Origin of the sequence: Burkholderia sp. AU33423 (assembly GCF_002223135.1) — a bacterium.
In the GTDB taxonomy this organism is placed as follows: Bacteria; Pseudomonadota; Gammaproteobacteria; order Burkholderiales; family Burkholderiaceae; genus Burkholderia; species Burkholderia lata_D.
Window position 1 is genome coordinate 281,665 of sequence record NZ_NKFH01000008.1, and the last position, 56,513, is coordinate 338,177.

Annotated in this window: 54 protein-coding genes and 3 pseudogenes (2 of these 57 only partly in view); 24 read left to right on the top strand and 33 right to left on the bottom strand. The window is 64.6% G+C overall.

The window, feature by feature from the left end; all coding sequences use genetic code 11:
• Both hpnA and CFB50_RS32625 read left to right on the top strand, forming a co-directional pair.
• Window positions 1–451 carry the 3' end of a hopanoid-associated sugar epimerase gene (gene hpnA, locus CFB50_RS32620; RefSeq protein ID WP_011353724.1) on the top strand. Its footprint begins 557 nt before the window's first position, so 451 of the gene's 1,008 nt are visible here — the last part of the coding sequence; its start codon lies off the left edge, out of view; the stop codon is at window positions 449–451.
• Between the two features lie 108 nt (window positions 452–559).
• Window positions 560–2,014, top strand: coding sequence for a phage tail protein (locus CFB50_RS32625; protein WP_089448640.1), 1,455 nt, complete (start codon window positions 560–562; stop codon window positions 2,012–2,014).
• Between the two features lie 117 nt (window positions 2,015–2,131).
• Here the strand turns inward: CFB50_RS32625 and CFB50_RS32630 are convergent, their stop codons facing one another.
• Window positions 2,132–3,319, bottom strand: a complete 1,188-nt coding sequence (locus CFB50_RS32630; protein ID WP_011353722.1) for a glycosyltransferase — start codon at window positions 3,317–3,319, stop codon at window positions 2,132–2,134.
• 403 nt (window positions 3,320–3,722) lie between these two features.
• On the opposite strand from CFB50_RS32630, the gene ispH reads away from it, so the two are divergent.
• Window positions 3,723–4,664 carry a 4-hydroxy-3-methylbut-2-enyl diphosphate reductase gene (ispH, locus tag CFB50_RS32640; protein ID WP_069252728.1) on the top strand — a complete coding sequence of 314 codons (942 nt, stop codon included), beginning with the start codon at window positions 3,723–3,725 and terminating at the stop codon, window positions 4,662–4,664.
• 12 nt (window positions 4,665–4,676) lie between these two features.
• Entirely contained in the window at window positions 4,677–5,837 is a 1,161-nt protein-coding gene (gene hpnH, locus CFB50_RS32645; RefSeq protein ID WP_039349540.1) for an adenosyl-hopene transferase HpnH, read from the top strand.
• A gap of 155 nt (window positions 5,838–5,992) precedes the next feature.
• On the opposite strand, the gene CFB50_RS32650 is transcribed toward hpnH, so the two are convergent.
• From CFB50_RS32650 to CFB50_RS32665, 4 genes are all read right to left on the bottom strand, one after another.
• Entirely contained in the window at window positions 5,993–6,253 is a 261-nt protein-coding gene (locus CFB50_RS32650; RefSeq protein WP_089448641.1) for a hypothetical protein, read from the bottom strand.
• Window positions 6,254–6,434: 181 nt separating this feature from the next.
• Complete coding sequence (locus tag CFB50_RS32655) at window positions 6,435–6,914, bottom strand: hypothetical protein (protein WP_069252730.1); 480 nt, start codon at window positions 6,912–6,914, stop codon at window positions 6,435–6,437.
• Window positions 6,911–7,123, bottom strand: coding sequence for a hypothetical protein (locus CFB50_RS32660; RefSeq protein ID WP_089448642.1), 213 nt, complete (start codon window positions 7,121–7,123; stop codon window positions 6,911–6,913). The genes CFB50_RS32655 and CFB50_RS32660 overlap by 4 nt, the downstream gene beginning before the upstream one ends.
• A 14-nt stretch (window positions 7,124–7,137) precedes the next feature.
• Window positions 7,138–7,515, bottom strand: coding sequence for a hypothetical protein (locus CFB50_RS32665; protein WP_089448643.1), 378 nt, complete (start codon window positions 7,513–7,515; stop codon window positions 7,138–7,140).
• Between the two features lie 492 nt (window positions 7,516–8,007).
• On the opposite strand from CFB50_RS32665, the gene CFB50_RS32670 reads away from it, so the two are divergent.
• From CFB50_RS32670 to CFB50_RS32680, 3 genes are all read left to right on the top strand, one after another.
• The gene (locus CFB50_RS32670) at window positions 8,008–8,361 is read left to right on the top strand and encodes a DOPA 4,5-dioxygenase family protein (protein ID WP_089448644.1); all 354 of its coding nucleotides are present in this window, start codon (window positions 8,008–8,010) and stop codon (window positions 8,359–8,361) included.
• A 117-nt stretch (window positions 8,362–8,478) separates the two neighbouring features.
• Complete coding sequence (locus CFB50_RS32675) at window positions 8,479–8,910, top strand: nuclear transport factor 2 family protein (protein ID WP_089448645.1); 432 nt, start codon at window positions 8,479–8,481, stop codon at window positions 8,908–8,910.
• Window positions 8,907–10,316, top strand: a complete 1,410-nt coding sequence (locus CFB50_RS32680) for an MFS transporter (RefSeq protein ID WP_089448646.1) — start codon at window positions 8,907–8,909, stop codon at window positions 10,314–10,316. The genes CFB50_RS32675 and CFB50_RS32680 overlap by 4 nt, the downstream gene beginning before the upstream one ends.
• 64 nt (window positions 10,317–10,380) lie before the next feature.
• On the opposite strand, the gene trhA is transcribed toward CFB50_RS32680, so the two are convergent.
• The 9 genes and pseudogenes from trhA to CFB50_RS39720 all read right to left on the bottom strand — a co-directional run bounded on the left by trhA (window position 10,381) and on the right by CFB50_RS39720 (window position 20,213).
• Window positions 10,381–11,001 carry a PAQR family membrane homeostasis protein TrhA gene (gene trhA / locus CFB50_RS32685; RefSeq protein ID WP_039349524.1) on the bottom strand — a complete coding sequence of 207 codons (621 nt, stop codon included), beginning with the start codon at window positions 10,999–11,001 and terminating at the stop codon, window positions 10,381–10,383.
• A 180-nt stretch (window positions 11,002–11,181) separates the two neighbouring features.
• On the bottom strand, window positions 11,182–11,388 hold the full coding sequence (locus tag CFB50_RS32690) for a YbdD/YjiX family protein (protein ID WP_011353713.1): 207 nt from the start codon (window positions 11,386–11,388) through the stop codon (window positions 11,182–11,184).
• Window positions 11,389–11,400: 12 nt separating this feature from the next.
• Window positions 11,401–13,479: a carbon starvation CstA family protein gene (locus CFB50_RS32695; protein WP_039349522.1), complete on the bottom strand. Its 2,079-nt coding sequence runs from the start codon at window positions 13,477–13,479 to the stop codon at window positions 11,401–11,403.
• A 411-nt stretch (window positions 13,480–13,890) separates the two neighbouring features.
• Entirely contained in the window at window positions 13,891–14,688 is a 798-nt protein-coding gene (gene istB, locus CFB50_RS32700) for an IS21-like element helper ATPase IstB (protein WP_060091270.1), read from the bottom strand.
• Complete coding sequence (gene istA / locus CFB50_RS32705; protein ID WP_373452940.1) at window positions 14,681–16,159, bottom strand: IS21 family transposase; 1,479 nt, start codon at window positions 16,157–16,159, stop codon at window positions 14,681–14,683. Before istA ends, istB begins: the two co-directional genes overlap by 8 nt.
• A gap of 141 nt (window positions 16,160–16,300) precedes the next feature.
• A pseudogene (locus tag CFB50_RS32710) lies at window positions 16,301–16,513 on the bottom strand (DUF4158 domain-containing protein); the annotation flags it as partial.
• Between the two features lie 316 nt (window positions 16,514–16,829).
• Entirely contained in the window at window positions 16,830–18,320 is a 1,491-nt protein-coding gene (locus CFB50_RS32715) for an ISNCY family transposase (RefSeq protein ID WP_089448647.1), read from the bottom strand.
• A 269-nt stretch (window positions 18,321–18,589) separates the two neighbouring features.
• Window positions 18,590–19,455: pseudogene (locus CFB50_RS32720) on the bottom strand (cell division protein FtsH); the annotation flags it as partial.
• A 419-nt stretch (window positions 19,456–19,874) separates the two neighbouring features.
• Entirely contained in the window at window positions 19,875–20,213 is a 339-nt protein-coding gene (locus CFB50_RS39720) for a hypothetical protein (protein WP_012328512.1), read from the bottom strand.
• Window positions 20,214–20,729: 516 nt separating this feature from the next.
• Here CFB50_RS39720 and CFB50_RS32730 point away from each other — a divergent pair.
• Both CFB50_RS32730 and CFB50_RS32735 read left to right on the top strand, forming a co-directional pair.
• Window positions 20,730–21,416, top strand: a complete 687-nt coding sequence (locus tag CFB50_RS32730) for a Crp/Fnr family transcriptional regulator (protein ID WP_041492076.1) — start codon at window positions 20,730–20,732, stop codon at window positions 21,414–21,416.
• A gap of 97 nt (window positions 21,417–21,513) precedes the next feature.
• Window positions 21,514–21,816, top strand: a complete 303-nt coding sequence (locus CFB50_RS32735; protein ID WP_144020730.1) for a hypothetical protein — start codon at window positions 21,514–21,516, stop codon at window positions 21,814–21,816.
• Between the two features lie 248 nt (window positions 21,817–22,064).
• Here the strand turns inward: CFB50_RS32735 and CFB50_RS32740 are convergent, their stop codons facing one another.
• On the bottom strand, window positions 22,065–22,283 hold the full coding sequence (locus tag CFB50_RS32740) for a hypothetical protein (RefSeq protein ID WP_012328514.1): 219 nt from the start codon (window positions 22,281–22,283) through the stop codon (window positions 22,065–22,067).
• A gap of 516 nt (window positions 22,284–22,799) precedes the next feature.
• Here CFB50_RS32740 and CFB50_RS32745 point away from each other — a divergent pair.
• From CFB50_RS32745 to CFB50_RS32755, 3 genes are all read left to right on the top strand, one after another.
• A complete protein-coding gene (locus CFB50_RS32745) occupies window positions 22,800–23,231 on the top strand; it encodes a carboxypeptidase regulatory-like domain-containing protein (RefSeq protein WP_041491976.1) in 432 nt (143 codons plus the stop codon).
• A 492-nt stretch (window positions 23,232–23,723) separates the two neighbouring features.
• Window positions 23,724–24,542: a PRC-barrel domain-containing protein gene (locus tag CFB50_RS32750; protein WP_012328516.1), complete on the top strand. Its 819-nt coding sequence runs from the start codon at window positions 23,724–23,726 to the stop codon at window positions 24,540–24,542.
• Window positions 24,543–24,988: 446 nt separating this feature from the next.
• Entirely contained in the window at window positions 24,989–25,708 is a 720-nt protein-coding gene (locus tag CFB50_RS32755) for a Crp/Fnr family transcriptional regulator (protein ID WP_012328517.1), read from the top strand.
• Window positions 25,709–26,167: 459 nt separating this feature from the next.
• Here the strand turns inward: CFB50_RS32755 and CFB50_RS32765 are convergent, their stop codons facing one another.
• The 7 genes from CFB50_RS32765 to CFB50_RS32790 form a co-directional block, all read right to left on the bottom strand.
• Complete coding sequence (locus tag CFB50_RS32765) at window positions 26,168–26,494, bottom strand: type II toxin-antitoxin system HicB family antitoxin (protein ID WP_012328518.1); 327 nt, start codon at window positions 26,492–26,494, stop codon at window positions 26,168–26,170.
• Between the two features lie 317 nt (window positions 26,495–26,811).
• Window positions 26,812–27,984 carry an AI-2E family transporter YdiK gene (gene ydiK / locus CFB50_RS32770; protein WP_012328519.1) on the bottom strand — a complete coding sequence of 391 codons (1,173 nt, stop codon included), beginning with the start codon at window positions 27,982–27,984 and terminating at the stop codon, window positions 26,812–26,814.
• A gap of 203 nt (window positions 27,985–28,187) precedes the next feature.
• Window positions 28,188–28,424 carry a hypothetical protein gene (locus CFB50_RS32775; protein WP_041491977.1) on the bottom strand — a complete coding sequence of 79 codons (237 nt, stop codon included), beginning with the start codon at window positions 28,422–28,424 and terminating at the stop codon, window positions 28,188–28,190.
• A gap of 427 nt (window positions 28,425–28,851) precedes the next feature.
• Window positions 28,852–29,022 carry a hypothetical protein gene (locus CFB50_RS39725; RefSeq protein ID WP_179254260.1) on the bottom strand — a complete coding sequence of 57 codons (171 nt, stop codon included), beginning with the start codon at window positions 29,020–29,022 and terminating at the stop codon, window positions 28,852–28,854.
• A gap of 481 nt (window positions 29,023–29,503) precedes the next feature.
• Complete coding sequence (locus CFB50_RS32780; protein WP_012328521.1) at window positions 29,504–29,677, bottom strand: CsbD family protein; 174 nt, start codon at window positions 29,675–29,677, stop codon at window positions 29,504–29,506.
• A gap of 139 nt (window positions 29,678–29,816) precedes the next feature.
• A complete protein-coding gene (locus tag CFB50_RS32785) occupies window positions 29,817–30,287 on the bottom strand; it encodes a PRC-barrel domain-containing protein (RefSeq protein ID WP_089448649.1) in 471 nt (156 codons plus the stop codon).
• A 266-nt stretch (window positions 30,288–30,553) separates the two neighbouring features.
• Complete coding sequence (locus CFB50_RS32790; protein WP_012328523.1) at window positions 30,554–31,840, bottom strand: NRAMP family divalent metal transporter; 1,287 nt, start codon at window positions 31,838–31,840, stop codon at window positions 30,554–30,556.
• A gap of 978 nt (window positions 31,841–32,818) precedes the next feature.
• Here CFB50_RS32790 and CFB50_RS32795 point away from each other — a divergent pair.
• The gene (locus CFB50_RS32795) at window positions 32,819–33,406 is read left to right on the top strand and encodes a BPSL1445 family SYLF domain-containing lipoprotein (protein ID WP_012328524.1); all 588 of its coding nucleotides are present in this window, start codon (window positions 32,819–32,821) and stop codon (window positions 33,404–33,406) included.
• Window positions 33,407–33,873: 467 nt separating this feature from the next.
• Window positions 33,874–34,593, top strand: a complete 720-nt coding sequence (locus CFB50_RS32800) for a Crp/Fnr family transcriptional regulator (RefSeq protein WP_089448650.1) — start codon at window positions 33,874–33,876, stop codon at window positions 34,591–34,593.
• A 243-nt stretch (window positions 34,594–34,836) separates the two neighbouring features.
• On the opposite strand, the gene CFB50_RS40570 is transcribed toward CFB50_RS32800, so the two are convergent.
• Complete coding sequence (locus tag CFB50_RS40570) at window positions 34,837–35,019, bottom strand: hypothetical protein (RefSeq protein ID WP_012328525.1); 183 nt, start codon at window positions 35,017–35,019, stop codon at window positions 34,837–34,839.
• A 316-nt stretch (window positions 35,020–35,335) separates the two neighbouring features.
• On the opposite strand from CFB50_RS40570, the gene CFB50_RS32810 reads away from it, so the two are divergent.
• The 4 genes from CFB50_RS32810 (at window position 35,336) to tkt (ending at window position 39,514) form a co-directional block, all read left to right on the top strand.
• Window positions 35,336–35,824 (top strand): Spy/CpxP family protein refolding chaperone, encoded by a 489-nt coding sequence (locus CFB50_RS32810; protein WP_012328526.1) that lies wholly within the window; start codon window positions 35,336–35,338, stop codon window positions 35,822–35,824.
• A 133-nt stretch (window positions 35,825–35,957) separates the two neighbouring features.
• On the top strand, window positions 35,958–36,221 hold the full coding sequence (locus CFB50_RS32815; RefSeq protein WP_226248740.1) for a hypothetical protein: 264 nt from the start codon (window positions 35,958–35,960) through the stop codon (window positions 36,219–36,221).
• A 350-nt stretch (window positions 36,222–36,571) separates the two neighbouring features.
• A complete protein-coding gene (locus CFB50_RS32820) occupies window positions 36,572–37,357 on the top strand; it encodes a PRC-barrel domain-containing protein (RefSeq protein ID WP_012328528.1) in 786 nt (261 codons plus the stop codon).
• 81 nt (window positions 37,358–37,438) lie between these two features.
• Window positions 37,439–39,514, top strand: coding sequence for a transketolase (gene tkt / locus CFB50_RS32825; protein WP_012328529.1), 2,076 nt, complete (start codon window positions 37,439–37,441; stop codon window positions 39,512–39,514).
• Between the two features lie 23 nt (window positions 39,515–39,537).
• On the opposite strand, the pseudogene pgm reads toward tkt, so the two are convergent.
• Both pgm and CFB50_RS32835 read right to left on the bottom strand, forming a co-directional pair.
• Window positions 39,538–41,214 (bottom strand): annotated as a pseudogene (pgm, locus tag CFB50_RS32830) (phosphoglucomutase (alpha-D-glucose-1,6-bisphosphate-dependent)).
• Between the two features lie 166 nt (window positions 41,215–41,380).
• Window positions 41,381–41,599, bottom strand: a complete 219-nt coding sequence (locus CFB50_RS32835) for a hypothetical protein (protein ID WP_089448720.1) — start codon at window positions 41,597–41,599, stop codon at window positions 41,381–41,383.
• Window positions 41,600–41,982: 383 nt separating this feature from the next.
• Here CFB50_RS32835 and CFB50_RS32840 point away from each other — a divergent pair, with 383 nt between their 5' ends.
• A complete protein-coding gene (locus tag CFB50_RS32840) occupies window positions 41,983–43,272 on the top strand; it encodes a cation:proton antiporter (protein ID WP_089448651.1) in 1,290 nt (429 codons plus the stop codon).
• A 127-nt stretch (window positions 43,273–43,399) separates the two neighbouring features.
• On the opposite strand, the gene CFB50_RS32845 is transcribed toward CFB50_RS32840, so the two are convergent.
• Window positions 43,400–43,558, bottom strand: a complete 159-nt coding sequence (locus CFB50_RS32845; RefSeq protein ID WP_089448652.1) for a DUF3309 family protein — start codon at window positions 43,556–43,558, stop codon at window positions 43,400–43,402.
• 271 nt (window positions 43,559–43,829) lie between these two features.
• Window positions 43,830–44,129, bottom strand: a complete 300-nt coding sequence (locus tag CFB50_RS39200; protein WP_144020731.1) for a hypothetical protein — start codon at window positions 44,127–44,129, stop codon at window positions 43,830–43,832.
• Between CFB50_RS39200 and CFB50_RS32850 the strand changes: the two genes are divergently transcribed.
• Entirely contained in the window at window positions 44,128–44,334 is a 207-nt protein-coding gene (locus CFB50_RS32850; RefSeq protein ID WP_089448653.1) for a hypothetical protein, read from the top strand. The two genes, CFB50_RS39200 and CFB50_RS32850, sit on opposite strands and share 2 nt — an antisense overlap.
• A 43-nt stretch (window positions 44,335–44,377) precedes the next feature.
• Window positions 44,378–44,719, top strand: a complete 342-nt coding sequence (locus CFB50_RS32855) for a DUF2252 family protein (protein ID WP_089448654.1) — start codon at window positions 44,378–44,380, stop codon at window positions 44,717–44,719.
• On the opposite strand, the gene CFB50_RS32860 is transcribed toward CFB50_RS32855, so the two are convergent.
• Together CFB50_RS32860 and CFB50_RS32865 are read right to left on the bottom strand one after the other, a co-directional pair.
• Window positions 44,679–44,825, bottom strand: a complete 147-nt coding sequence (locus tag CFB50_RS32860) for a DUF3096 domain-containing protein (RefSeq protein ID WP_006413561.1) — start codon at window positions 44,823–44,825, stop codon at window positions 44,679–44,681. The genes CFB50_RS32855 and CFB50_RS32860 overlap by 41 nt on opposite strands.
• Window positions 44,826–44,886: 61 nt before the next feature.
• Window positions 44,887–45,474 (bottom strand): BPSL1445 family SYLF domain-containing lipoprotein, encoded by a 588-nt coding sequence (locus tag CFB50_RS32865; RefSeq protein ID WP_089448655.1) that lies wholly within the window; start codon window positions 45,472–45,474, stop codon window positions 44,887–44,889.
• Between the two features lie 320 nt (window positions 45,475–45,794).
• On the opposite strand from CFB50_RS32865, the gene CFB50_RS32870 reads away from it, so the two are divergent.
• A complete protein-coding gene (locus tag CFB50_RS32870) occupies window positions 45,795–45,971 on the top strand; it encodes a CsbD family protein (RefSeq protein WP_012328536.1) in 177 nt (58 codons plus the stop codon).
• Window positions 45,972–46,087: 116 nt separating this feature from the next.
• On the opposite strand, the gene CFB50_RS32875 is transcribed toward CFB50_RS32870, so the two are convergent.
• Window positions 46,088–46,423 carry a hypothetical protein gene (locus CFB50_RS32875; protein WP_012328537.1) on the bottom strand — a complete coding sequence of 112 codons (336 nt, stop codon included), beginning with the start codon at window positions 46,421–46,423 and terminating at the stop codon, window positions 46,088–46,090.
• Between the two features lie 527 nt (window positions 46,424–46,950).
• Between CFB50_RS32875 and CFB50_RS32885 the strand changes: the two genes are divergently transcribed.
• Both CFB50_RS32885 and CFB50_RS32890 read left to right on the top strand, forming a co-directional pair.
• Window positions 46,951–47,223, top strand: coding sequence for a hypothetical protein (locus CFB50_RS32885; RefSeq protein ID WP_089448656.1), 273 nt, complete (start codon window positions 46,951–46,953; stop codon window positions 47,221–47,223).
• A gap of 52 nt (window positions 47,224–47,275) precedes the next feature.
• Complete coding sequence (locus tag CFB50_RS32890; protein WP_080001072.1) at window positions 47,276–47,455, top strand: hypothetical protein; 180 nt, start codon at window positions 47,276–47,278, stop codon at window positions 47,453–47,455.
• A gap of 64 nt (window positions 47,456–47,519) precedes the next feature.
• On the opposite strand, the gene CFB50_RS32895 is transcribed toward CFB50_RS32890, so the two are convergent.
• The 3 genes from CFB50_RS32895 to CFB50_RS32905 form a co-directional block, all read right to left on the bottom strand.
• Window positions 47,520–48,701 (bottom strand): DesA family fatty acid desaturase, encoded by a 1,182-nt coding sequence (locus tag CFB50_RS32895; protein ID WP_089448657.1) that lies wholly within the window; start codon window positions 48,699–48,701, stop codon window positions 47,520–47,522.
• Window positions 48,702–48,789: 88 nt separating this feature from the next.
• On the bottom strand, window positions 48,790–48,990 hold the full coding sequence (locus CFB50_RS32900) for a glycine zipper 2TM domain-containing protein (RefSeq protein WP_226248737.1): 201 nt from the start codon (window positions 48,988–48,990) through the stop codon (window positions 48,790–48,792).
• Window positions 48,991–49,169: 179 nt separating this feature from the next.
• Window positions 49,170–56,513, bottom strand: the 3' portion of a protein-coding gene (locus tag CFB50_RS32905; protein ID WP_089448658.1) for a GH36-type glycosyl hydrolase domain-containing protein. The gene runs 1,281 nt beyond the window's last position; the window shows 7,344 of its 8,625 coding nt (coding positions 1,282–8,625); its start codon lies off the right edge, out of view; the stop codon is at window positions 49,170–49,172.

Sequence of the window (56,513 nt, forward strand, 5' to 3'; positions counted from 1 at the left end):
GCCGACCGGCCGCATCATCGTCGAAGCCGCGCTCGGCAAGATTCCCGCGTTCGTCGACACGGGGCTGAACCTCGTGCATGTGGACGACGTCGCGCACGGCCACTTCCTCGCGCTCGAGCGCGGCCGGATCGGCGAGCGCTACATCCTCGGCGGCGAGAACCTGCCGTTGCAGCAGATGCTGGCCGACATCGCGCAGATGACGGGCCGCAAGGCACCGACGATCGCGCTGCCGCGCTGGCCGCTCTACCCGCTCGCGGTCGGTGCGGAAGCGGTCGCGAAGTTCACGAAGAAGGAGCCGTTCGTCACCGTGGACGGGCTGCGGATGTCGAAGAACAAGATGTATTTCACGTCCGCGAAGGCCGAGCGCGAACTCGGCTACCGGGCGCGCCCGTACCGCGAAGGGCTGCGCGATGCGCTCGACTGGTTCGGCTCCGCAGGCTACCTGAAGTAACACAAAGCGGCGTGCTTCACGCCGCTTTGCGCACTTTGTTACACGTCCCACGCGGCCCGGTACCGGCGCAGCGGTTAAAATCGCGGGTCTTACGCAGAGAAGACACGCATGAACCTGAACGATCAGATCGCTTCGCTCACCATGGGCGTCGATCAGCTCCTCCACGATCACCACGCCGCGCAGCAGGCGGCCCGCAGCGCGGAAGCCTTCGCGCGCGCCGCGGCAGCGGAAGCCCGGGCCGCGGCCGAGCGTCACGCCGCCGCGGAAGCCGAAGCGCAGGCCGCCGCACAACGCCACACGGCAGCAGCAGCCGATGCCGAGGCTGCGCAGCAGCGCCACGCCAGCGCGGCCGCCGCGGCCGAAGCCGCCGCCCAGCGTCATACCGATGCCACCGCGCAAGCCGAAGCCGCGTCGCAGCGCCATACGGAAGCCACCGCGCTGACCGAAGCGCTCGCGCAGCGTCACGCGGATGCCGAAGCCGCGTCGCAGCGCCACGCGGCAGCGATCGCCGAAGCCGAGGCCGCCGCCCAGCGCCATCACGCGGCAGCCACCGAAGCCGAGGCGGCCGCGCAGCGTCACGCAGCCGCGACCGTCGAAGCCGAGGCCGCCGCGAAGCGGCACGCGGAAGCGACCGCCGAAGCCGAAGCGGCCACGCAGCGTCTCGCGGCTGCGATCGCCGAAGCGGAAGCCGCCGCGCAGCGCCATACGGCTGCGATCGCGGAAGCCGAAGCGCTCGCGCAGCAGCACACGCAGGCGATCGCGGAAACGCAGGCCGCCGCGCAGCGTCATGCCGAGGCGACTGCCGAGGCCGAAGCCGTCACGCAACGCCATACCGAAGCGATCGCGCAGGCCGAGGCGGCCGCACAGCGCCACGCCGATGCCACCGCGCAGGCGGAGGCCGTCACGCAGCGTCATGCCGAAGCGATCGCACAAGCCGAAGCGGCTGCGCAGCACCACGCGAAGGCCATCGCCGACGCCGAGGCGCTGGTCGAGGCCGTCGTCAAGGAAGCCGCGACGAGCGCAGTCGCCGCCACGGCAGTTGCAGCCGAAGTCGTCGAACCCGCACCGGCCGGTACGCCGGCGGCGGAACCGGCCGTAATCGCGCCCGCGCCGTCTGCGGCCGAAACGGTGGATGCAACGGCCGATGCCGAAACGGCCATCGTCGCGACGGCGCAAGCCGAAACGCCGGTTGAAGTCGAAGCCGAAGCCGATGGCGCCACCACCCCGGCCCCGTCCGACAAATCGACGCTGCACGTGTCGCGCCCGACGCAGAACGAACTCACGCTGACCATCAACGGCGAATCGATCACGCTGCATCCGGAGCAACTCGGCCAGCTGATCGAGGAACTCGCGCATGCGCGCGCGTCGATGCAGCCGGAGCCGCCGCCCGGCATCCCGGCCGGCTGGCGCTTCGTGACGACGAAGAACCCGATGATGGCCGTGCAGAAACAGTCGAATGGCGACCGCCTGCTGGTGGCCCGCCACACGGGCTACGGCTGGGTGCCGTTCACGTTCTCGCCGGACGTCGTGGTCCAGATGTACATGATGCTGACGCAGCGCTGAGCGCCGGCAGGCCGCACCGCCGAAAAGGCACCGCCTGAAGCAAAACAGCCCGACCGGTTTCCACTGGTCGGGCTGTTTGTTTTCCGGCTGCCGGGAGGCACGCCTCCCTGGCAATACTCAGCGATCCACCGGCGCCTGCACGCGCGCCTTCCACTGGCCGCCCTTGCCGCGCCAGTAACGCCACGCGGACGCGAACGTCGCACCGACGTAGAACAGCGCGACCAGCGGCAGCGCCGGCGCCCACAGCGGCGAGCGCCGGTAGTAGCGCAGCATCGGCGCATACGCGGCGCACATCGACGCCCACGCGAGCCATGCCGGCCATGCGCGCGCGCCGTACGCGAGCGCCGCGGCGGGCGGCACGAGATAGATGATCGTCATCCCGAGCAGCGTGCCGGCCAGCAGCAGCGGCGAATAGTGCAGCTGCGTGAACGCGGTGCGCGCGATCATGTTCCAGATGTCGCGCCAGCTGTCGTACGGGCGCAGCGACACGCTGCGGTCGGCCAGGTCGAGCCGGATCGGATGGCGGCCTTCGCCGCGATGCTTGATCTGCGCGGCGAGGCTGCAGTCGTCGATCAGCGCGCCGCGGATCGACTCGATGCCGCCCGCTTCCTCGAGCGCCGTGCGCTTGACGAGCATGCAGCCGCCCGCCGCGCCGGCCGTCCGGTTGCGCGGGTTGTTGATCCACGAGAACGGGTAGAGCTTCGCGAAGAAGAACACGAACGCCGGGATCAGCGCCTTTTCCCAGAACGAATCGCAGCGCAGCCGCACCATCAGCGACACGAGATCGCGGTTCTCGGCCTGCGCGCGCGTGACGAGCTGCGCGACGGCGTCGGGCGGATGGCCGATGTCGGCATCCGTCAGCAGCAGGTAGTCGGCCGGCAGGCCGAGCGTCTGCACCGCGGCGATCCCCTGCGACTGCGCCCACACCTTGCCCGACCAGCCGGCCGGCAGCGGCTTCGCGGCCAGCACCGTCAGCCGGTCGGCGCGGTTGATCGCGAGCGCGGCCGCGCGGGCCGCGTCGGCGGTGCCGTCGTCGCTGTGGTCATCGACAATGATCAGATGAAAGTCGCCCGGGTAATCCTGCTCGAGCAGCGAAGTCGCCGCCCGGGCGATCACGTCGGCCTCGTTGCGCGCCGGCACGACCGCGACGACGGCCGGCCAGCCGGCCTCGGCCGCGGCGCCGCGCGCCTCGGGCGGCAGCGGCCGCGCGGGCACCGCACGCCAGAAGCCGCCGCGCGCGACGAGCAGCACGATCCAGATCATCAGCGACAGGCCGGACACCAGAAATGCAAGAACCAGCATCATCGGCGCGCCTCCTGTCGGGCGCCGGCATCGGCAAAACTAATAGGGGTCAGGAACACAACGCCCGAAACCGCGCGGGCGGCCGGGCAATACGCGTAAGAATCGACGGTCATCGAATGGCCTTGAAATGAGCGCGACGCCGGGCAGCCGGAGCGGCTGCCCGCGAAACCGCGTAGTTTACTGGGTTCCGCGCGCGCCAGCGCCGACGCGGTTCTCCCGCAAATGCAACACGCCAGGCACAGCACCAGAGCAAGGACTTCCCGATAGAGTTAAAATGCGCGATTAATTCGGGGTTCCGGGGCCTGGCCGGCCGGTTCGTTCCTGCCTTCATAACATCAAGCCGGGGCGAGCAAGCGCGTGCCAAGCGCCTCGAACCCCGGCGTCTGTCGTCGGAGTTCGCTCACTTATGCGAGTCATCCTTGCCCAGCCCCGCGGCTTTTGTGCGGGGGTTGTCCGTGCGATCGAGATCGTCGATCGCGCGCTGCAACAGCACGGTGCGCCGGTCTATGTGCGTCATGAGATCGTGCATAACCGGCATGTCGTCGAAAATCTGCGTAATAAAGGGGCCCGATTCGTTGAGGAACTCGACGAGGTGCCCCACGGCGCTGTCGCGATCTTCAGCGCGCACGGTGTCGCCCAGACGGTCGAGCGCGACGCGGAAACGCGCGGGCTCGACGTGCTCGACGCCACCTGCCCGCTCGTCACGAAAGTGCACGTGCAAGGCCGCCAGTATGTCGCGGCGGGCCGCCGGCTGATCCTGATCGGCCATGCGGGCCACCCGGAAGTCGAGGGTACGATCGGCCAGATTCCGGCCGAGGTGATCCTCGTGCAGAGCGAAGCCGAAGTCGATACGCTGACGCTGCCCGTCGACACGCCGGTCGCGTACATTACGCAGACCACGCTGTCGGTCGACGATACGCGCGGCATCATCGAAGCGCTGCAGCGCCGGTTCACCGACCTCGTCGGCCCGGACACGCGCGACATCTGCTACGCGACGCAAAATCGCCAGGCCGCCGTGCGCGAGCTGAGCGAACAGGTTGACGTGCTGCTGGTCGTCGGTGCGACGAACAGCTCGAACTCGAACCGCCTGCGCGAGATCGGCACCGAAAGCGGTGTGCCGAGCTACCTCGTCGCCGACGGTTCGGAAGTAAAGGCCGAATGGTTCGCGAATGCGCAGACCGTGGGCCTGACCGCCGGGGCGTCCGCGCCCGAGGAGATGGTCGAAGATGTCATCGGCGCGTTGCGCGCGCTGGGTCCCGTCGACGTCACGACGATGGCGGGCCGTGAGGAAAAAGTCGAATTCAAGCTGCCGGCGAAGCTCACGCAAGCTGTCGCCCGCGAAGTTTAAGGAGGACATCTCTTGTCTATTCCGCTGCTCCAGCAAGTCCGCGTCGGCGCGTACATCACGCGCCAACACCTGTCCGGCAACAAACGCTATCCGCTCGCGCTGATGCTCGAGCCGCTGTTCCGCTGCAACCTCGCGTGCAACGGCTGCGGCAAGATCGATTACCCGGACCCCATCCTGAACCAGCGCCTGTCCGTCCAGGAATGCCTGGAAGCGGTCGACGAATGCGGCGCACCGATCGTGTCGATCGCGGGCGGCGAGCCGCTGCTGCACAAGGAAATGCCGGAAATCGTCCGCGGCATCATGAAGCGCAAGAAGTTCGTCTACCTCTGCACGAACGCGCTGCTGATGGAAAAGAAGATGGACGACTACCAGCCGAGCCCGTACTTCGTCTGGTCGGTCCACCTCGACGGTGACGCGCAGATGCACGACCACTCGGTGTCGCAGGAAGGCGTGTACGACAAGGCAGTCGCGGCCATCAAGGAAGCGAAGCGCCGCGGCTTCCGCGTGAACATCAACTGCACGCTGTTCAACGATGCGATCCCCGAGCGCGTCGCGAAGTTCTTCGATACGCTGAAGCCGATCGGCGTCGACGGCATCACCGTGTCGCCGGGCTACGCGTACGAGCGCGCGCCGGATCAGCAGCACTTCCTGAACCGCGACAAGACGAAGAACCTGTTCCGCGAAATCCTGAAGCGCGGCGAAGGCGGCAAGCGCTGGTCGTTCAGCCAGTCGTCGCTGTTCCTCGACTTCCTGGCCGGCAACCAGACGTACAAGTGCACGCCGTGGGGCAACCCGGCGCGTACGGTGTTCGGCTGGCAGAAGCCGTGCTACCTGGTCGGCGAAGGTTACGTGAAGACCTTCAAGGAACTGATGGAAGACACGAACTGGGACAACTACGGCGTCGGCAACTACGAGAAGTGCGCGGACTGCATGGTCCACTGCGGCTTCGAAGCGACCGCCGTGATGGACACGATGGCCCATCCGCTGAAGGCGTTCGCCGTGAGCCGCAAGGGCATCAAGACCGACGGCCCGTTCGCGCCGGACATTCCGATCGACAAGCAGCGCCCGGCCGAGTACGTGTTCTCGCGTCACGTCGAGATCAAGCTCGAGGAAATCCAGCGCGCCGGCAAGGGCAAGCTGCAAAAGGCGGCGAAGCCGGCAGCGGCAGCTTAAGCGGGTTTCGCTACGCGGGGGCTGGCGCCTCCGCGCAGGCAGTCAGAAGGCGCCACGGAGTTCATTCGCTCCGTGGCGCTTTTGTTTTGCCGGACGTCGCCGTGGGCCAGGACGAATCGGCACACGCAGGCATATCTTGTGCGTGTACCGCTCGCCTAGTGTCTGGATTCCGCCGCCGCGATCAACTGCCATGCGGTCGGGCCGGGATCGAGCAGCGGGTCGGACGGCGGATCGAGATCGTGCCGATGTGTGTCCTCGGACGGCAGCGTCTGCCCCTTCGCAATGCCTATCTCGTCGCCGCACACGGTGCATCGATAGATGCCCGCGATCGTCACTTCGCTGCCCGGCGGCAGGTTCTCGCTGAATGCGCGGCCGCTTCCGCACGTGAAGTAGCCGCCTGCCCTGTATAGCGCCATCGCTCCTCCTGACCGAAACGAATGCGTTCGCGCCGACATGCACGATCGTCGCAAACGCGAGGATGGATCGTCATCGACCGAACCCGTTCGGCTTCCGTGATGACATTAGACGGCGAGCGTCAGCGCCTGTGAATGGGACGAGTATGAAACACCGGCCGGGCATCGGTCGGGATGCCGCCGCTCAATGCAGAGCGGCCGGCTCCCGCATCTTCGCCGCTGCCTGCGCGACGAGCCCCGGCTGCTCCGCGGAGGCGAACGAGCACACATGGCGCCACAGCTCGGCGAGCCGGTGCCGCGTGAGCGTCGCGACGCACGCATCGTTCGCGGCAAGCACGCGCTCGAGCACCGCGCATTCGTCGTCGTACAGCGTCCATGCGCCGCTTTGCTCGGCACGCGCCACGCTCGCATCGAGCACGCGCTCCGCGTCGACGCACAGGTCGATGCTCGCATCTGGGGCGGCCGCGTCGTCGAGCGCGAGGAACACCAGGTAGACGCTCGTACGCAGCCGCATCAGCAACGCTTCGTTGCCGTGCTCGCCGCGCAGCGCGACGAGCGCCATGTGGCATTTCAGCGAGATGTCGCGCACATGTGCGGGCGGCAGGGGTAGCAACCACTCGCGGGTCAGCGGCACGTGGCGACGGCCTTTCCGGACGGCCTTCATGATCCGCCCTCGCTTGCCGCAGCGTCTTCCGTGTCGAACGCCGGGCACGCGGTGCGGCACGCGACGGCGCCACGGCCTGCATCGCGATGGCCGTTCGCGCGGCGCCGCACGCCGGACACGTCGTCGCGCCGACGCGTCGCGCCCCCGTCCGGCAGCCGGCGGATCATCGACGCGCGCAACGCGTCGGGGAATCGGTTAGCGCATGCCATGCTCGTCTCCTGCTTCAGAACGTGTTCTCGCCCTTCAGGTAGTACGCGGTCTTCACGAAGAACGCCTTGACCGGATGACCGCCCTGCACGTCGCGCGCGGCGCGTGCTTCCATCGCAGCCCGCTCTTCGCGCGACCGGTCCGGCACCGGATGGTGGACACGTTCGAGCGCGCGCTGCATCGCGAGCGGATAGTTCTGGTTGCCGGCCGACGTCGCGCGATAGCCGGCGCGCGTCATTTGCATCAGTTGTGCGTCGGTCTCGGCACGCGCCGCCGACCAGCTCGACAGTGCGGCAGTCGGTGCGCCGTCGGGAACGACCGATTGCGCAAAGCTGACGGCGGGCAGCGCAGCGAGTGCGCACGAAAGTACCGCAACGGGAACGAAGGATCGCATAGTGGCCTCCAGGTGGTTGTCCCCGCATCGATCAGGTTCGACGATGCGTTGAAACCATCGTATGTCGCGCGGCATTCCGCTTGAATAGCCGATTCTGCAATTGATATTTTCGGCTTCGGAATCGGGTGCGCAAACCGCGTCATGCGTGAATCCCGCCAAATCGGAATTTCTTTAATTCATTCAACGCCCTGATTGCAATTGTTCAGACGATCCGGCGCGGCGCACACGGCGCTTTTTCAATTTCCGAAATGACGTGTTGCCGGTGCGATCACGACCGGCGCACCTGCCGACAAGGCTTCCGGCGTGATATCGCGCGTGCGGACACCTCAATCACCGGACTGATCGGATCGAACGTCTCTCGTGATTCAGGACAAGGCATCGCGTCCGGATTGCCGGATCGCGACACGACGCGCACGGCAAGGACGCGCGATAATCAAGCATCGGCCGTTTCGCACGGCACTTCATGCATTCCCATTTCTATCGAGTCCTTTCATGGTTGCCCTCGACACCACCGCCATCCACAGTTGGCACGCGCACGTCTATTTCGATGCAGCCAGCCGCGACGCGGCCTGGGCTTTTCGCCAGGTCGTCGACGAACGGTTCGGCGCGGTCATCGAACTCGGCCGCTTTCACGAACGCCTCGTCGGCCCGCATCCGGCCTGGTCGTACCAGATCGCGTTCGACGCCGCGCGCTTCGACGAGATCGTGCCGTGGCTCGTGCTGAACCACGGCACGCTCGATATCTTCCTGCATCCGAATACGAACGACGAACTGCGCGACCATCGCGATTGCGCGGTGTGGATCGGGAAGTCGTACGGGCTGAATCTCGACGCGCTGGCCGGATAACGGCCGGCACGCGGCCGCCCGCGCCGCGGCGACATCCACGTTTCGGGTCGACGTGAAACGTCCCGCGGCGGCGCGCCCATACAGTGGGTTCCGTTATCGATGCTTCCGGAACCCGCCATGTCACACGCCCACGCCGATGTCCGGCACATTTATGACGGCTGGCACGCGGCCGTCGTCGCGCGCGACGTCGATGCGCTGATGGCGCTGTATGCCGACGACGCGGTGCTCGAAACGCCGCTCGTTGTCGCCACGCTGCCCGAACACGGCTCGGGCGTGCTGCACGGCAAGGCCGCGATCGGCGCGTTCTTCGCGGCGGCCCTGCGCAATCCGGGCAACACGCTCGGGCGCTGGTACCGCAGCGGTCTGTTCTTCTCGAACGGCCGCCAGCTCGTCTGGGAATACCCGCGCGCCACGCCGGACGGCGATCAGGTCGATCTCGTCGAGGTGATGGACCTGCATGACGGGCTGATCGCGCATCATCGCGTGTACTGGGGATGGGTCGGGTTCAATGCGCTGCGGGCCGCCACACCGTCGCCCGAACGCGCATGACGGCCGCCGCACCGGACCGGGCCGCCGCGCATCGTGTGCTCGCCGCGACCTGCGTAAGCTACACGCTCGTGTTGCTCGATGCGTCGATCGTCAACGTCGCGCTCACCGACATCGCGCACACGTTCGGCAGCCGCGTGGCCGGCCTGCAGTGGATCGTGAACGCGTACACGCTCGCGTTCGCGAGCCTGCTGATGACGGGCGGCACGCTCGGCGACCGGCTCGGCGATCGCGACGTCTATATCGCCGGGCTCGCGGTATTCGTCGCCGCGTCGGCGCTGTGCGGCGTCGCGCCGACCCTCCCGGCGCTCGCGATCGCCCGCGCGTTGCAAGGCGTCGGCAGCGCGATGCTGGTGCCCTGCTCGCTCGCGCTGCTCAATCGCGCCTTCCCCGAACCGGCCGCGCGCGCGTCGGCGATCAGCCTGTGGATGGGCTGCGGCGGCATCGCAATGGCGTCGGACCCGTTGATCGGCGGCCTGCTGATCCATCTGTTCGGGTGGCGCAGCCTCTTCTTCGTGAACCTGCCGCTCGGGCTGGCCGGCATCTGGCTCGGCCGCTCGGTCGTGCGCGCCGCCGTCGTCGACGCATCGCGGCATTTCGACTGGGGCGGCCAGGCCGCGGCCATCGTCGCGATCGCGGCACTGATCGGCACGCTGATCGAAGGCCCGACGCTCGGCTGGCGCTCGGCGCCGATCATCGGCGGCGCGGTGACGAGCGTCGTCGCGTGGAGCGCGTTCATCGCGATCGAAGCGCGGCGCCGCGAACCGATGCTGCCGCTCGCGTTCTTCCGCAACCGGCTGTTCGCCGGATCGACGGTCGTGTCGATGGCGTCGGCGTTCGTGTTCTACGGCTTGCTGTTCGTGCTCAGCCTGTTCTATCGGCAAGTCCGGGGCGCCAGCCCGCTCGACACGGGGCTCGCGTTCTTGCCGATGACCGCGATGGTCGCACTCGGCGGGCTGTGTTCAGGCAGGCTGGTTGCGCGCTTCGGCGCGCGCGGCTCGATGTGTGCGGCGTTCGCGCTCTATGCGGCCGGTGCGCTCGGCATGACGGGCATCGGTGCGGCTACGCCTGCGTGGCTCGCCGTCGCGCCGATGCTCGCGATCGGTTTCGCATCGGGATTCATCTCGCCCGCCGCGACGTCGCCGGCGCTCGGGACGGTCGACCGGCGCCGCGCCGGCGTGGCGGCGGCCGCGCTGAACGCGGCGCGGCAGAGCGGATCGGCGCTTGGGGTGGCGATTTTCGGTGCATGCATCGCGACGCTGCAGCCGTTTCCAGCGGCGATGCGGGTGGCGCTGGTCATGGCGATCGCGCTGTCAGCGCTCGCCGCGGTAACGTGGTGGATCACGACGCGATCGACACCGGCACCCGAAGAACCGGCTGCGCAACTGCGGACCGCCACGCGCCGGTAACCCATGGGGCGGCAGGCATGCTCGCGGCACAGCCCATCGTCATCGCCTCAACGCCGCCCTTCGCTCACGCGACATACATCGCGACACTGACGAACTGGCACAGGCTCCCGGCCAGCACGAACAGATGCCAGATGCCGTGCCCGTGGCGAATGCGTTCGTCGTTGATGAAGAAGTAGATCCCCGCGCTGTAGATCAGGCCGCCGGCCACCAGCCACGCGGTACCGACCGGCGGCAGCGCATGGATCAGCGGACGCACCGCGACGAGCGCGAGCCAGCCCATCGCCACGTACAGGATCATCGACAGCAGGCGCGTGCGCCGCCCGAGCGTCAGCTCCTGCACGATGCCGAACACGGCCAGCCCCCAGCTCACGCCGAACAGCGACCAGCCCCACGGGCCGCGCAACGTGACCAGCGTGAACGGCGTGTAGCTGCCGGCAATCAGCAGGTAGATTGCCGAGTGATCGCACTTCTGCAGGATCGCTTTCAGGCGCGGATTGCGCACGCTGTGGTACAGCGTCGAAATCGCATAGAGCAGGATCAGCATCGCGCCATACACGCTGAAGCTCACCACTTTGTAGGGGTCGCCTTCGAGCGCGCCCATCGTCACGAGCGCCACGAGACCCACCACCGACAGCACCGCGCCGACGAGATGGGAAATGCTGTTGAAACGCTCACCGACATGCACGACGTGTTCTCCTGCGGGTTCATCGGGAAAAGAGGGAACCCTATGATACCGGCCGGCGGATTTGCCGTGCTGCGCTCAGGCAAACGGCGAGGCGCGCCGCCGGCCCGCCAAAGAAAAAAGCGCCGCGACATGCATCGCGGCGCTTCCCTTTCGATGACCGAACTGCCTGGACAGCCCGGTTCAACAGCATTTCCCCGCACCCGACCCGTACCGCGCATTCTGACGCTCGCGGAAGAATTCCTCATACGTCATCGGCTCGCGGTCCGGATGGGTCGCGCGCATGTGCGCGACGTAGGTGTCGTAGTCGGGCAGGCCGACCATCAGCCGCAACGCCTGCCCGAGGTAACGCCCCGCGCTGCGCAGGTCGCTGCCAAGATCGCTGAACATCGCGGCCTCCCCTTAACGTCCGCTGCCGAGCGCCTGCGCGGCCGGCATCGCTTCGTACGGCGTCTCGCGCACCGTCGGCTTCGACTCGCGGCGCGCGCGCAGCACGGCGATCACGCCGTACACCGCGATCGCCACGACGACGAAGATGAACAGCCCGGCCAGCGCCGCATCGATGTAGTCGTTGAAGATGATCCGCTTCATCTGCGCGATCGACTTCGCCGGCGCGAGCACCTTGCCTTCGTCCACCGCAGCCTGCAGCTTCGCGGCGTGCGCGAGGAAGCTGACCTTCGGGTTCGCGTCGAAGATCTTCTGCCAGCCGGCGGTCAGCGTGCAGATCAGCAGCCACGCGGTCGGCACGATCGTCACCCATGCATAGCGCTCGCGCTTCATCTTGAACAGCACGACGGTGCCGAGCACCAGCGCGATCGCGGCGAGCATCTGGTTCGAGATGCCGAACAGCGGCCACAGCGTGTTGATGCCGCCGAGCGGATCGACCACGCCCTGGTACAGGAAGTAGCCCCACGCGGCCACGCACAGCGCGGTGGCGACCAGGTTCGCGGGCAGCGACTCGGTGCGCTTGAGCGCCGGGTGGAACGTGCCGAGCAGGTCCTGCAGCATGAAGCGGCCCGCGCGCGTGCCGGCGTCGACCGCCGTCAGGATGAACAGCGCCTCGAACAGGATCGCGAAGTGATACCAGAACGCCATCATCGCTTCGCCGCCGATCACCTGGTGCAGGATGTGCGCCATGCCGACGGCCAGCGTCGGCGCGCCGCCCGCGCGCGCGATGATCGTCGTTTCGCCGACGGCCTTCGCGGTTTGCGTCAGCATGTCGGGCGTCAGCACGAAGCCCCATTGCGTGACCGTGTTGGCCACTGCTTCCGGCGTCGAGCCGAGCACGGCGGCCGGTGCGTTCATCGCGAAGTAGATACCCGGTTCGATCACGCACGCGGCGACCAGCGCCATGATCGCCACGAACGATTCCATCAGCATCGCGCCGTAACCGATGAAGCGCGCGTTGGTTTCGTTGTCGATCAGCTTCGGCGTCGTGCCCGACGAGATCAGCGCGTGGAAGCCCGACACGGCACCGCACGCGATCGTGATGAACAGGAACGGGAACAGGTTGCCCGACCACACCGGGCCCGTGCCGTCGACGAACTTCGTCAGCGCGGGCATCTTCAGTTCCGGTGCGACGACCAGGATGCCGATCGCGAGGCCGAGGATCGTGCCGATCTTCAGGAACGTCGACAGGTAGTCGCGCGGCGCGAGCAGCAGCCACACCGGCAGCACCGATGCGACGAAGCCGTAGCCGATCAGGATCCACGTGAGCTGCGTGCCCGTGAACGTGAACCATGCGGCGAGCGTCGGCGAATCGTGCACGTGCTGGCCGAACGCGATCGATGCCATCAGCAGCACGAAGCCGATGATCGACACTTCGCCGATGCGGCCCGGACGGATGTAGCGTGTATAGACGCCCATGAACAGCGCGATCGGGATCGTCGCGGCGACGGTGAACGTGCCCCACGGCGAATTGGTCAGCGCCTTCACGACGATCAGCGCGAGCACCGCGAGGATGATCACCATGATCAGGAACGCGCCGAACAGCGCGATCACGCCGGGCACCGTGCCGAGCTCCATCTTGACGAGATCGCCGAGCGAGCGGCCGTCGCGGCGCGTCGAGATGAACAGCACGATGAAGTCCTGCACCGCGCCGGCGAACACGACGCCGGCCAGGATCCACAGCATGCCGGGCGTGTAGCCCATCTGCGCGGCGAGCACGGGCCCGACGAGCGGCCCGGCGCCGGCGATCGCGGCGAAGTGATGGCCGAACAGCACGTACTTGTTGGTCGGCACGTAGTCGAGGCCGTCGTTGTACTTGACGGCCGGCGTCATCCGCAGCCCGTCGAGCTGCATGACCTTGCTGGCGATGAAACGGCTGTAGAAGCGATACGCGATCAGATACACGCAGACTGCGGCGATCACGATCCAGAGGGCACTGACGCGCTCGCCGTGTGCGAGTGCGATCGTGCCGAACGCGAACGCGCCGAGCAGCGCGACCGCGATCCAGAGCAGGGTACTGGAAGCCCGATTCATGGCGTCTCCTGGTCTCCAATGTGGTTTTAGATGGCATGCGGCGAGGGGGCCGCACACACGTGACGTCGATGCGTCGTGCCGCGGTCTCGCGGAGACCGGGGCGATGGGCCGTAGTATTCCGCGCGACCGGGGCGGCTTACAAGCGGATAACTACGTATGCGAAGCTACGTAGAATTACGTAGATGCACGGTGCGGGCACGACATCGTGCGTCGGTTTGCATAAATTTGTTCCCAAATTTTGCATAAATTTGTACCTAGCCCTCACCCCGCTTTTTAACCCGCCAGACTCGCAACCATTACCAGTAGGCACCGGATTGGGCGCTCGCGAGCATTCTGGAGTGTTGATTTCCACCGAGTTTTAACCCACCGATTTCATCTAAATCTGACCCACCCCGAGACAGCGTAGTACATCTATTCCGGTGTGGATAACTCTTCGTTACCCGCTGGTTTTGCTGCTCTCTTTCTTGTCGTCTTCGCCTTGGCAGAACTGGTCCTGAAGCGCCACGATTCATTGCCCGTTTCAACGATGTGGCAGTGATGGGTGACGCGGTCCAGCAGCGCTGTCGTCATCTTTGCATCCCCGAACACGCTCGCCCACTCGCCGAAGCTGAGATTGGTCGTGATCGCGACGCTCGTGTGCTCGTAAAGCTTTGAGAGCAGATGGAACAGCAATGCACCACCGGTCTGGCTGAACGGCAGATAGCCCAGCTCATCGAGAATCACCAGATCGACGTACATCAGCTTGTGGGCGATCTGGCCTTGTTTGCCGATGGACTTCTCCTGCTCCAGGGCGTTGGTCAGCTCGACGGTCGAGAAGTAGCGCACACGCTTGCCGTGGCGCTGTACGGCTTCGATTCCGATCGCTGAGGCGAGGTGCGTCTTGCCAGTGCCCGGACCACCGATGAACACGACGTTGTGCGCGCTTTCGAGGAACGACAGCTCGCTCAGTTCGCGCACCAGCGCTTCGTCGACGTGTGCCTGCGCGAAGTCGAAGCCCTTCAGGTCGCGGTGGGCCGGGAAGCGCGCAGCGGTCATTTGATAGGCGATCGAGCGCACCTGCCGTTCGGCGGTTTCAGCCATCAACAGCTGCTTCATGAAGCGCTCCGGCTCGAAGTCCGTGTGGCGCGACTGCGCGAGCAGCTCCGGCCACGTGCTCGCCATGCCGTGCAGTTTAAGACCCTTGAGCTGGGCCGCGATATCGTTAGACATGACGATCCTCCGGTGGGTTGGCGCGCAGCGTCTCGTAACGGCTCACGTCGGCCGCGGGCTCTTCCTTGAGCTGGAGTTTCGTCGTGGCGAGGCTGCCATTCGTGACGGGCGCCTTCAGCCGGCTCAGCACGTTCAGGACGTGCTCTGCGCTGGGGCGTCCTGAATCCAGCGCAGCCTGTACGGCGAGCAGCACCGCATCGAGCCCGTGTTCGCGCACCGCAGCGAGCACCTGCGTCATGACGCGATCGCCGCCCGGGTGTTTCAGCAGATGCCGCTGCAGCAGTTGCAGCGGCTGCGGCATCGTGATGAACGGCGCGCCGTTGCGCAGTGCGCCGGGTTTGCGCTCGACCAACGTGACGTAGTGGCGCCAATCGTAGAAGGTCATGTGCCGCTCGAAGCTGCGTTCGTGGCGTGCGATCTCCTGGGCGTTGGCGACGACGCTGAGATATGCCGGATAGCAGCGCACGCTCACCAGCTGGTTCGTGTACTCGGTGGGCACGCTGTAGCGGTTGCGCTGGAAGTGAATCAGGCTGGTCGACGAGACTCGCAGGGTCTGCTCGATGTAGCCGTCAAACGGCCGTGGATTGGGCATCAGCCGGGTACGCTCGTCCTGCAGCACATCCTCGACCGTCAGCTCAGGCCACTGCGGGTGCCGCATGTGCCACGCCTCACGACACTGACCAGCGACCCATTCGTTCAGGACCTCCAGCGTTTCCCAGCGCCGTAGCGCTGCTTCGTGCCAGATCTGACGTCGCCGGTCCTGAACGTTCTTCTCGACGATGCCTTTCTCCCAGCCTGCAGCCCGGTTGCAGAACTCCGGCTCGAACAGGTAGTGACTGCACATCGCTTCGAAGCGCGCGTTGACCGCACGCTCCTTGCCGCGGCCAACCTTGTCCACGGCGGTCTTCATGTTGTCGTAGATGCCGCGCCGCGGCACGCCGCCGAACGCGGCGAACGCGCGGGCGTGCGCATCGAACAGCATCTCGTGACTCTGTGTGGGATAGGCGACGAGCCAGAACGCGCGGCTGGAGTTAAGTTTGACGTGGGCGACCTCCAGGCGTCGCCGCAGCCCGCCAATAAAAGCGTATTCGCAGCTCCAGTCAAACTGGAAGGCTTCGCCGGGTTCGAAGGCGAGCGGCACGAAGGCCTGCCTGCGAGGCGCCTCAGCCTGCTCCTCGTGCCAACGCCTCACGAACGCGCTCACCCGGCCGTAGCTGCCGGCGTAACCCTCGGCGCGGATCGCCTCGAACATGAACCGGGCGGTGCGCCGGTCACGCTTCGGGCGATGACTGTCGGCACGCAGCCAACCTGTCAGCTGTGCGGCCCAGTCGTCGATGACGCTCGGGCTGACGCGCTTCGGATACTTCGGCTCGACGGCATCAGTCTGCCGCAGCCAGCGGCGCACCGTGTTTCGGGACAGGCCCGTATGCCGCGCAATCTCGCGCAACGGGACCTTCTCGCGGAAATACATCCGCCTGATCTTGGCCAATATACCCACCGTGATCACCTTTGTATCCCCTGCTCAAAGATTGAGCAGGGCATTCAATCACGTGGGTCAAAATTCGATGAAAATTTCCAGCTCTAGTGGGTCAGTTCTGCGCGGACATCAACACGTGGGAATCTGCTTGTACGAGCCGAGCGGCCGACCGGTCATGCGAAGAAAACCGATGTGCAACGCGACTGCGAGCCTAAAGAGATCGGTGCGTCGTGAATCAATGGCAACACGCTCGCGCTTGGAGAACGTGAAGAATGTGGCGAGCTCGAACTCGCTCAGCTCGCGCGGCACCTGCCGGATCCCGAGATAAGCCAATCGCCAGTGGTCCATCAGCCACTCCGCATCGATGACGAGAGCGGCCCAGCGTAGCGAGGTAAAAAATGAGGTGCTACGGGGAAAGTCGGGATGGCGGCTGCAGGTGTCGATCGCCTAAGAATGGTGTCGGAACGAAAACGAGCCGATGCGCTCACGCTGCGCGAGCTGTCGTCTTTGAGACTAGGTGGCGTACATAAGCAAGGAGCTTGCTCGGCCTAGAATTATCTTGCGACCCCAATGTCGTAGCCATTTCAAGATGTCGGGGCGCCAGCCAGATAGAAATGTCCGGTTTTAAGGTTGGTTTTGCTGCGTTTTTTCCTCGTTTTGAGCGTTACGCAGTGTCGAAGGTCGGCGCCTGAACGGGCAGGGCGCTCACGTTTGTTTCACTAGCCTTTGCAGACCGACGGCCAGGTTTGGTTGGCGGCTTGGCGGGTTGCCGACGTTGCGCCAGCTCCACGATCACATGCTCGACGTCGGCCTGCGTGATCTCGCGTTGCTTCTTCTTGCCCGGTTCAGCCTCGTTTCGATTGGTCCGCGTCGCGTCGCCGCGATGTGTTCGTGACGGAGCTTTACCGATTCGACTGTTATCGCGTTGCGCCTGAAGGGCTTGCGCGACCTGCAGCACATGACTCAAGCGCTTGTGCTCGACGACGGCACCTTGATCGATTTCGGCCAGGCGATCGTATTGCCTGCAGCGCAACACACGATCGTCAGCCCGGATTTCGATCCGTCCATCCGGGTACTCCCAGACCTCGATCTGGCGGTCGATCAGCTTCCGGTTGGCCGGCGTGTCCTCCAGCAAGTACATCACCCGGTCGTACTGAACCGTGAGCGACTTCGTTACCTTCCGTGGCTCGCGCCACGTCAGCACCAAGTCCAGACTCTCGTCGGCCCGTAGCGGCCGGTGTGCATTGAAGTCGCTCTTCGGCGGCTTCGCGAAGCGTGTGTTGTAGGCGGCCATGAAGGAGGGCGCGTAAGCGTTGGCGGCGGCCACCGTGTTGATCCCGCGCAATCGCATCTCCTTGACCAATCGATCCTGCAACGTCAGGTGCGCTCGCTCCACACGCCCCTTGGCCGAGCTGCTGTTCGCGCAGAACGTGTCGATGTTCAGCTCGTACATCGCCCGGCCAAACGGCGTCACGCGATTGCCAGTCTTGCCCGGCTTCACGTTGCGAAACACGCTGGCTTTGTCGCTGTAAAACGCCCCTGGCTTGCCATGGCGCTCGATGTACGCCCGTGTCGCTTCGAAGTAGCTGAACGTCGATTCGGTCTGCGTGAAGTGCAGCATCATCAATCGGCTCGTCGCATCGTCGACATACACCAGCAGCGTGCAGGCCGGCGCCCGTTCCTCGAACCACCGATGATCGCTGCCGTCGATCTGGATCAGTTCACCGAGGCAAGAGCGCCGCGCTCGCGGCTGGTAGACCTTCGGCGGACGCTGTCGGCGCGGAATCCACAAGCCAGCGTCCGTCATCAGCTTCCTGACCGTTTCCTTGGCTAGCCGAATGCCGTGACACTCCCAGAGCTTCTCGCAGGCCAGCGTCGGCCCGAAATCGGCGTAGCGATCGCGGATGATCGACAGAGCCCGGTCGGCGGCCCCTGGGTCCAGGCGACGGTTGCCGGGACCGCCACGCTTACGCGAAGCTAGTCCAGCTGCGCCGGATTCCCGATAGCGAATCACCAGACGTTCGATCTGCCGCACTGTCAGCCCCAGCCGTTCGGCTGCACGGCCGGGCTTCAAGCCCATATCCACCACAGCCTGGATCACCTTCAGACGGTCGAGTTCTCGCATGTTCAATGTCACCAGGGCTGTTCGGTGCATCGCCGACTCCATGATCTGACCGGGAGCCGGCAAGCTTACCGAGGTCCAAACACGACATTTCTAAATGGCTAGAACACGACATTTCTAAAAAGCTACTACACCCAAAAAATCGCTAGATTCACCTTATGTCAAATATCAAGATACAATTAGCAGCGCGGTAGATTCGGGTGGCCATTGTGACACCCCTCTGCCAATTAACAGAGTCTGCGTCGTCTCTCGTTAATTTGGCGTCTTGAGTCAATCGCGGTGTTCGACGAATCAGTGGATCATCACCTGCGCTCACCGAGCCGTGCGCGTCGCCCGTAGAACGACACGATGCGCTGTACCGGAACACGCGCCGTCGCCTCCGCCCGCGTCGCCAGATCGGCATCGGCATCGGCCGACGGCGCAATCTGGGCCGCCAGCGTGTCGTGATCGATCGACTCTCCTGTTCCAGCAAGCATCGGGCAATCTGCTCGAGCGAGTCATGCTGCTTGCCGAGCGTTGACGCGACACGCGTATGCGCATCGGCGAGCAGCGCGCGCACCTCGTCGTTGATCATCCGCCGTATGTTCGCTGCAACGCCCGTTACCCAGCATCCACAAGTCCGGCGGGCCGGCCTGTGGCGCGTCATCGTCGAACGTCGATAGGCCGATCTGCGCAGCACGTAGCGGTCCTCGGTCGGGACCTGCTGCGTATAGCCGAGCGTCGCGACGCCGCGCGGAATGATGGATACCTCCTTCACGGGATCGCAGTGTGCGCGGCTTTGTGCCACGAGCGCATGCCCGGATTCGTGATGCGCGATGATACGCTTCTCCTGCTCGTTCATCACGCGGCTCCTGTGCTCGATGCCCGTCATCGCGCGGTCGATCACCCCGGCGAAATCGGCCATGCCTATTGCAGGCTTGCCGAGTTCGGCCGCGTGCAGCGTGGCATCGTTGACCACGTTTGCGAGATCCGCACCGACGAAACAGGGCTTGCGCGACGCCAGTTCGGCAAGATCGACCTCCTGCGCAAGCTCCACACGTTTCGTATGCACGGCGAGGATCTGTTTTCGTCCGGTCAGGTCCGGCCGGTCGATCGCGATGTGACGGTCAAAGCGGCCCGGCCGCAGCAGCGCCAGGTCGAGGATCTCGGGCCGGTTGGCCGCGGCAACAGTCCGGGAATCGGTACGCTGGCATACCCATCAGGGAGCAGCCGTGATGCGTTCACATCGCGGGATGCGGCCGCCAATCGCCTTTTGCGGCGTTGTCGTGGTCTCAAGCGTCGATTGAAAATAGCATGCAGATCTTCGCCCCCAACACGGGCGTCGGCAATGGTGCATGCCCCTCCTCCCTCCGCATCCCCCGTCGCTGGGCCAAACGGGCAGCCGGTGCTTCGGTATTCATGTCGACGCGCTCCCATGCAATCTCTCATGCCAACCTTCGAGGCCGGACCTAGTCGTCGATCGGCATGCCAATCGATCCGTCTGAGTGCATACGAAGTCTAGTGTCGTGTGAACGATCCTTCTGTCCGCTACCGCGCCAAGCGTACGACCTTGTTCGCGGCACACGGCAGCGGGGCCGGGCCGGCCATCTAGAATGCGGGCGGTATGCTCGGTTCCGGCGAAATGCCGTCGGGCCCCGTGACGAGCATGCGGAGAATTTGCTGCAGTTGCAGCGCGCATCGACGTGCGTCCTCGGGCGCATTCGCATCAATCGCCTCGAAAAGGCTCACGAATGCAATGAGGAAGGAGTCGGAGACGGGCGTTTCGCGTTCACGCTCGCGCAGATAGGCGCTGTAGCTGAAGACGCACTTGATGAACTCGACCTGATGAGCAGCAAATTCGTCATCGTCCAACGAGGGCGGCACAACGACGAGAGCACTGTCGGACAACGAGAGGGGGAGACGGATGTAGGACGGGTGATCACTCATGCAGGGTCTCGTGAAATGCACGAGCGCGGCGTGAATGCCCGGAGCACGGACGCTATTTCACGACGGAAGGCGCCTATGCTATAAGTGTCATTTGGATTTGACATGCCAACTCTCACCGTATTCTTTCATTGGTCCGGTTTGTTGTCAAATCCATTTGACAACAAACCTGGCTATCAAACCATGCGATTTGATTGGAGTGAGCTGTTCGATGAACTGAAGCGTGAAGGGCAGTTCGGCAGCGACGCGCAACTGGCCGACAGCCTGGGGCTTACGCGCGCGCAAATCTCGGCATGGCGCAACGGCAAGAGTGATCTCGGCATTCTGACCAAGATCAAGATCCTGGATGCATTGGGCCACGACACGCTGCGCACGTCGCTGTCGAGCTTGCTCCCCGAGAAAAACCGGGAGGCCCAGGCGGCGCAGCATGCAAGGCTCCTCGCGCGCATCGACAGAGTCAGATCGGGTGCGGCCGTCGCATCAGTGGAGCCCGAGGACTCGACCCATTCTGCCGCGGCCATGAACGATCTGCTTACCGAACTACCGCGGGACGAGCTCAAGCGCATCGAGCCGCATTTGTCGTGGGTTACGCTACCGCTCGGGCATGTCGTGTACGAATCAGGCGATCACCTGAGCCATGTCTATCTGCCCACGACCGCGATCATTTCGATGCTGTATGTCATGGAAAACGGCTCTTCCGCGGAGATTGCCGTAGTCGGGCGCGACGGATTGCTGGGCGTCGCGTTGTTCATGGGCGGCGAAACAATGCCGAACCGGGCCATCGTCCAGAGCGCGGGCGAAGCCTTTCGCCTCAGCGGAAAGGTCGTCAAGGAAGAATTCGCGCGCGGTGGCGCGTTGCAGCGCCTCTTCCTACGCTACACGCAGGCGCTTATCACCCAGATGGCACAGACGGCCGTCTGCAACCGTCACCACTCCATCGCGCAACAATTCTGCCGGTGGCTGCTGCTGAGTCTCGACCGCCTGGATTCGCATAACGTAAGGATGACGCAGGAACTGATTGCCGACATGCTCGGCGTGCGCAGGGCCAGCGTAACTGAAACCGCGAAGCGGTTGCAGGAAGAGGGCATTATCCGGTATTCGCGCGGGCTGATCGAAGTCGTCGACCGCAATGCCCTCGAGCGGCGCGTGTGCGAATGCTACATGGTGGTCAAGAAGGAAAGCGACAGGCTGTTGTTGGCCAAGTAGACAGGCTCGAGCCCGAATCGCCCTGCCATTGACATTGCATGGGCTCCACACGATTGGCCGGCAAGGTCCGCTCGTCGCTCTTCATGAGTCAATTTGCTTGCCCGCCTCCCTCCGCCCTCTCCCAATCGTCCGCGTGGACAGCGTGCCAGCAACGGCCTGCTGCGTTGCCGTGAGCCGGCCGAAGATCGCATCGCGCATCCGCCTTACGTCTGCATCGGTACAACGTCAATCGACGCCGCGCGAATCGTGGTTGCGCACGCTCGCGTGCCGCGGCCTGTCGCCGCTGCTCGATTGCAGGTCCGGGACGATCCTCGAGAAGAACTCCGTGCGCGCCGTCGGCAATCTCGGCTTTTTCGAATTCTCGTCGGGTTGTGGCGCCATCGATTCGCGGCGCACCTGAAACGCCGTGGCATATGCGAGGCTGACTCGATGCGCGGCACCAGTTCGAGCACTGCGTCGGCCTGATCGCGCCAGCGGGTGGCGCGTCGATCTTGGCATCGGTTACCCATGCCAGGCGGCGGGACTGCCGGGCCCTGCATATCGGCGCAGCACGCGAATTGCCGACACCAATGCCCTGCGCAACCATACCAACCCGCTACGCAGCGAAGCGGCTTGTCACACCAGCATCAGCCGGCCCGCCAGAGGCGCTCAATGTGCGGTGGCCTTGCTCGCTCGACGCTCCAGCATGAGAAGGACCGCGATGAGGCTGACGAGATGCGCGCGCTCCTCCGGAACCAAGCCGTCGCGCTCCAGGATCGATTCCAGCCGCGCTTTCCAGGTGGCCAATGGAGCCGGCTCGCCGAGCGTGACGCGCGCGATGAGCCGCTCAAGAGAACACAGGTCTCTCTCGATTTCCGTGTTGCCCATGGAAACACTCCGTTCGTCACCTGGATCGAAGAACAGCTTATGGCACCGGATCGCGTCGCTCTACCCTCTACCGTACATTGGGCACGCATTTCTCCATACGCTTCAGATGCGCGCGGGTGGCTGGATGCAACAGTCGAATGCGGTGCCATGCCAGCCCCCGAACGGAGAGGACTCGCAGCAAAACGGTTCGACCGCCATGTCGCCGTCCATGCACGCCTGCCGTCGATGCGGCCATGGCTTATCTTGGGAGCGGCTTTCAATCGATTGTCGGTCGGAGCCGAAACACATGGTGTAACGGCAACCCTCTTCGCGCGACGGTACCCGAAGCGAACCCTCCGCAGAGCAGGCGAACGAGTCCTTCTACAACAGGCGGCGCGCAATCGGATGAAAAGCAAGCGTTCGGCACCGAACAGACATGCGGCACGAATAACCGCATTGGTGAGAGGCGGGCCGGCTCTGTCAGCCAGACCGTCCGCCACACCTAGACTCCCTGCCGAATCCTCCAGGAGATCCCTGATGAAAACACCTGCACCCTTATTAATGCTCGCGCTCATTCTCGGCCCCACATTAGCCGGAATCGCCCCAGCAGCGGCCGACGGCGACCTCCCCCCGATGCAGCATGCCGATCAGGTTACCTATTTGTCAGGCGGCATTGGACTTGATCAATCGATCGCCATCAAGGGCGTCATGCGCGACTATGCGCTCGTGCTCACCTTCGTGCGCCGCACCCGAGGCGCGAACGAATATTTGTCCGACGTCCGGGTGACCATCACGGATATGAAAGGAAATACGGTTCTGGAGACGCCGTCCGATGGCCCGTTCATGCTGGCCAATCTGAAAAACGGACGTTATGTAATCAACGCCAGCTACAACGGCCGATCCGAACGATACATCGTGGACATTTCGGCATCCCATCATGCGCGTCATACATTCATCTGGTTCACGTAGGCATCGGAACCCGCTCGTCTTCACACAGGCGGCTGTCGGTAAAACGGCATCTTGAGCCGGTACGGCCACATTTATCCGCCCGGCACGGCGCCCCGTTGTAATCGCCGATGAAGCGGCAATCCGCACTGCGAGTGCGCCACGGCAAACAATCCGCATCGTCGAATGCCTGCATCGTCGGCTTCACATCGCGTCCGCGTCACGCGCCCGCGCTTGAAACGCTTCGACCTTTCCATTCGAGTCGGTTCGACACCCAGACCTGAATTGATTGGCGCGCACTCCGTACGCTTACGTACCGCGTCGATCGTTCATTGCCGGTACCGTGTAAAGCATGCCGGATATTCGTCACGACGCCGCGCCAGACTGCGAACCGCATGAATGAGCGGGATCGGCACGAATCGCCCTTCGTCCACGGGCGAGTGACTGGACGCCACCGCACGGCACGCGATTCCGCCGGATCATCGGCATGCCGCGCATCGATCTGAAGAGAACATCATGTTACGAAGCACCAAGGCATTGCACGGAAGTGCGGTCCGCGCAAAGGACGGCGACATCGGACACGTCAACCAAGCCTACTTTGACAACGACTGGTGCATCCGTTACCTCGTCGTCAAGACGGAGGACTGGCTGCACGAGAGGCAGGTGCTCATCTCGCCCTACTGCATCAAGCATACCGACTCCCGGTCCAGCACGCTGCATGTCGACCTCACGCGCCAGCAAGTGGGAGACAGCCCGGATCTGGACACACACAACCCGGTATCCCGCCAACACGAGATCGAATACCTGAGCTACTACCATTATCCGCGCTACTGGGATGGCCCGAACCGGTGGGGCATGGATGCATGCCCTACGTCCCGTTCTGGCACCCTGTCGCGAGAACTCGAGGCCGGTAATCCGCTCCCTCCCCTCACAATGCCCGCCGATGTGCCGGCCGATGCGCCGACGGATACGCATCTGCACGGCACCAGCAGCGTCAGGGGCTATCGGCTCGAAGCCACGGCCGGACGCATCGGCCGCGTGTCTGACTTCGTCTACGACGATGAAGCCTGGGTGATCCGCTACCTCGCAATCAGTACGCGGAACTGGTGGTTGACCAACAAGGAATTCCTGATCGCGACGCACTGGCTCGACCGGGTGAACTGGGCCACGGAAACGGTATCCACTGCACTTAACCGCGACTCGATTCGCCGGAGTCCCGAATACGACGATTCGCAGCCCGTCTACCGAAGCGACGAGATTGCGCTGCATCTGTTTTACGGCAAGCATGGCTACTGGCTGAATGCCGAATCGTCCACTGCCCACGAGACGCTTTGATGCCGCCAGCATGATCCCCTGCGGCACTCGGGCTCGTCCATGCCGAACGCTTTATCGGTTCGTATCGGAAAAGTTACGTGTCCGCGTTCATGCCCGTCATCTCGGCCGCGCAATTCATCGAACGGGTCAATCCGCGCCTGCCGTTGCATCACGCGTTTAAGGCCGGGAATTTTCCGTCAACCGCGCAGTGAAATATCGGTTCCATATCGAGCGCGCGTGATTGCGCGCACCTTGATGAGACATGTGCCGACACTATAATTTTTGAAGGCAGATCCGTATTCGAACGGTCATTCCGAACTCATCGAAAAAAGGACGCATTGGCGCCGCCATCCCGTCCGGTCGTGGGATCGGTAAAGTATGATGGTTGTCTCGTCCCGCTGATTCCCGCTGCGCCCATATCGGCCGGATTCTCCATCATCTGCCGGGCGCGAGCGCAGGAGCCACGCATGCTGGACAACCCGCCCATTACCGAAAATCACCTGCTTGCCGCGCTGCCGGAAAACGAACGCGCGCACCTCGCCCCTCACCTGACCCTTGTCGACATGCCGTTGGGAAACGTGCTGTACGAGTCGGGCGGCCAGATGCATCACGTCTATTTTCCGACCACGTCGATCGTGTCGCTGCTGTATGTGATGGAGGATGGCTCGTCCGCTGAAATCGCGATCGTCGGCCATGAGGGCATGATCGGCGTGTCGCTGTTCATGGGCGGCGAAACGACGCCGAGCCGCGCCGTCGTGCAAAGCGCGGGGCAGGCCTACCGGCTCGACGCGCGTATCCTGAAAGAAGAATTCCGGCGCGGCAATGCGATGCAGCGCCTGTTGTTGCGCTATACCCAGGCGCTCATCACGCAGATGGCCCAGACCGCGGTGTGCAACCGGCATCACTCGATCGACCAGCAACTTTGCCGCTGGCTGCTGCTCAGCCTCGACCGCCTGCCTTCGAACCAGCTGCGCATGACGCAGGAACTGATCGCCAACATGCTGGGCGTGCGCAGGTCGGGCGTGACGGAAGCGGCCCTGAAGCTGCAGGACGCGGGCCTCATCCGCTACAACTACGGCCATATCGAGGTGCTGGATCGCCCTGGGCTCGAAAAGCGCGTGTGCGAATGCTACAGCGTGGTCAAACGCGAATTCGATCGCCTGCTTCCCGATCTGAAGCGACTCTAGCCGCTACTGCGCCGCATCGTTGCGCGAACGACTCGAATACTCTGTTCCGCGACAATTCGATTGTCAGCGCAACGGAACGTCTGCGTGACATCGTCTGATCCGGCTACCCAGTAACGCGTTCGGTTGTAGTATTGGTGAAGCGACAATCCCCGCTGTGATTGCGCCGTCACCGGCCAGTACTCGTCCTCGAAGCCCGGCGTGTCTTTGACAGGCTGCACGAGTCTCTCCTCGCCGACGATCGCCTCACGAATCGGCCGGCCATTGCTCGATCGCGACGTTCCGGGTGTCGTGAAACACGAGCGATGTGAATCTTCAAGACACCTTCCTCCAAATATCCACACCATCCGCCCAGGCTTCATGCTCTCGACACGCGGGCGTCATCAGGTGTGCTGAATCCGGCGTCATCCAGATCCGGGAGTCCCGAATCACGGCTAACCTCCGTCCACCGTGCTCGAGCCGTCAAACCACCTCCGACAGCGATTTCGCGACGGGTCGGCCACGCACGTCGCCGTGCTGCGCGGATTGGTTGATGGCGTGCTCGCACACCATCGACACGAACGCATCGCGAGTCGTATGCAGCGCGCTGGTCGTCCGATCGATGTCGTGCACGACGCGCTTCGGCAGGCACATCTCGATCCGCACGGAACTCGACGTCATACGGGGGTCATGATCGACGTCGACGAACCGCCAGATCCCGTCGCCGGTATCGACATCCGACGCTTGAAATACCGTCGTGTCCGTGGGCGGCGGCGTAATGAGACGCACGGACCGGTCATAGCGGGTCATGACCCGTTGGCCAGCTATCTTAGCGGCATGATTTCTAGAGCAGATCAACACCTAGTCCGGCGTGCCAGCCCCGCAATGCGGCGAGTTCAGCTTCATCCGGGAAGTTGGACCGGTGTCGCCGATGGAATGCTCTCGCGAGTTTTCACGACTGCCAGTTTCGATGAAAAATGAATAGGGACCGGCAAGATGGTTATCCCGCTGGCGCGTTCATCCCGGCGATAGGATCTGCGTGCGACAGCGAATGGCGGTTCTACGGCAGCGCGAACGACTCTGAACGACTGAACCCGACTGGCTGCCATCAGGAACAGAGGCGGGCGTCACTCATGGGGCGCAGGTTCGTTTGCAGCGATAGGCGGGGCGGAGGTGGCCCGCGTATCGGCTGCGCCACGCGCGGCCTCCTGAGTGTCGAGCCAGGCCTCCATAAGGGCGTAGGTGACGGCGAGCATCACTGGCCCGATAAACAGCCCGATCATGCCGAACGCAATCAGGCCACCCAGCACGCCGGCAAGTATGAGGACCATCGGCAACGCAATGGAGCGGCGGATCAGAATCGGACGCAAGCTGTTGTCCAGTGCCGTCACACCGAGGGACCAGCCGAATAGCAGGATCGCCGCAAGCTTTGCATCGTGCACGAACAGCCACGTGACACAAGCCAATAGCGGTAACAGCGGGCCCAGTTGAGCAAGACAGAAGATGAACAAGATCGCTGTCAGGACGCCGGCATACGGGACGCTCGCGCCCCACAGGCCGAGGCCGCCCAACGCGGATTGGGCTAGCGCCGTGACCATGACGCCCAGTGCGACCGCGCGAATCGCGTGTTCGACGAGCCGCACCATGGCCGCACCGTTCGCAGGTGCCACGCACTGTGCAACGCGGGTCACAGTGAGCCCGACCGCTTCCCCCTTCGCGAAAAGAATGCCGCATATGATGACTGTGAGCAGCAGATGAAGCACGAGCACACCAATCGCGCTAGCGCGTACGAGAAGCCAACTGGCAAGGCGGCTCGCATACGGCTGCAGCGTCGCCAGGACGCCACCCGGCCCTGCGTCAGACAGCGTTTGCCATTCGCGCGTGGCATGCGTGCCGGCGAGCGGCAGCTTGGCAAGCCATCCCGGCGGCGGCGGAAGCGTGTAGTTCGGCAAGCCTTTCAGGAGTGTCATGATCTCTTCTGCATGGGCTGCCAGCGTCGATACCGCGCCATAGATGGGAAGCACGATCACGACCATCAATGCCAGCAACATCACGATCACTGCCGGCCCGCGGCGACATCGCAGACGGCGCTGCACCTCGTGCAGGAGTGGCCAAGTCGCGACGACAATCGTGGCGGCCCAGACGAGCGCGAGCAGAAACGGGCGCAGGATATACAGGCTGCCGCAAATCAGTAGCGACAGCGTCACAATGCCCAGTATGACGCGAACGAGATCGACGGTCGGACGTACGTGCACGATCTGCCGGGCTCTCACAACTGTTCCATGAGGTTGGCGGTTCAATTCTCGGCCTCCAAACACTACCCCGGCTTGTCCCGGCTGACCTTGAGCACCCTGCAAATTTCGGCACGAATGATCGTCTGCTTCGGCTTTGCCCGATCACTCCCCGGTGCCACCGATGTAAATCAACAATCGGGGAAAGTAACGGCCCGTTTGGAAGACGGCCGTCGTGCAAAATTTGCTATTCCGCCAGCCATGATCACCGATTAGCGCTTTTCAAAGCGATCACGGAGTCCGAAATGAGTGATCCTCGCTTCCAGGATACGCACGCAGCCCGCAAACGCCGCACTCACGTGTTGATTGTGGGCGGCCGCAGCCGCAGCGGATTGACGCAAATCAAAGTTGCCAACGTCCAGATCAGCGGGCACGTTGACATCGATCGTGCGCAGGAACCGCAGGAATTCACTACTGCGATGGCGACGATGCAATTCATCGACGATCACGACGCTAGCAAGCGATCATCCGAACACGGCGATCGATACATGTCGCGGAGAATACGCCCCTTGCGGCGGCACGGACTGGAATGGACAGCAGCAATTTGCGGTTTACGAGACCACGGTGCGCGCGGGGCGCGTGGAAGTCGGTACGGTGACGTACCGGTGTACCAATCAACTCAACCTACCCTACGCACGAGCGGCCCGGGAGTCGGTAGGCTGCCGTACCCATGCGGGAACGGCAGTGATGCGGTCGCATCGTTGGATCGGTCACAGATCGCTTGTTGCGACGCTGTCTTGGGCTCAAGCGTCGATTGAAAATGGCATGCAGATTGTCGATCCATGCGGACATCGACAACGGCGTATGCGCCGCCCCCCTCCGCATGCCGGGGGTCACTCAAAAAAAGTCGGGAACGGTCAGCCGGTGGCGGGTTACTTAAACGAAGTGATTCGGCGATTCGGGGGTGGAAAGCGGGTTGCCGGTCAGTCCCGGTCGCTGCGCATCGTGAGAAATCATGCCGTCCTCCAGGATCGCGCACATTGCGACGAGCAGAATGATCGCGACGGCCACGAGTCCCGCATAGCCGATGATCTGGAGCGTTTTCATTTTGCTTCCTGCGATAAACGATGGCTGTCGCGACCTAGATCGTTTTGATCGCGATCGTTGACCAGCCATCGCGCGACGAGCACGTGAACAGGATGCCCTATCTCAATCCCAAATAGCCGAGGACGAACAGAACGATGACCACGGCTCCAACGAGCCAGACAATGTTGTTCATGGCAACTCCCCTCAAGTTGGACGCCAACCTGATCTGCTGCGCGGCTTGTGGGCCACGGAGCCACGCTGGCGAAGCTTCCGGCGATACCCGACATTTGCCGCAGCAAGGACTTGCGCGATTGAGCCGGTTATCGGTTCGAAGACGCGCCTCGCGACGGGGGCCGGGAACCCGATGCGCGAAGGACGAAACTTGACGTTCTCGCATCCGACAGCGCATGTCTGTACGGTAGTAGCCGCAGTGAGGTTGGCACGATGCGTGAAGCACCGTCCGAGAGGGGAATAGCCCCCCTCATGAAGCCTCCGTGTCCAATCAGGCTTTTTTGACAGCTTCCTTGGCGTCGCCAAGATTCTTGCGCGCCTGGCCGGCTGCTTGCTGGAGATCGCCTTTGACTTCCTGTTTCGTGTTGTGCGTGGCACGGCCAATGACCTCATTCACCTTGCCTTTGACCTTCTCCGCAGTTCCCTTGACTTGATCCTTGTTCATGGTAGAACTCCAATACGTAACTGATCTGTGGATGCTGCTGCTATCTGTTGCCGTCAGGTGATGACACCGTTCGACCGGTGAATCGGTATTCGATAAAAATCATCAGATATCCATATTTTTACCGGCTGGCAAGGGCGTTTCAATGTGCGGGCGGACGATTCATGGCGACATCTCGGGTCGCTGCCCAGTACGGCTGCCGATTGTAGAACTGGTGAAGCGACGAGCCCCACTGCTCGTCCGCCATCGATGGCCAATGGTCCTTGTCGAACGCGGGGGCATTTTTCACGTGGTCTGCGGTAACGTCGAGCCGGAAGCATTTTTCGTCCGTATCCAGGGTCAGCGCACTCCACGGAATGGCGTAAAGTTTTCCGCCGATACCGAGAAAGCCCCCGCTTGACAGCACGGCATAGGCAACCCGGCCGCTGCGTACGTCCAGCATGATGTCTGAAATCTTCCCGATCTCCAGCCGGTCGGACGTGAAGAGCTTGTTTCCCTTGAGCGTATCGGCTTCCATCACGTTGGGGCCGGGTCCGTCGCCGGCCCCACTGCCGACAATCGCCGCACCTGTATCGCTGGTCGATGGCCGATGGGTCGGGTCTAGTATCGTCATGATTCCCTCCTGGGTTCATTTCGCAGGACGCCGGCGCGGATCGCCGGCTCGCCGCGATGGACAGCACGCACCGGTCACGCGATATGAACGTTTACGTGCCCGACAGGTGTCGACTCTGGCCGCCCTACCCGCTGCGCACCTGCCGCTCACGCTGAGCGCCCGGTGCATTGAAAAGGGAGAGCGAGTCGCAACGATGCGCGCAGCCGTGAGACGAAGTCGGTACGGCGCCGTACCGGGCCGAGAAAAGCAACGATCGGAACCGATGCTCAGATGAAAACGAACATCGCGATCACGGCGGCGCCCATCACACCGGTTGAAAGCCACCCCACCCACCGCAGCAGCACGGGCGTGACGAAGGTGCCCATGACCTTTGGGTTCGACGCCATCAGCATCATCAGTACCATGATCGGTACCGACGTGACGCCGTTGATGACCGCGCTCCAGAACAGCGCCTTGATCGGGTCGATCGACGTGAAATCGAGCGCGAGACCCACGACCGTCGCGAGCACGATGATCGCGTAGAATCGTTTCGCCAGTTGCGGCTCGAGCGCGAGGCTGTTTTTCCACTTGAACGTGCCGGCCATCGCGTAGGCCGCCGAGCCGGCCAGTACCGGCAGCGCGAGCAGCCCCGTGCCGATGATGCCCAGACTGAAGAGCAGGAACGCAAACTGGCCGGCGATCGGTTTCAATGCGGAGGCGGCCTGCGCCGACGTCTGGATGTCGGTGACATGGTGCGCATGCAGCGTGACCGCAGTCGTGAGAATGATAAAAAACGCAACGAGATTGGAAAATGCCATTCCGATCGACGTATCAAGGCGGATGCGGCTCAGGTTTGCCGGCCCTTGCGACGGCATTTTCGTCAGCGCCTGCTGCCCCTTCTTCGCCTGCAGTTCCTCGACCTCCTGTGACGCCTGCCAGAAGAACAGGTACGGGCTGATGGTCGTGCCGAACACCGCGACTACCGTCGTGACGTAGCCGGTGCTCCACGAGCCGTGCGGAAGTACCGTGCGCAGCGCCACGGTCGCCCATGGGATCTGGACCGCAAAGATCACGCCGACGTAGGCGAACAGCGCCAGGGTGAGCCACTTGAGGATGCGGACATACCTGCGGTACGGCACGAACATCTGCAACACAAGCGAGAACACGCCTAATCCGACCGTGTAAGCCCGCGTGGGGCCGCCGACCAGTAGATTGACGGCTGCGCCCATGGCCGTCAGGTCGGCCGCGATATTGATCGTGTTCGCCACCAGCAGGAGGATGACGGTGCCATACAGCAGCCACCGCGGGTAATGACGTCGCAGATTCGTCGCGAGACCATGGCCGCTCACCCGGCCGATCCTCGCGCTCACGACCTGAATGGCGACCATCAGCGGATAGGTCAACAGGACGGTCCACAGCATGTCGAAGCCGAATTGCGCACCCGCCTGCGAATAGGTGGCAATGCCGCTCGGATCGTCGTCCGCCGCACCGGTGATCAGTCCAGGTCCGAGCTTCGTCAGCCACGAGTCGGCCTGGCTATCGACATCGCTGTTGAGTTTTTCAGACGGAACCATGTCTTAATCCATAAACGCTCGGAGCGGCGCGACAACTGTTGATTGCAGGAGCAAATCCACTATTCATGCCGCGCCCCAGACGTGGTTCGGTACCCGAAGTGATTGACCGATGGCACCACCGCGAAGGCGTGCGGCGTGCCGCCGATCGAACTGCGCCGGCACAGCTTTCCATTGCGAAGTCGTGACATCGGTCACGACGAACCATGCCTGAAGGAACATGGTCGGCCGGTTTCATGTGATGACCGCAGCCGACCTACCATCCTTCCCGTTGCCCGGACCCATGCGCGCCCTGGTCGTCGGCATGCCCGGAGTGATTCATATGGTCGCGGGAAGGGCCACTTTGATTCCACCCGCTTTCGTGACCACCTCCATACGAACCGCCATACCCTCCGCCTCGATCACCACGATAGCCGTCGCCGGGTACCCAAAGGCATCCGGCAAGCATGGTTGCAATAGCGGCAAGACAGACATAGGTAGATGAACGCATGTTGCTCTCCTTACCAGTCGCATCCGAGTGTGGCGCTTCGTTTGATCGACCGGAGACGAATGACGGAATCATTCTCCACAGATGTGAACCACGTCACTGTTCGTGAACAGATCGTGCACGAGTGGATGGTTGCGCGAGACATCCTCCTGTCGGCGAGATTGCGTGTCTGTACGGTGAAGGACGCTTGTGGAGGCGGACGAGTGGTCGCGCCTTGTCGCCATCGTGATTCTTTGCAATACGATTTGACATACGTTGCCGTACCGGTTGCGCGACATCGACCGACACGGGCCATCTCCGTCGTCGGCTTTCCAAAATCGACACGCCGGACGTGACGCGCGCCGACGATCGACATTTCCCTCCTAACACGAAGCGTGCTGCAACGCTGAACGAGACTCGGGCCGAGGTGGATGTTGTCTTTGTACGATGTCGTACCGCGTCCAAAGCCGCCCTGGCGTAGCGTTTGAAGCTCCAGCAACCACCAGGAGACGATGATGCTGCGACGAACATTCATATTGGGCACGCCGGGATCCATCCTTGCCATTTCCCTTGCAGTTTCGGGTTGCACGATGACCGGCACATCCGACGCCAGCGGCCATCAGGTCGACAAGCGCCATACCATCGATGCAGGCGTCGACTCGACCCTTGCACGCCTTTACACGAGCGCCAACGGCTCGCATGAGCTCGTTGGCAAGGCGCGAGGCGTACTGGTGTTCCCGTCCGTCATCGCGGCCGGCTTTGGGATCGGCGGTCAGTACGGTGAAGGCTCGCTGCGCGTTGCCGGAAACACGGTCGGGTACTACAGCACCACGACCGGCTCGATCGGGCTGCAGATCGGCGCGCAATCGAAAGCCATCATTTTCCTGTTCATGACCGCGGATGCGCTTGATCGCTTCCGTAACAGCGAAGGCTGGTCGGCGGGTGGCGATGCATCGGTGGCGGTACTGAAAGTCGGCGCGAACGGCAATGTCGACACCAGCACCGCGACCGCGCCGATCGAAGCGTTCGTACTGACGAACAGCGGGTTGATGGCGGGCGTGACGCTCGAAGGAACGAAGATCACGAAGCTGACGGCGCTGTAGCACTCACGCCCAAGGCCTGCCAGGTGAACGTACCGGCCAACACATCGATCCGATGGTGCGGCAGCAGATCTGGGTTCAACACGCCTGATACGCACATAGGCGTACCCGTGCGCGGAGCTTGTCCCGCACCCTACCGGACGCACGCGAGTCATCGCGGCACACCGTTCTGCGATCGACGCCGGGCAGGCCTGGCGACCGCGATTTCCCGTCACCCGCTCCGTGAAATACCGGGTTCCGTATCGATCGCGCACCTTGATCGGACATGTGCCGACACTATAATTTTTGAAGGCAGATCCGTATTCGAACGGTCATTCCGAACTCATCGAAAAAAGGACGCATTGGCGCCGCCAGCCCGTCCGGTCGTGGGATCGGTAAAGTATGATGGTTGTCTCGTCCCGCCGATTCCCGCTGCGCCCATATCGGCCGGATTCTCCATCATCTGCCGGGCGCGAGCGCAGGAGCCACGCATGCTGGACAACCCGCCCATTACCGAAAATCACCTGCTTGCCGCACTGCCGGAAAACGAACGCGCTTACCTCGCCCCTCACCTGACCCTTGTCGACATGCCGTTGGGAAACGTGCTGTACGAGTCGGGCGGCCAGATGCATCACGTCTATTTTCCGACCACGTCGATCGTGTCGCTGCTGTATGTGATGGAGGATGGCTCGTCCGCTGAAATCGCGATCGTCGGCCATGAGGGCATGATCGGCGTGTCGCTGTTCATGGGCGGCGAAACGACGCCGAGCCGCGCCGTCGTGCAAAGCGCGGGGCAGGCCTACCGGCTCGACGCGCGTATCCTGAAAGAAGAATTCCGGCGCGGCAATGCGATGCAGCGCCTGTTGTTGCGCTATACCCAGGCGCTCATCACGCAGATGGCCCAGACCGCGGTGTGCAACCGGCATCACTCGATCGACCAGCAACTTTGCCGCTGGCTGCTGCTCAGCCTCGACCGCCTGCCTTCGAACCAGCTGCGCATGACGCAGGAACTGATCGCCAACATGCTGGGCGTGCGCAGGTCGGGCGTGACGGAAGCGGCCCTGAAGCTGCAGGACGCGGGCCTCATCCGCTACAACTACGGCCATATCGAGGTGCTGGATCGCCCTGGGCTCGAAAAGCGCGTGTGCGAATGCTACAGCGTGGTCAAACGCGAATTCGATCGCCTGCTTCCCGATCTGAAGCGACTCTAGCCGCTACTGCGCCGCATCGTACCGGCCTTTCCCGCACGTGCCCCTGGCGCCACGCGAAGGCGTGGAAGCGACCCGATATCTCCGTGGCAACGTCTCATCCGGCTACCCTGTACACCGTGAACATCGGCGCGCCATCGCCACGATCGTTACTTCCGCGATCAGCGATATCGCTGAATACCGGCGACGACTCGATGGATCGCGGTCACGCAGGGCACTGACCCGCGCCGCGCCGTGCAACCCGCGCTAACGGTGCTTGACGTGCGACACCTTCCGGTGATGCTTTCGATGGGCCGGGCGGGAAATCATCCTGGTGACACCGCCGATCGACGGCGGATCGCTGGCGGGGAATGTCCCCTCGACTGCCTCGTCGACATTGCGTTCGCTCTTGCCGCCGTTCGTATGCTGCTCTCGATACCTGCTGCGCATAACCGCCTCCGTGGCGCTGAGTGTCGGACGAGGCTGGCCGCTTCGACTGACCGGCGTATCGACGGCCAGCCAGCGTGGAATCCCGCCGATTACGACGCCAGCATAGGCCCGATTTGAAAATGCCGCTGGACGCGGATCGCGAGCCACCGCGAAGCGCCGCGCATCGGGAGACGAGCCACGCGCACCGGCAAACCGTCCGGCATCGGACAGACTGAGCCACGCGTCCCGCGTATAGCTAAGCTACCGGGCCGAATTTTCCGTCGACCGAGTGAGTCGCGGTACGTCGACTCCTTCAGAAATTTCATCAGGATCCGCCATGACATCCGCTCTCCTCGCCGCCCCCCGAAAGATTGCCTACGCGTTCTCCCTGGCGGCGACAGTCGCCCTCGGCGCAGCCGTCTTCCCCCAACTCTCGAAGGCCGCCGGACCCGCACCGGATCGGTCACCGCCCCACGTCATGACCGTGGCCGCCCAAAAGTCGGTCGACGGACGCATCAACAGCCTGCACCAGCGACTTGGCATCACACCCGACCAGGAATCCCTGTGGCAGCCAGTCGCGCAGGTGATGCGGGACAACGCGAAAGCGATGGAAACGCTCAGGAAGATCCGTAGCGATCATGCGAGCAGCATGAGCGCGATGGACGATCTCCACTCCTATGGCGATGTCGCCAACGTGCACGCCGATGGCGTCAAAAAGCTGACCACGGCATTTCAGCCGCTGTACGACAGCATGTCCAATACGCAAAAGCAGAACGCGGATGCGATTTTCCGTGGCAACGACCACCACCTGATCAAGAAACAATAGTTCCGGACCGTCCGCCGATACCGGCTGTCGATGGCAGTCACTGACCAGTGGATTCCGGATCCGTACACAGGAGAACATGATGGACGTTTCTATCGGACATGCACGTCGAACCACAATGGCGCCGAGATCGGGCATGCGACTCGTCGGCCTGATAGTCGCGATCGGCTGCCTTTTCGCCGCACCGCCGTTGCATGCGGAGAGAATGAATCACGGTTTGGACCAGGGCAATCACGCGCGCATGACACATCAGGATGGTCGTCACTACGGCCATTACCGGAACGGTGGCCACGACGGTTATGACGGCGACGAGGAGTATGCGTATGGCGCGCCTCCGATGGTTTACGCGCCGGTACCGGCACCGGGCATCTCGCTGTTCATGCCGCTGCGGCTGCGCTGAGACACGAACCGAATCCGGCAGCCTCGGTCGCCCGGCAGCCCGTCGACGTGTTGATCCTAACTGCTTCGCGATCCTGACGACGAAGACCGAGAGAATGTTCCGCGACATATCGGGAAGGACGGCCCGCCGCCGGATGGATCACCCCCGTGCTCGAGCGGCTGCATGCTTTGTACGGTTTCGTACCGCATCGGCCATTCAGCGCGTGTAGCGTTTCAACCATGCCGGCCATCCGAGGGGATGCGATCGGCAGGAATTGCTCCGCATCGGCGGACGAACGGCTGGATACCACCGCACGGCGGCCAGGCCAGCCGGATCACCGACGTGCCGGGCATCGCTCTGGCGAGGACATCATGTTGCGAAGCATTCGAAGGTTGCACGGAGACACGGTTCGAGCGAAGGACGGCGATATCGGCCACGTCCACCAAGCCTACTTCGACGATGGCAACTGGTGCATCCGTTACCTCGTCGTCGAGACGGGCGACTGGCTGCACGACAGGCAAGTGCTGGTCTCGCCATATTCCGTCACGCATGCCGATCCCGAGACCCGCACGCTATACGTCAGCCTCACGCAACAGCAGGTGAGGGACAGTCCGAATGTGGACACGCACAAGCCGGTATCGCGCCAGCACGAGATCGAGTACCTGCGTTACTACAACTACCCGACCTACTGGGGCGGCCCGAACCTTTGGGGAATGGGCGCATACCCTGCTTTCGATCCCGCCGGGCCGTCGCAGGACGCCGACGCGGGCGATCCGCTTCTCCCGCACACCGCGCCGGCCGGCGCAGCGGCGGATACGCATCTGCGCAGCACCGGCGAGGTCGACGGATATCGGCTCGAAGCCAAGGACGGACATATCGGTCACGTGTCCGACTTCATTTACGACGATGAAGCCTGGGTGATCCGCTATCTGGCAATCGACACGTCGAGCTGGTGGTCGACCGGCAAGGAAGTGCTGATCGCGACTCACTGGCTCGACCAGGTGGACTGGCCCACGGAAACGGTATCGACCACGCTCACGCGCGCCGCGATCCGCCAGAGCCCGCCATACGACGACTCGCAGCTCGTTCATCGCAGCTACGAGATCGAGTTGCACGAGTTCTACGGCAAGCACGGCTATTGGCACGGAGACCGATAACGCTGACCCGCGCAACGGGTAGCCAACGCAACTACCCTTCCATGCGGGATATCGCGTGACAGGACGCCAGGGAGCAGCTGCATGACCTCAACCGATTTCCCGACAACCGAAGGTTCGGCACTCGATGCGCTCTGCATCAATACGCTGCGCTTCCTGTCAATCGATGCCGTGCAGAAAGCAGCGAGCGGACATCCAGGCTTGCCGCTCGGCGCCGCACCGATGGCCTATGCGCTATGGATGCGCCATCTCAAGCATCACCCCGCCAATCCGGCGTGGCTCGATCGCGATCGCTTCATCCTGTCGGCCGGACATGGTTCGATGCTGCTGTACAGCCTGCTTCACCTCACCGGTTACGACCTGCCGCTCGATCAGATCGTCCGCTTCCGGCAATCGGGCAGCCTCACGCCCGGCCATCCGGAGCGTGGCCTCACGCCGGGCGTCGAGACGACCACCGGCCCGCTCGGCCAGGGCCTCGCCAACGCCGTCGGCATGGCGATGGCGGAAACGCGGCTCGCCGCGTGCTACAACCGCCCCGGTTTCGAGATCGTGGATCACCACACCTATGCACTCGTCAGCGACGGCGACCTGATGGAAGGCGTCGCGGCGGAGGCCGCATCGCTTGCCGGCCATCTCCGGCTCGGCAAGCTGATCTGCCTGTACGACGACAATCGCGTCACGCTATCCGCCGGCACCGCGATCACCTTCACCGAAGATCGCGCGCAACGGTTCGACGCCTACGGCTGGCATACGGAAACGGTCGACGACGGCAACGACCTTGCCGCCATCGACGCAGCGCTGCTCGCCGCACGTGCCGAGCAGCGGCGTCCGTCGTTGATCCTCGTGCGCACACATCTCGGCTACGGCTCGCCCAACCGGCAAGACACCTACCAGGCTCACGGATCGCCGCTCGGCAATGCCGAGGTGCGCCTGACCAAGCACAACCTCGGCTGGCCGCCCGATCCCGCGTTTCATATCCCCGCACCGGCGCTCGCGCATTTTCGCCGGGCACTGGCGGAGGGGCAAATACGGGAAGCGCACTGGAACACCTTGTTCGCAGCCTATGCGCGCGTGTTTCCCGAGCTGGCGGAGATGCTGCTGAGCTCGGTGCGCGGCGCGCTGCCCGACAGTTGGGACCGCGATATCCCGGTCTTTCCGGCCGATCCGAAAGGCATGGCGACGCGGGTCGCATCCGGCAAGGTGCTGAACGCCCTCGCCCCCCGCGTCCCGTCGCTCATCGGCGGCTCCGCCGATCTGAATCCCTCCACCTTCACCGCGCTGACCGGGCACGGCGATTTCGAGGCCGCCGGCATGAACGCGCTCGACCGGCAAGGTTCCGACGGCGGCGGCTGGAGCCGCAGCGGCCGCAATCTGCATTTCGGCGTGCGCGAGCATGCAATGGGCGCGATCCTGAACGGCCTGGCGGCCCACGGCGGCATCCTGCCGTTCGGTGCGACCTTCCTGATCTTTTCCGACTACATGCGTCCACCGATCCGGCTCGCCGCATTGATGCGTCTGCAGGTGATCTACGTGTTCACGCACGACAGCCTCGCCGTCGGCGAGGACGGTGCGACGCATCAGCCGATTGAACAGCTTGCCGGCCTGCGCGCGGTCCCGGGCCTGCTGGTGATTCGACCGGCCGATGCCAACGAAACGGCCGTCGCGTGGCGCGTGGCGCTCGAAGCGCGAGAACGGCCGACCGCGCTGATCCTGACCCGCCAGGACGTGCCGACCATCGATCGCCTCCGGTTCGCGCCGGCAGAGGGCTTGCGGCGCGGCGGCTACGTGCTCGCCGATGCCCCCGACGGTCGCCCCGCGCTGATCCTGATCGCGACAGGCTCGGAAGTCGGGCTCGCGCTGGCAGCGCACGCCGAGTTGCTCGCGCGCGGCGTGGCGGTTCGGGTGGTGTCGCTGCCCTGCTGGAGATTGTTCGACGCTCAGCCCCAGTCGTATCAGGACGCCGTGCTGCCGAAGTCGGTCGGTGCGCGGCTGGCGATCGAAGCGGGCGTGTCGCAAGGCTGGCACCGCTATGTCGGCGATCGTGGCGACGTACTCGGCATTGCGGGTTTCGGCGCGTCGGCGCCGGGCGCCGAGCTGATGCGCGATTTCGGCTTCACGGTCGAGAACGTCTGCGACCGCGCACTGAAACTGCTCGTGTGACCGTTGGGCGGCCCATGCGCGTATCAGGCGTTCGAGCCGCCACCGGCATCGCGCGTGCCTGCTTCGAGCACCGCGTCGACCATCGACTGCGCATCGGACACGATGCGCGCCACGTGATCCTCTCCGTTGAAGCTTTCCGCATAGATCCGGTAGAGATCTTCGGTACCTGACGGCCGCGCGGCAAACCAGCCGTGCTCCGTCATCACCTTGATGCCCCCGATCGCGGCCCGATTGCCCGGCGCCCGATCGAGTATCCGGACGATCGCCTCTCCCGCCAGTTCGGTGTGCGTGAACTGATGCGGCGCTAGCCGCGCCAGCAGCGCGCGCTGCTCAGGTGTGGCTGCGGCCTGTACCCTCCGTTCGGCGGGCGCGCCGAAGCGGTGCGCCAGGTCGAGGTAATGCTCCGCCGGATCGCGGCCGGTTCGGATCGTGATTTCGGCCGACAGCAACGCGGGAACGATGCCGTCCTTGTCGGTCGTCCAGGGTTGCCCGTCGAGCTGCAGGCACGTGGCCCCCGCACTCTCCTCGCCGGCGAACCCCAGCGTGCCGTCGAGCAATCCGCCGACGAACCACTTGAAGCCGACGGGCACTTCGTAGATTGCGCGATCGTGTGCGCGGGCGACACGATCGATCATCTCGCTGCAGACGACCGACTTGCCGACCGCCGCGCGAGCGGGCCATTTCGGCCGATGCGCGAGCAGATAGTCGACAAGCACCGCGAGATAGTGATTGGGCGGCAGCAAACCGTCGCTGCGTGTGACGATCCCGTGCCGGTCGTGGTCGGTATCGCACGCAAACGCGACATCGAATTGGTCTTTCCGCGCGATCAGGCTCTGCATCGCATACGGCGACGACGGATCCATGCGGATCCGCCCGTCCCAGTCGACGCTCATGAAGCGAAAAGTCGGATCGACTTCCTAGCTGACGATCGCGAGATTCAGTTGGTAACGCTCGGCAATCGCACCCCAGTAGTGCACGCCGGCGCCGCCGAGCGGATCGACGCCGAGCCGGATCGGCGCGCCGCGCAGGATGTCCATGTCGATGACGCTGGCCAGGTCGTCGACATACGCCGCGAGGAAGTCGTACCGGTGCGTCGTGGCGGCATTCGATGCCGTCGACAACGAGACGCGGCTCACCCCCGCGAGCCGCGCTTCGAGCAGATCGTTCGCGGCCGCTTCGATCCATCGGGTGACGGCTTCCCCGGCCGGGCCGCCGGTCGCCTGGTTGTACTTGATGCCGCCGTTGTCCGGCGGATTGTGCGACGGCGTCACGACGATGCCGTCGGCGAACCCGGCATTGCGTCCCCGGTTGTACGTCAGGATCGCGCGCGAAACGGCCGGCGTGGGCGTGTATTCACCCGGCGGCGCCAGCATGACCTCGACGCCATTGGCAGCCAGCACTTCAAGCACGCTCGCCTGCGCCGGTTCGGAAAGCGCATGCGTATCGATGCCGACAAACACCGGACCGTGGATGCCGTGCGAACGTCGATACCGGCAGATCGCCTGCGTGATCGCGAGGACATGCCACTCGTTGAAGCTGCGGGTCAACGCGGAACCCCGGTGTCCCGACGTGCCGAACGTCACGCGTTGCGCCGGGACTGCCGGGTCCGGCATATCGGTGTAGTACGCGGTCACGAGGCGGGGAACGTCGATCCACAGCGCGTAAGGCGCGAGCCGGCCTGCCAGCGGACTGACGGGCATCGCGGCCGGCGCGCCCGGCGGGTCGGATGTAGCGGGATTCAACATGCCTCCTGTCTGGGACCCAGCCGCCATTCTCGTTCGAGCGCGAGCCATGACTACCGCCACGCGCCCGGCGGATGGCGGGCGCCGCCGCGCCCCCCTCGAACGCGCGACGCGGCGGCCGTGCTCAATGCGCGGCCAGCTTGCCCGCTCGACGCTCGAGCATGAGGAGAAGGGCGATGATGCTGACGAGATGCATGCGTTCCGAGGGTGCCAAACGGCCATGCTCCAGAATCGATTCCAGCCGAATGCGCCAGAGGGCCCATGGCGCAGGCTCACCGAGCGTGACGCGTGCAATGAGTCGTTCGAGTGAACGCAGATCTCCCTCTATTGCGGTATGCGCCATGGTCACGCTCCGATTGTCATGAGGATCGGCGAACAGTCTATGACGAAGCACTGCACCACTCTGCCCGCTACCGTACATCGCGTGCATGCCGGTTCGGGCGCGTCGTCCCGGCCGCGTCAGCAGCAGCCACGCGTCATTTCGATCGCGATAGTTGCGACGGTTGCGCCCGGTTCTTTGTCCGCCATCGGACAGACGCCGGACCGACTCGCTGCGAACGTGGTACAACCGGAGCGATATTGTGCGACGAATGCAAGGCATCGACGCCCAGTCCGGTGTGTGCCGTCCCGCGCGTGCCGCGTGCCGCCTGAACGACACCGCATGGCGACCTGCGTTCGACGCTCGACGCGCGGCGAGCGCGACGTTACCCACGCAGGACATTCAAAGTGACCGAAACCATCGGATGCCTCATCTTCGGAGCCCTGCTGATTTTCATGGGACTCATCGGGTCGTCGCTCAAGCGTCTGCCGCTGAGCGCGGCCATGGTGTATCTCGGGATCGGCTTTCTGATCGGACCGGCCGGCCTCGGCTTCCTGTCGCTGACATTGCCGGACGACGTCACGCACTTGCGCATCGCGGCCGAAATCGGCTTGCTGATCTCGCTGTTCGCGATCGGCCTGAGGCTGCGTGTCCCGCCCGCCGATCGCCGCTGGATGCTGCCGATTCGGCTTGGCGTCGTCGCGATGATCTTCACCGTCGCGTCGATCGCCGCGCTCGGCATGCTGGTGCTGCATTTGAGTCTCGGCGTCGCGGTACTGCTGGGCGCGATGATCGCGCCGACGGATCCCGTGCTCGCTCATGACGTCGGCGTGCGCGACGCGGGTGACGTCGAACTGGTGCGTTTTTCGTTGTCCGGCGAAGGCGGGATCAACGACGGCACCGCCTACCCTTGCGCGGTGATCGGCCTGCTTGCGTGCGGGTCTGGCACGATGTCGGAGCTTCACTGGAGCATGCTCGGCGGCATTGCATGGGGTATCACCTCCGGCGTGGGCGCCGGCTGGCTGCTCGGCTTCGCCACCGCCCGGCTCGTCGCATTCCTGCGCAGCCGCCACGGACAGGCGCTCGGCCTCGAAGGGTTCTTCGCGCTGGGCCTGATCATGCTGTCGTACGGCGTGACGCTCGCCATTCATGGCTACGGGTTCCTGGCCGTGTTCGCCGCGGGCGTCGCGATGCGGCGTGTCGAGCATCGAACGAGCGGCCGGAAGACGTCGAAGGAGACGGTCGGCATCGTGGACAGCGAGGATGTCGAGGCCACCGCCACCGATCCCGACAAAGCCCATGCCTTCGTCGCGGAGTCGGTCATGGGATTCACGATCGAGCTCGAACACATCGCCGAAGCCGTGCTGATCCTGCTGATCGGCGCGCTCGTCTCCGGCTATTGGGTTGACATGCTCACCTGGGCCGGCGCGGCCGTGGTCGCGACCCTGCTGTTCGTCATCCGGCCGGCGGCCACCCGGCTCGCGCTGATCGGGTCCCGGGCGTCGCGCCACCAGCGCCGGCTGATCAGCTGGTTCGGCATTCGCGGCGTGGGTTCCCTGTATTACCTGATGCTGGCCCTCGAGCAAGGGCCGCGTGCGCAACTGTTGCCGCTGGTTCCATGGGTACTGGCCATCATCGCCATGTCGATCGTGCTGCACGGCATTTCAGCCGCGCCGCTCATGCGTCGCTATGCGTGAGATCCAGCGCGGGCGCGGTGGCGCGATGCGTACGCGGGTCGAACGGTTCGGCGGGATGCCACACCCGACACTCGCGGTGTCGGGCGGCAGTCTTCCCATGAACCTGCAGCGTCGATGATGTCCCGCGTCACAGCCTGCCCAGCAGCATCAGGATGAGTAACACGACCAATACCAAGCCCAGCAATCCGCTTGGACCATACCCCCAGCCGTTGCTGTAGCGCCAGGTCGGGATCACCCCGACCATCAGCAGCACGACAACGATCAGTAGAAGAAGTCCCAGTGACATGTCGTCTCTCCTCAATCAATCATCCGGCGGGTCATGGCGCAGTGCGCTCGCAACGATGGCCATCGAATGCAATCGAACCGATGTGTCCGTCGATACGCTCCCGTGCGCTTCCACGTCGACGCGCGCACGCGCCGTTCGCCGCCTGTCGCGTCGAAATGGGCGGTGCCGCATCTCGAATGCCGGAGGAGCCGGGGAGTCAGTCGTCCTGCTCCTTCATGCAGGACGCGTGCTCGATGCACCCGGTTCGGGACGTGCATCGACTCTTTCGCTATCAATGTAGGCGGACGCGCGCGTGGAGTCTGTCCGGCAACGTACCGGACGCGTGCGGATTATCGCGGACATCGGCGCAAATCATCGGCTTGCCGGTCCGAAGCGACGCCAGCCGCCACTGCACGGCATCGTACCGACTTCCGCTGTTCGCTCGTCCATTCTGGGTCGGCACGCGCGCATGCGCTGCCGATGCCGATACGCGTTCGGCGCCACAACGCGCCGACACATTGCCGATGAACTCGCCGCGATCCGGTTCTAGCGGCCGGATCCATGCGAAGCGGCATTCACCGGAGAAGCTCATGAACGACCTGACTCGGAAAGCCCGCGGCACGCCGCAACAGCATCGGAAATATGCGCAAGATACCGCGACCGATGACGGAATGCCCATTGCCCCCGAAAAGCCGAGGCTGACGAACCCGAACGCGCGCGAGCAACCGCGCACCGCGGAGCAAATGCGTTCCGACGCGAGCAGGCGTCCGGGAACGGCATGCCGATCGACTCGATAGCGCATGCAGCCCGCTTCAGTCACCACGCGCTCAGGGTCGTGCGATGCGGCGGCCAACGCCCGTCAACGGGCGGCAGGGTGCCCTCGTTGCGCTCCGGAGCGTGAAGATGGCGCGGTCGGCCCGCGCCTATGTCCGGGGCAATACCGTCAGATTCCACGCATGGCTCGAGAGCCTGGAGCGTCGCACGTTACCGGAAGAACCCCCGGTCCGGATTGGCGGCAACTGCCACGCAGGCAATCCGGGCCCCGTCGCGAACGCTCAGGGGCACGTCGACAGTCGGAGATCGCGGGCGCCGCCCGCGAGGTTCGTCACCTGCTTTTTCGCGAGAGGCTCGGTTCAGTGGTTCAGTGGAGATGTCCTCCGAACAGCCCGAGCAACCCGATGACGATGAGGTAGATCGCCACGATGTAATTCAACAGACGGGGCACCACCAGAATCAGAATGCCGGCGATCAGCGAAACCAGTGGGCCCGCGCTCGTGAGAATGTGCATACGCCCTCCGCAAGAATGAAAACAACCAATGGAGACCAAGCCGCCCCGCGTCCGCCGCTCGTTACAGCGACTTGAGCCGGGTGACCTTCGTGCCTTCCAGCGTCACGCCGGCCATCAATCCGTTGTTCGTCAGTACGAATGCTTCGATCGGCGCGGTCGCGGTGCTGGTGTCGACATTGCCGTTCGCGCCGACTTTCAGTACTGCCACCGACGCGTCGCCGCCCACCGACCAGCCTTCGCTGTTACGGAAGCGACCAAGCGCATCCTCGGTCATGAACAGGAAAATGATGGCTTTCGATTGCGCACCGATCTGCAGGCCGATCGAGCCGGTCGTGGTGCTGTAGTAACCGACCGTGCTGCCGGCAACGCGCAGCGAGCCTTCGCCGTACTGGCCGCCGACGAAGAAGCCGGCCGCGATGACCGACGGGAATACCAGCACGCCGCGCGCCTTGCCGACGAGTTCACGCGAGCCTTTGGCGGTCGTGTAAAGGCGTGCGAGGGTCGAGTCGACGCCTGCATCGATGGTGTGGCGCTTGTCGGTCTGGTGACCACTGGCGTCGGATGTACCGGTCGTCGTGCATCCCGAGACCGCGAGGCCGATAGCCAGGATCGATCCCGGCGTACCCCATAGAAATGTTCGTCGCTGCATGATTCACCCCAGGTTGTTCGTGGATACCCCTGACGCTACACACAGGCGAATGCGAATGCGGTACGAAAGCGTACCAAGCCTGCAAAAACAGACAACCTTCTCAACCTGGCTTCGCGGCGATCGATGCAATCGCCGCCCGCATGCATACGCTGGCGCACCGGCGGCGATCCGCGTACGGCATCGTACCGACTTCCATCGCGATTGCGCTCAGTGTGTCTTCGGGCGCACCGGTTGTTCCGCGTAAAGCGCCCGATACGACGCTTCGATGGTTCCAGGTTTCGTACCGATCAAGCAGGCGACCCATGTCAAGGAGCAGTGTGATGAACAGGGATCAGGTGAGAGGCCGCATCGCGGAAGCGAAAGGCAGACTGAAGGAAATGGTCGGCAGGATCATGGGAAATCGATCGACCAGAATGCAGGGCACGGTCGAGCAGGTCGTCGGAAAGACACAAGCGTCATTCGGTGACGCGAAAGAGCAATTCAGGAAGCGGCCGTAGGGGGTTCGCGCGAACGGTTCCGTAGCGCCGCGCGATCGGGCAACGTGATGCGGATTCACTGGATGTTGACCGCGCGTGCAGGCAACATCCGGCGATACCCGCTTCCCGACTGACCGTCACGATGCCGCAATGCGTCGGGGGTGGTCGCCATGCGCAGCGGCAAGCGGCTTGTGCTGCTCGTTTCCCACGCCGGGAAAGAACGCGTCCCACGCGTCCCGGACACCTTTCGCCGCGGTCGCATCTGCGGTCGCATCCACTGCATCGCCCGACTTGGCCGGATCGGAGCGCAAGCCTCGCCAGCGCGTAAAGGTAAGCATCGGCTTTTCCGTCCATTCGCCATCGCCAAACTTCGCAAACGCCGTGTTGCCGCTCACCAGTCGCACTTCATACCATCCGTCGCGAACGGGCGCGTATTGGTCCAGCGCAAACCATCGTGTAGATTGGGTTTTCATCATTGCCTCATGGATCCATGAATCGTTGTGCAGGACAAAATCCGGTCTCGCCTGGTCGACGCATGCGCGCTAGTCCGCACACCGATTCAGCCACAGACGGCCTGCCGCCGTCATGTTGATCGAACCGCCGGTGCGCGACTCGTATGCAAGCCCGTGAGCCAATAGTTCAGCGGCTATGGCGCGTGGAATATCAGCCTGGGAATCCGGAATTCGATCAAGCGATTTGAGGGTCTCGACGACCTCGAGTGAAAGTGGGATGCACATGGCGGCCTCCTCGGTGTTGAGTTCATCGTGAACCGGAAGACGCGCGTCGGTCTGTACGGTATCGACTATTTGGAAGCAGATTCTTCCGCAACCGCACCGCAACCCGGTGATTGACCCGCATTGAAAATATGATTCGGCATCCGATATTGTTATTGCGAAACCATGGTCGAGCGCGCACACTGAAGATACCTGCCGGTTTGTTGCCAAGGCATCGGCGCCCTTGAATCCTTCGGCGCCAACCGTTGCTCTGTCAGGAGCAAATCATGACCATCCCCACGCTCGAATATCGCGGACATGAACTCCGCGTCTATTCACAAATGCTTTTCCCGCCGTTCGGCGATCCCCACGCTCCCGGCCCGAGGCGTTTTGCTTCAATCGTGCGCATCGACACGATTCCGGCTACCTCCGCAACGGCACCGCGTTACTCGACCATTTTCGAGCATGGCGCTCCGCAAACGGCGGCGCTCGCACTCGACCTGGCGATGCAATTCGGCAAGGACATCGTGGACGGCAAGATCGCCCCTGCGGCGATCTGATTCGTCCGCCGCATCCGGCCCGACGCGAGCACACCTCACTCAGGAGCAATCCATGAAATATCACTCAGGCACCTCAATCGATCGGCGCGATGACGCGACCCGGCAAAAGCAGCGGGATGATCTGGCCCGTGCCGACGTCGAACGCGCCGAAAAGCGCATCCGCCAGGATGCCGGCATCAATTCCAATGCAAGCAAGTGGCGTTATTCGCACCCAGACAATCGGGCGAGATGAGCGGCGCTTGCGCCGCACACTGTGGCATGCCGGTCCCGCATGGTGGGTCACCGGCGTGCCGGGATCACGCATACCGGCGCAGGCGCATCGAGAAATCGGCAATCGCCTTGATACCGCTCTGCTCCGCGCAACGGCACCAATCCTGCAACTGAACCAGCAATTGCTCGTGCGACGCGTGCGACCACGTCCATAGCTCGAGCAACGCCTCGTACATATCGACGTACACGCGCATTCGCCGATTGGCATTGGGGCTCGTCAGCGCCCGCAGATCGGGCTTGCCTCGATGGCCCCAGGCCTGGCGCAGCCAGCGTTTCATGGCGAGCGCGAACGCGCGCTTGTCGTCGCGGCTCATGTCCTTCATGCGGCGCAGTTCCCGCCGGCAGGCGGGTTCGAGCATGCGCGCATAGGCGGCCATCACCGCATGGCGGTTGCGGATAACCGCTTGCAGCGTTGCATCGTCGACCACTGCCTTGTTCGGAAGCAGGCGCGGCTTCGTTGCGAGTCGCCGAACGGTCGCCAGTCTCAACGCCGCCAGCAGGCGGATGTACAGCCAGCCGATGTCGAACTCGAACCATCGGTTCGACAGCCTCGCGGACGTCACGTATGCGTGGTGATTGTTATGCAGTTCTTCCCCGCCGATCAGGATGCCCAGCGGGAAAATGTTGGTGCTCGCATCGAGCGTCGCAAAATTCCGATACCCGCTGAAGTGGCCGCAACCGTTGACTACGCCGCCGGCCCAGAACGGAATCCACATCATCTGGATCGCCCACGCCGCCACGCCGGGGAGCCCGAACAGCCCGACGTCGATCACGGCGAGCAGCCCGACGCCGAGATTCGGATAGCGGGCATAGACGTGGCGTTCGAGCCAGTCGTCGGGCGTACCCGATCCATACCGGCGCAGCGTCTCCTCGTTCCGCACTGCCTCCCGGTACAGTTCCGCGCCGCGAAGCAGCACGGTCGCGAGGCCACGGGTTCGCGGGCTATGCGGATCCTCCGGGGTCTCGCTTCTCGCGTGATGCTTGCGATGCACCGCGACCCACTGCAGGGTCAGCATGCCGGTCGTCAACCACAGCCAGAACCGGAAAAAGTGGCTGACGCACGGGCGCAGATCCAGCGCCCGATGCGCCTGACAGCGGTGCAGGTACACGGTCACGCTGATGATGGTGACATGCGTGAGCGCGAACACGACTCCCGCAAGCTGCCACCAGGACAGCCTCAGCTCGCCGTTCAGGAGAAATGCCGACATACCGGTCGCACTCCGGGTCACGCATGTATCCGCGCGCGCTTCGCCGCGACGGCGAGTGCGCGTGCCGATTCCCTGCCCGTCGGCCGGCCTATTTCCCGACCTGGTTGCCGACAACGCCGCCGACGGCCGCGCCGCCCACCGTGCCCAACGCACTGCCGCCCGTCAGGACCGCGCCGGCGACGCCACCGACACCCGCCCCGATCACGGTATCCGTTCCGCGGCGAGACATACCGCCGCAACCCGCCAGCACGACGATCGTCAACGTGACGATCGCCATCTCGACTGCCATGGAATGTAGCTTTCTCATGATCATCCCCTCGGGTTGCCGCCGCGCCGTCCGATCCGGCACGACGCACGGAAGCCCATGCGCTGACATCCCGATGAAATTCGGGACGTCGGTTCATGATGGGCGGTGAATCGCGCGCAGTCCGTCCGCTAACGTACCGGCCCGGATGCCGCCCCGTCGCCTCACAGAAGCACCGCTTGCGCCGCCCCCAGCGTCACGACCACGCTGTGACGCCGACCGTCGTCCACGAGTCGCACCATCGCTTCTCCGGCGGCGAGCCGCACGCCATCCACGACGAGGCGGGACACGCCGCCGCTGACGTCGTCCGGATTCTCGACGACGATGTCGTAGTGCGACGCCCCGTGGCGCAGCGTTGCCCTGAAGCCCGGCCAGGATCGCGGTATGCACGGTTGAATGGACAGCATGTCGCCATGCCTGCGCAGGCCGAGCAGGCCTTCGACGCCCGCACGATAAAGCCAGCCCGCCGAGCCGGTGTACCAGGTCCATCCGCCGCGGCCGACATGCGGCGCGACCGAATAGACGTCGGCCGCGACCACGTACGGCTCCACCCGATAACGATTCGCGCCGCTGCGCGTGCGGCTGCGATTGACCGGATTGAGCAGCGCGAACAGCTTCGCGGCGCGATCTCCGTCACCCATTTGCGCAAACGCAAGCACCGACCACGTGGCCGCATGCGTGTACTGGCCGCCGTTTTCCCGGATGCCCGGCGGATAGCCCTTGATATAGCCAGGATCGACCGGCGATCGATCGAACGGCGGCGCGAACAGCAATGCCAAGCCATCGTCGCGGCGGATCAGCCGCGCCTCCAGCGCGTCCATAGCCTGCGCGGCGCGCGCCGGGTCCGCCGCGCCCGACAGCACGCTCCACGACTGCGCGATCGCGTCGATCGCACATTCGGCGTTGCCGGCGGAGCCGAGCGGCGTACCGTCGTCGAAGTAGCCACGCCGATACCACTCGCCATCCCACCCCGCATCGGCAAGCGCATCGCGCAACGCGCCGGCGCGCGTCAGCCAGCGCGCCGCCAGTTCGCCCGCGCCGCGCGCCGTGGCGAGCGGGGCGAACGCCGTGAGCGTCGCATGCAGGAACCACCCGAGCCAGACGCTTTCGCCCCGCCCGGCCTCGCCAACCCGGTTCATGCCGTCGTTCCAGTCGCCCGTGCCGATCAGCGGCAGGCCATGCTCGCCGACCTGCGCGAGACTCGACTCCAGCCCGCGCACGCAATGGTCGAACAGCGACGCGCTCGTTTCCGAGACGCGCGGGATGAAGAACGCGTCGTGCTCGTCGGCGGCCAGCGGTCGCCCGTCGATGAACGGGATCGACGCATCGAGAATCGCGCGGTCGCCGCTGACGTCGACGTAGTGCGCAACCGCATGGGCGAGCCAGACGCGATCGTCGGAGATCCGCGTGCGTACGCCGCTGCCGCTTTCGGGCAGCCACCAGTGCTGCATGTCGCCCTCGGGAAACTGGCGCGCCGCCGCCCGCAACAGATGCTCGCGCGTCAGGGCCGGGCGGGCGACCGTGAGCGCCATGCCGTCCTGCAGCTGGTCGCGAAAACCGTACGCGCCGCTCGCCTGATAGAAGCCCGCACGCGCCCAGATCCGGCACGACAGCGTCTGGTACAGCAGCCAGCGATTCAGCATCAGATCCATCGCGCGATCGGGCGTTTCGACCTGAACGGCGCCGAGCGTCTCGTCCCAGAACGCCGTCACGGCGGCGAATATCGCGTCGAGATCCGCCTGACGGTAATGCGCGATCAACTGTCGCGCCGCTGCCGCATCGGCGCCTTCGCCGAGCAGCAAGACGATTTCGACGCTGCCGCCGGGTTCGAGATCGACCGTGGTCTGCAACGCGGCACACGGGTCGAGCCCGGCGCCGACGCGGCCCGACAACGGCGACGCGCCGGCCCTGCCCGGAAAACCGGCGGGATCGCTCAGGACGCCATTGCGGCCGATGAACTCGCGCCGGTCCGCGCTCCACGAGGTTTGCAGGCCGCATAAATCGGCGAACGCCACGCTGCCGCGATACACCTGACTCCAGTCGTTGCGGGCAAACATCGCGCCGGTCGGCGGATCGATCTCGCTCGCGGTGTGGGGCGCCGCGACGCTGCGCGGCGCCCCCAGCGCCCACTCCGCATAGGTGGCGACGGACAGCCGGCGGCGCCGACTCGACAGGTTGCGCAACGTCAGCCGGGAAATCTTGACAGGATCGGCCAGCGGCACGAACTGCAGCAACTCGACGGCGACGTCGGCGGCGGAATGCGCAAACCGGCTGTAGCCCTGGCCATGACTCGCCACGAAAGCGCTCGCGCTCGGCGCGTCGTCGCCGATCGAACCCGCCTGCGGCCCCCAGCGCACGCCCGTCTCGTCGTCGCGGATGTAGAACACTTCGCTCGGCGGATCGGTGACCGGGTCGTTCGACCACGGCGTCAGCGGATGCTCGCGGCTGTTCGTCACCCAGGTATAGCCGCCCCCCTCCGCCGATGTCAGGAAGCCGCACGACGGATTCGCGACGACGTTGACCCACGGCATCGGCGTGCATTGACCGGGCTGCAGGATCACGACGTATTCGCGGCCGCCGCGCGCGAAACCGCCGATGCCGTTGAAGTATTCGAGACCGGCGCCGGCCTGTGCGCCCTTCGGTGACGGATTCGCAGGCGGCAGCAGCGGCGGGCTCGCGGCATCCGGGCGCGCGGGCAGCGGCGACGCCCCGAGGCGCCGCAATTGATCCACCAGCCGGCCGTTGCGCGCGGCAAGCACGGCCCGCGCAACCGCCGGAAACAGCGCGCGCGCCGCCACCGCCATCAGGTCCTCGCGCAGCACGAAAATACTGCCGCGTCCGGCTTCGCCCGGCGGCTGCCGGGGCCGCACCAGCCCCTCGAGCGCCGCCTGCAAATCCTGCACATACGACGCCGCGCGCTCGTTGATGATGACCAGATCGACCTCGAGCCGCTTCATCCGCCAGTACTCGTGCGCGCGAATCAACTGCCGCACCATGGCGACGTGCTCGATGTCGTCGATCCGGACCAGCAGTATCGGCAGATCCCCCGATACGCCATGCGTCCATAACGGCGACGCGCCCACGCCGCCCGCCGCCGATACCGCCGCCGCATGGCGCAGCAGCGCCGCGGAGCCCGGCCGCATCGACGCATCGCTGTAGAGCATGTATCCGGCCAGTTGCTGGAACAACGCGGCCTCGTCGAGGCTCACCGCGCTGTGCCGCAGCTGCACCTGCGCCTGGGTCCACGCGAGCATCGCCGCACGCGCGAACGATTCGCCGTCGCGATGCTTGTCGACCAGATCGAGCAACTGCGCGCGCGAATCCGCGACGATGGTCCAGTAGACGATGCTCGCCTTCGCGCCCGGCTCGATGCGCAGTTGCCGCCGCAACGTGAACGCCGCGTCCAGCACCGCGCCTTCGGAAGCGCTCAGCGCACGCCGTTCGGTCAGCGCAAGCGGCAAGCGAACGCTGCGTCCGCGTCCGATGACACGCAATCGATCGGTATCGAATTCTTCCGCGCCGACGGTTTCGCCGGCAGTCACTGCCAGATGAGCGGCCCAAACCTCCGCCTCGTTCGGCGCGCGCTTGCGGCGCGTCGCCAGGATGGCGCCGGATGCCGGCATGTACTCGGTTTCGATGAACAGCTTCGAGAATGCAGGATGCGCGTGATCGGCGGCGGCCGGCGCGAGCACGATTTCCGCGTACGACGTGAATTCAATCACGCGCGGCCGGGTGCCCGTGTTGGCTACCGACACCCGACGCACCTCTGCGTCGTCCTCGGCGGATACCACCACCTCGAGCGACGTCGTCAAGGTGCCGTCGCGACGCACGAACTCGGCGCGATCCTCGGTGAACGTCACGTCGTAGCTGTCCGGCACCACACCAGTGGGCTGCCACGTGGCCGACCACACGTCGCCGTTCTCGGCGTCTCGCAGATACAGATAGCTGCCCCAATCGTCGCGCGTCGCGTCCTCCCGCCAGCGCGTAACGGCCAGATCGTCGCGACGGCTGTAGCCGGACCCCGCGGCCGTGAGCATCACGGCATAGCGGCCGTTGGACAGCAGATGCGTGACGGGGGCGGGATCGTTCGCGGACAGCAGGCGCCGCGCCACGCCGGCATCGATCCCATGCATCCTGCCGGCGGGGCGCGTGTCGACCCGCGGCCGCCCTGCCGCGACCCGGCCCGGCACCCGCTCCTGCAACAGCAGTTCGGTGGCTCGAACGGCCGGTTCCGCATGGAAGAAGGTACGAATGCGCCCGCCCAGCAACGCATTGGCGATCGCCACGATCGACATGCCCTGGTGATGCGCCATGAACGCCTGCACGATGGCAACCGGCACGCCTTCCGGCACGCGCGCGGGCGTATAGTCGAGCGCTTCGTAGAAGCCGAAGCGCCCGCACGCGCCGGCCGTGCGCAGCCGTTCGAAGTTGCACGCGGCGGCATGCGGCGCGACCATCGCCGCCAGCGCGGTCGCATAGGGCGCGACCACCAGATTCTGGTCGAGATCGCGCTTGAGCCCCAGCTCCGGCACGCCGAAGCTCGAGTACTGATAGGTCAGCTCGATGTCGCGCGTGTTGTACGCCGACTCGGACATGCCCCACGGCAGCCGCAGCCCGTCACCGTAGGCGATCTGCCGACGCACCACCAGATGGTTGGTCCGCGCGAGCAGGCTGCTGTCCGGCGCGCGCATCACGAGCGACGGCATCAGGTATTCGAACATCGATCCCGACCACGAGACCAGCGCGGCGCCGTGCCCGATCGGCGTCGCCAGGCGGCCGAGCCGGAACCAGTGGCGCGCCGGGACATCCCCTTTCGCGATCGCGACGAAGCTCGCCAGGCGAGCCTCCGACGCCAGCAGGTCGTAGTTGCCCGGATCGCGCTGGCCGTCGGCCACGGCATAGCCGATCGAAAGCAGGTTCCGCACCGGGTCGAGCAGAAAGCCGAACTCCATCGCATAGGCCATCTGCAACGCGGAATCGGCCAGCACCTGAAGACGCTTGTTCAGCACGTCCGCTTCGTCCGGCGTACGCGTCGCGTCACGACAATGCCCTTGCACCCCGTGCTCCAGCGCCTGCGCCCAGAACAGCACGTCGTCGACGTCGCCGCCCCGCACCCGGCCGACCTCGTCCATCAGCGCGCGCGCGACGTCGGCGACTGTCGCAGCGAGGATCGTGATCGCGTTCCATTCCGTCGCGGCGCGGCCGTCCGTCGCGGCGAGCGTGTCCTCCAGTTCGGTCGCGGCCCGCTCGAATTCGCCGTGCAAGGCCGTCCGGGCGTCGCCATCTCGGCACACGGCCTTGCGCAACAGCGCCAGCGTATCGCCGATCCCTTCATGCGCGGCCTGCCATCCCACGCCAGCGGGCTGATTCGCCCACGCCCGGCAACCGTTGCCGAGCGCGATCAGGTGCCCGGCAAGATTGCCGCTGTCGACCGACGATACATACCGCGGCTCGAGAGGCCGCAGGTCGCGCGTGTCGTACCAGTTGTAGAAATGGCCCCGATAGCGCGACATCAGCCGCATCGTCGCGAGCGTCGCCTCCAGCCGCGACACCGCGTCCAGCGTGCCGAGCCAGCCGAACTCGCGGGCGCTGACGACGGACAACAGGTACAGCCCGATATTGGTGGGCGAAGTCCGACGCGCACAAACGGGCTTCGGGTCCTCCTGGAAATTGTCCGGCGGCAGCATCTGATCGTCCGCCGTCACGAACGTCTCGAAATAACGCCAGGTCCGGCGCGCGTCGCGCCGCAGTTGACGCGCATCGTGCGGGGTCACCGCCAGTTCGCCCGCCGGCCGTGGTGCACGGCTCAGCCAATACGCGATCGCCGGCGCGGCGAGCCAGACGAGTGCGAACGGCACGGCCAGCCAGCCCGTATGACGATCGAAGCGCCAGCCCGCCGTCAGGCTGGCAGCCGCGGCAAGCAGCGCGAGCGTCACGCCGCCGCGCATTTGCAGATAGGTGGACGCGAGGGTCCGCCGGTCGCGCGCGCCCGCTGCGGCCGCTGTCGTCCATTCGAGCAGGTGGCGACGGCTGATCCCCAAGCGAAACAGCGTACGCGCGATCGCGTCGCCCATCGACCACGCCTGCTGCGGCAGCATGACGATCGACAGGCCGAACCGCGTCAACGCGAAGCGCAGCTCCATCGACCACGCATGGAGCACGCTGCGCGTCGTCATCCTGACATGCGTGCGCCGCCAGCGCGGCACCAGTCCGCTCAATACGGGCAACAGGAACGGCAGCGCGATCGTCACCAGCACGAAGGCGCTCCAGCCGAGCGATACGGGAAGCGGCTGCATCCATCCGGCCAGTAGCGCGATCAACATGGCGGGCGCCGTGAGCGTGCGGCGCAGGTTGTCCAGCATCTTCCAGCGGCCGACCGCCGTCAGCCGTTCATGGCCGGAAATCAACCAAGGCAGGAGCTGCCAGTCCCCGCGCGCCCACCGGTGCAGGCGTCCCGCCGCGACGTCGTAGCGGGACGGCGACGCTTCGACGACCTCGACATCCGACGCCAGCCCGGCCCGCGCGAAAATGCCTTCGAACAGATCGTGACTGAGCACCGTGTTCTCCGGCACGCGGCCGGCGAGCACCGCCTCGAACGCATCGACGTCGTAGATGCCCTTGCCCGCATAGGAGCCTTCGTCGAACAGGTCCTGGTAGACATCCGATACGGCCGACACGTAGGGATCGATGCCGTGCGCGCTCGACGACACGCGCTGGAACAGCGACCCCTCGTCGCCGCTTGCGAGGGACGACGTGACGCGCGGCTGAAGCACGCCGTAGCCTTCGACGATGCGCCGGCTCGCCGAATCGAATACCGGCCGGTTGAGCGGGTGCGCCATCTTGCCGACCAGGCGGCGCACGGTATCGCGCAGCAGCCGCGTATCGGCATCGAGCGTGATCACGTAGCGCACGTCAGGCGGCACGCGCGGCGGCCTGCCTGCCAGCGCGACGAACGTCGTGTCCGACGCCCCGCGCAGCAACCGGTTCAGCTCGTGCAGCTTGCCGCGCTTGCGCTCCCAGCCCATCCAGCACCGTTCGCCGTCGTTCCACACGCGCTTGCGGTGCAGCAGCAGAAAGCGCTCGCCCTCGCCCGGCGCCGCCGGATAAAGTCGATTCAACCGGTCGATACCCGCCGCCGCGGATGCCAGGAGCCCGTCGTCGCTGTCTGCGTGCGGGGTGGGCGCGTCCACCCAGTCGGAGAGCAAGGCGAAGTAAAGCGCGCCGTCTGGGCTCGCCAGGTGATGAATTTCCAGTTGCTCGATCTGCTCGCCGAGCGCCGCTTCCGTCGTCAGCAGCACCGGCACGGCGACCATCGTGCGCAGGCCCGGCGGAATGCCGTCGAGCAAGGCGAGGCCGGGCAGGATCTTCGCACCGACATCGCGCATCACGCTGCGATTGACGAGCGCGATCGCGGTATCCAGCGCGGGTAGCAGGCCGGCGACGCCGAGCCAGATCAGCCAGTGACCGGGCGGCTCGATGCGAGTGAGCCACGCCAGCATGGCCGTGAG

What these genes read in the sequence shown, in the direction of transcription:
- CFB50_RS32625 (WP_089448640.1), top strand. Translation starts at nt 560, where the DNA reads ATGAACCTGAACGATCAGATCGCTTCGCTCACCATGGGCGTCGATCAG.
- CFB50_RS32630 (WP_011353722.1), bottom strand. Translation starts at nt 3,319, where the DNA reads ATGATGCTGGTTCTTGCATTTCTGGTGTCCGGCCTGTCGCTGATGATC.
- ispH (WP_069252728.1), top strand. Translation starts at nt 3,723, where the DNA reads ATGCGAGTCATCCTTGCCCAGCCCCGCGGCTTTTGTGCGGGGGTTGTC.
- CFB50_RS32650 (WP_089448641.1), bottom strand. Translation starts at nt 6,253, where the DNA reads ATGGCGCTATACAGGGCAGGCGGCTACTTCACGTGCGGAAGCGGCCGC.
- CFB50_RS32655 (WP_069252730.1), bottom strand. Translation starts at nt 6,914, where the DNA reads ATGAAGGCCGTCCGGAAAGGCCGTCGCCACGTGCCGCTGACCCGCGAG.
- CFB50_RS32660 (WP_089448642.1), bottom strand. Translation starts at nt 7,123, where the DNA reads ATGGCATGCGCTAACCGATTCCCCGACGCGTTGCGCGCGTCGATGATC.
- CFB50_RS32665 (WP_089448643.1), bottom strand. Translation starts at nt 7,515, where the DNA reads ATGCGATCCTTCGTTCCCGTTGCGGTACTTTCGTGCGCACTCGCTGCG.
- CFB50_RS32670 (WP_089448644.1), top strand. Translation starts at nt 8,008, where the DNA reads ATGGTTGCCCTCGACACCACCGCCATCCACAGTTGGCACGCGCACGTC.
- CFB50_RS32675 (WP_089448645.1), top strand. Translation starts at nt 8,479, where the DNA reads ATGTCACACGCCCACGCCGATGTCCGGCACATTTATGACGGCTGGCAC.
- CFB50_RS32680 (WP_089448646.1), top strand. Translation starts at nt 8,907, where the DNA reads ATGACGGCCGCCGCACCGGACCGGGCCGCCGCGCATCGTGTGCTCGCC.
- CFB50_RS32690 (WP_011353713.1), bottom strand. Translation starts at nt 11,388, where the DNA reads ATGTTCAGCGATCTTGGCAGCGACCTGCGCAGCGCGGGGCGTTACCTC.
- CFB50_RS32695 (WP_039349522.1), bottom strand. Translation starts at nt 13,479, where the DNA reads ATGAATCGGGCTTCCAGTACCCTGCTCTGGATCGCGGTCGCGCTGCTC.
- istB (WP_060091270.1), bottom strand. Translation starts at nt 14,688, where the DNA reads ATGTCTAACGATATCGCGGCCCAGCTCAAGGGTCTTAAACTGCACGGC.
- istA (WP_373452940.1), bottom strand. Translation starts at nt 16,159, where the DNA reads ATGTATTTCCGCGAGAAGGTCCCGTTGCGCGAGATTGCGCGGCATACG.
- CFB50_RS32715 (WP_089448647.1), bottom strand. Translation starts at nt 18,320, where the DNA reads ATGCACCGAACAGCCCTGGTGACATTGAACATGCGAGAACTCGACCGT.
- CFB50_RS39720 (WP_012328512.1), bottom strand. Translation starts at nt 20,213, where the DNA reads ATGAGTGATCACCCGTCCTACATCCGTCTCCCCCTCTCGTTGTCCGAC.
- CFB50_RS32730 (WP_041492076.1), top strand. Translation starts at nt 20,730, where the DNA reads ATGAACGATCTGCTTACCGAACTACCGCGGGACGAGCTCAAGCGCATC.
- CFB50_RS32740 (WP_012328514.1), bottom strand. Translation starts at nt 22,283, where the DNA reads ATGGGCAACACGGAAATCGAGAGAGACCTGTGTTCTCTTGAGCGGCTC.
- CFB50_RS32745 (WP_041491976.1), top strand. Translation starts at nt 22,800, where the DNA reads ATGAAAACACCTGCACCCTTATTAATGCTCGCGCTCATTCTCGGCCCC.
- CFB50_RS32750 (WP_012328516.1), top strand. Translation starts at nt 23,724, where the DNA reads ATGTTACGAAGCACCAAGGCATTGCACGGAAGTGCGGTCCGCGCAAAG.
- CFB50_RS32755 (WP_012328517.1), top strand. Translation starts at nt 24,989, where the DNA reads ATGCTGGACAACCCGCCCATTACCGAAAATCACCTGCTTGCCGCGCTG.
- CFB50_RS32765 (WP_012328518.1), bottom strand. Translation starts at nt 26,494, where the DNA reads ATGACCCGCTATGACCGGTCCGTGCGTCTCATTACGCCGCCGCCCACG.
- CFB50_RS39725 (WP_179254260.1), bottom strand. Translation starts at nt 29,022, where the DNA reads ATGAAAACGCTCCAGATCATCGGCTATGCGGGACTCGTGGCCGTCGCG.
- CFB50_RS32780 (WP_012328521.1), bottom strand. Translation starts at nt 29,677, where the DNA reads ATGAACAAGGATCAAGTCAAGGGAACTGCGGAGAAGGTCAAAGGCAAG.
- CFB50_RS32785 (WP_089448649.1), bottom strand. Translation starts at nt 30,287, where the DNA reads ATGACGATACTAGACCCGACCCATCGGCCATCGACCAGCGATACAGGT.
- CFB50_RS32790 (WP_012328523.1), bottom strand. Translation starts at nt 31,840, where the DNA reads ATGGTTCCGTCTGAAAAACTCAACAGCGATGTCGATAGCCAGGCCGAC.
- CFB50_RS32795 (WP_012328524.1), top strand. Translation starts at nt 32,819, where the DNA reads ATGCTGCGACGAACATTCATATTGGGCACGCCGGGATCCATCCTTGCC.
- CFB50_RS32800 (WP_089448650.1), top strand. Translation starts at nt 33,874, where the DNA reads ATGCTGGACAACCCGCCCATTACCGAAAATCACCTGCTTGCCGCACTG.
- CFB50_RS40570 (WP_012328525.1), bottom strand. Translation starts at nt 35,019, where the DNA reads ATGCGCAGCAGGTATCGAGAGCAGCATACGAACGGCGGCAAGAGCGAA.
- CFB50_RS32810 (WP_012328526.1), top strand. Translation starts at nt 35,336, where the DNA reads ATGACATCCGCTCTCCTCGCCGCCCCCCGAAAGATTGCCTACGCGTTC.
- CFB50_RS32815 (WP_226248740.1), top strand. Translation starts at nt 35,958, where the DNA reads ATGCGACTCGTCGGCCTGATAGTCGCGATCGGCTGCCTTTTCGCCGCA.
- CFB50_RS32820 (WP_012328528.1), top strand. Translation starts at nt 36,572, where the DNA reads ATGTTGCGAAGCATTCGAAGGTTGCACGGAGACACGGTTCGAGCGAAG.
- tkt (WP_012328529.1), top strand. Translation starts at nt 37,439, where the DNA reads ATGACCTCAACCGATTTCCCGACAACCGAAGGTTCGGCACTCGATGCG.
- CFB50_RS32835 (WP_089448720.1), bottom strand. Translation starts at nt 41,599, where the DNA reads ATGGCGCATACCGCAATAGAGGGAGATCTGCGTTCACTCGAACGACTC.
- CFB50_RS32845 (WP_089448652.1), bottom strand. Translation starts at nt 43,558, where the DNA reads ATGTCACTGGGACTTCTTCTACTGATCGTTGTCGTGCTGCTGATGGTC.
- CFB50_RS32850 (WP_089448653.1), top strand. Translation starts at nt 44,128, where the DNA reads ATGAACGACCTGACTCGGAAAGCCCGCGGCACGCCGCAACAGCATCGG.
- CFB50_RS39200 (WP_144020731.1), bottom strand. Translation starts at nt 44,129, where the DNA reads ATGAGCTTCTCCGGTGAATGCCGCTTCGCATGGATCCGGCCGCTAGAA.
- CFB50_RS32855 (WP_089448654.1), top strand. Translation starts at nt 44,378, where the DNA reads ATGCGGCGGCCAACGCCCGTCAACGGGCGGCAGGGTGCCCTCGTTGCG.
- CFB50_RS32860 (WP_006413561.1), bottom strand. Translation starts at nt 44,825, where the DNA reads ATGCACATTCTCACGAGCGCGGGCCCACTGGTTTCGCTGATCGCCGGC.
- CFB50_RS32865 (WP_089448655.1), bottom strand. Translation starts at nt 45,474, where the DNA reads ATGCAGCGACGAACATTTCTATGGGGTACGCCGGGATCGATCCTGGCT.
- CFB50_RS32870 (WP_012328536.1), top strand. Translation starts at nt 45,795, where the DNA reads ATGAACAGGGATCAGGTGAGAGGCCGCATCGCGGAAGCGAAAGGCAGA.
- CFB50_RS32875 (WP_012328537.1), bottom strand. Translation starts at nt 46,423, where the DNA reads ATGAAAACCCAATCTACACGATGGTTTGCGCTGGACCAATACGCGCCC.
- CFB50_RS32885 (WP_089448656.1), top strand. Translation starts at nt 46,951, where the DNA reads ATGACCATCCCCACGCTCGAATATCGCGGACATGAACTCCGCGTCTAT.
- CFB50_RS32890 (WP_080001072.1), top strand. Translation starts at nt 47,276, where the DNA reads ATGAAATATCACTCAGGCACCTCAATCGATCGGCGCGATGACGCGACC.
- CFB50_RS32895 (WP_089448657.1), bottom strand. Translation starts at nt 48,701, where the DNA reads ATGTCGGCATTTCTCCTGAACGGCGAGCTGAGGCTGTCCTGGTGGCAG.
- CFB50_RS32900 (WP_226248737.1), bottom strand. Translation starts at nt 48,990, where the DNA reads ATGGCAGTCGAGATGGCGATCGTCACGTTGACGATCGTCGTGCTGGCG.